The sequence below is a fragment of the Microbacterium esteraromaticum genome, from assembly GCF_017303215.1.
In the GTDB taxonomy this organism is placed as follows: domain Bacteria; phylum Actinomycetota; class Actinomycetes; order Actinomycetales; family Microbacteriaceae; genus Microbacterium; species Microbacterium esteraromaticum_C.
In genome coordinates, this window is sequence record NZ_JAEMWU010000002.1 from 282,008 (window position 1) to 322,717 (window position 40,710).

The window sequence follows — 40,710 nt, forward strand, 5'->3', positions numbered from 1 at the left end:
CGGTCACGCGTACCCGGCATCCGACGGATCGGGCGACGTGTACTTCGACGTGCGCTCCTGGCCCGCCTACGGCGAGCTCACACGTCAGCGCATCGACGACATGGAAGCGGCCGCCGACGCCGACCCGCGCGGCAAGCGCAACCCTCAGGACTTCGCCCTCTGGAAGGGCGCCAAAGCCGAAGAGCAGTCGGATGCCACCTGGGCATCGCCCTGGGGCGCCGGACGCCCCGGATGGCACATCGAGTGCTCGGCGATGGCGCGCCGGTACCTCGGCGCCGAGTTCGACATCCATGGCGGCGGACTCGACCTGCGCTTCCCTCACCACGAGAACGAGCTCGCCCAGTCGACCGCGGCCGGTGACGGATTCGCCCGTTACTGGGTGCACAACGGCCTGGTAAACGTCGACGGCCAGAAGATGTCGAAGTCGCTCGGCAACTTCACCCTGGCGTCGGATGTGCTCGCGAAGCACGATCCGCTGGTCGTCCGCTACGCACTCGCCGCCGCGCACTACCGCTCGAGCCTCGACCTGTCGGAATCATCTTTTGCGGAAGCCGAGGCCGCACTCGGGCGCGTCGAAGGCTTCCGCGAGCGGTACGCACGTGCGGTCAGCGGTGCGGGTGAGCAGGGGCCGATCTTCGCAGGCGGAGGTTTCTTCGCCGTTGCGCCGAAGATCCCGGCGCAGTTCGTAGCCGCGATGGATGACGACCTCGGCGTACCGCAAGCGCTCGCCGTGCTGCACGAGACAGTGCGAGCCGGCAACTCCGCGCTCGACGTCGGCGACCGCGATGCCGCGGCGCGGGCATTCGCGGCCGTCTCAGGGATGACCGACGTGCTGGGCCTGGCGCCAACGGCATCCACCACCGGCGACGACGGCGCGACGGCATCCGCGCTCGACACGCTGGTGCAGACGATGATCACGCAGCGCGCGCAGGCGCGCGCAGACAAGGACTGGGCCGCAGCCGATCGCATCCGCGATGCGATCGCGGCAGCAGGAATCACTCTGGAGGACACTCCAGACGGAACACATTGGAGTATCGATGGCTAAGCCTCAGCGCCCCGGAGCGGGCAACAGCAAGAAGAAGGGTGCCACCAAGGGCACCGGAGGGCACAGCCGCAAGGCGCTCGAGGGCCGCGGGCCCACACCCAAGGCCGAGGACCGAGCCTGGCACGTCGCCGGAAAGCGCAAGGCCGCCCAGGAGCGCTTCGCCGCGGCCGGCGGTAAGGGGCGTCCCGGAGGCAAGCCGCAGCGCAACGACGTGAACCGTCAGGCGCGCGCGAAGTCCTCCGATGACACCGAGACGGTCACCGGCCGCAACTCGGTGCTCGAGGCGCTGCGCACCAAGATCCCCGCGACCACGCTCTACATCGCCCAGCGCGTCGAGATGGACGACCGGGTCAAGGAGATGCTCGCGATCGCCCGTCACCGAGAGATCCCCGTCCTCGAGGTCACCCGGCAGGAGCTCGACCGCATGGCAGGGTTCGACGGCGTGCACCAGGGCGTCGCGCTGAAGGTGCCGCCGTACGAGTACGCGCACCCGCAGGACCTGCTCGAGCAGGTCATCGATCGCGGTCAGACCCCGCTGTTCATTGCGCTGGACGGCATCACCGACCCGCGCAACCTCGGCGCGATCATCCGCTCGACCGCGGCGTTCGGCGGCCACGGCATCATCCTGCCGCAGCGTCGCTCGGCGAGCGTCAACTCGGCTGCGTGGAAGACCAGCGCCGGTGCGGCCGCGCGCCTGCCCGTCGCTCTCGCCGCGAACCTGACCACGCAGCTCAAGGAGTTCAAGAAGCAGGGCGTGTTCGTGCTGGGCCTGGACGGCGGGGGAGACGTGGCGCTGCCCGCGCTCGAGCTCGCCGACCGTCCGGTCGTCATCGTCGTCGGCTCCGAGGGCAAGGGCCTTTCGCGCCTGGTCACCGAGACGTGCGATCAGATCGTGTCGATCCCGATCTCGGCCGCGACCGAGTCGTTGAACGCCGGCATCGCCGCATCCGTCGCCCTGTACCAGGTGTCGACCATCCGCGCCGCGGAATGACGGAGACCGTTCGACGCTTGTACTGAGTGCCGCCCGCAGCGGGCGGCACTCAATACGCACCGCATCGGAGAGGCCCCACATGGCTCGCATCGTCGTCATCGGAGGAACCGGCTACGCCGGATCGCACATCGTCCGTGAGGGGGTGCGCCGAGGACACGAGATCGTGTCGGTCTCGCGATCGATGCCGGATGCCCCTGTCGACGGCGTCCGCTATGCGCGGGGCTCTGTGCTTGACCCGGCCGCGCTGGGCGACGTCTTCGACGGAGCGGATGCCGTCGTCTCGGCGCTCTCGCCGCGGGGCGACATGCAGGATGCCGTGCTCGACGCGCTCGAAGGGCTCGTAGCCAGCCTGACCGGCACCGGTACGCGCCTGGGCGTCGTCGGTGGAGCGGGCGGCAGCCTGGTCGCTCCTGGCGGGCCGCGGCTCTTCGATCAGGGTTTCCCGGACGAGTACAAGCACGAGGCGCAGGTCGGCATCGACTCGCTCGACCTGCTGCAGCGCTCGGACGAGAATCTGGACTGGTTCTTCATCCACCCCGCTGAGGTGTTCGGGCCGTGGGCAAAAGGTGAGCGCACCGGACGCTACCGCGACGGCGGCGACGTCGTCGTGCGCGCCGAGGACGGCACGTCCACGATCTCGGGCGCCGACTTCGCGATCGCCGTCATCGACGAGGTCGAGACGCCGAAGCACCACCGGGGGCGGTTCACCGTCGGGTATTAGTGCGGAGCCCGCCTAGACCAGGTCGCGCCAGTTGATCGCCGCGGTCTCGGGTGAGACGGCGACAGCGCCGGTCACCACGGGGAGTCCCATGGTCTCGGTGGGCGGGCCCATGATCGTGGCCTCATCGCGGCGGTGCCGCAGCACCTCGTTGATGTAGCTGGTCAGCACCTCGGCGAGGGGCACGGACCGCCCCTGCGCCTGCGACAGGTACCAGCGGTGTTCGAGCACCTGGTGATACACCTCAGCGGGCTCGAGCTTGGCACGCAGGTCGTAGGGGATTGCGCGCACCACCGGCTCGAAGACTCGCGTGAGCCACTCGTGGGCGTACATCTCCTCGTCCGCGAGGTGCTTCTTCGACCGCACCCGGAACTCATCGAGGTCATTGAGCAGTCGGCGCGCCTGGTTCTCCTCGACGTCCAGCCCGGTCAGGCGCAGCAGGCGACGCTGGTGGTGACCGGCATCCACCACCTTCGGCTGGATCCGCACCGACGTACCGTCGGGAGTGGCCACCATCGACATCTCGTCGATGTCGAAACCGAGGGCGTTCAGCTTCTCGACCCGCTCTGTGATCCGCCAGGTCTCTCCGACCGAGAACGACTCCTCGTCGGTCAACGCCGCCCACAGCGATCGGTACGACGAGACGATGCCATCAGCGATCTCGAGCGCATCCATGCCGTGCTCGAGCCGGCCGCCCGCGGCGAGATCCATGATCTCGCCCGCGATGTTCGTCCGGGCGAGATCCAGGTCGTATGCACGCTGACCGTCGGTAAGGCCCTCTTCGTGCAGCTCTCCGGTTTCGGCATCCACCAGATAGGCGGCGAACGCGCCGGCATCGCGGCGGAACAGGGTGTTCGAGAGCGAGACATCGCCCCAGTAGAAGCCCACGTTGTGCAGGCGCACCAGAAGCAGCGCGAGCGCATCGACCAGACGCGTGGCCGTGTCGGGACGCAGCAGCTGCGTGAACAGCGAACGGTACGGCATCGAGAACCGCAGGTGCGACGTGACCAGCGCGGCGGGGAGCGGCTTGCCATCGGCATCCGTGCGTCCCGCGATAACGGCGACGCGACTCACGCACGGCACATCGAGCTTGGCGAGGCTGCCCAGCATCTCGTACTCGCGACGCGCCATCTCGTCGGTGGTCTCCTTGACCGCCACGACTTTGCCCGAAAGGTCGGCGAAGCGCACCAGATGGCGTGAGAGACCCTTGGGGAGCGAGACGATGTGCTCGGACGGCCACTTCCCGAGCGGCGTCGACCACGGTAGCGACAGCAGGCCGGGGTCGACCGTGCTGGCGGTGATGCGCAAGGATTCGGTCGTGTTCATGCATCCTCCGATGCCGATCTCTCGACGTGGCCGCCGGGACGACGACGGCGCGGGCGACCCGGAGGTCGGCCCGCGCCGTCGGATGTGGGATGTCAGGCCGAGAGGACCGGCTGCTCGTTGAGACGCTCACCCGTCTCGATGTCGAACAGGTGCACGTGACCCGGGATGGGGGCAAGCACCACGGTGTCGCCGGCCATCGGGTGACGACGGCCGTCGACGCGTGCGACCAGGTCGGTGCGCTTGCCGTTGATCTCGGTGTGGCCGTAGAGGTATCCGTCGGCGCCGAGCTCCTCGACGAGGTCGACCGTGACGGTCAGGCCGAGGCCGTCCTCGGGAGCGACGATGATGTCTTCGGGGCGGATGCCGACCGTAACGGTGGAACCGTGCGCCTTGGTGACGGCTGCCGTCTCAGTGGCGACCGACTTGGTGCCGAACTGCACGCCGCCCTCGGTGAGGGGGACTTCGAAGAGGTTCATGGCGGGCGAGCCGATGAAGCCGGCGACGAAGACGTTGCTCGGAGTCTCGTACAGGTCGCGCGGCGTGCCGACCTGCTGCAGGAGGCCGTCCTTCAGCACGGCGATGCGGTCACCCATCGTGAGCGCCTCGGTCTGGTCGTGCGTCACGTAGACGGTGGTGACGCCCAGGCGGCGCTGCAGCGATGCGATCTGGGTACGGGTCTGCACACGCAGCTTCGCGTCGAGGTTCGACAGCGGCTCGTCCATGAGGAACACCTGCGGCTGGCGGACGATGGCGCGGCCCATGGCGACACGCTGACGCTGACCACCCGAGAGTGCCTTCGGCTTGCGGTTGAGGTACTCCTCGAGGTCGAGCAGCTTGGCCGCTTCGAGCACGCGAGCAGCACGCTCCTCCTTGCCGACGCCAGCGATCTTGAGCGCGAAGCCCATGTTCTCGGCGACCGTCATGTGCGGGTACAGCGCGTAGTTCTGGAAGACCATGGCGATGTCGCGGTCCTTCGGCGGCACATCGGTGACGTCACGGTCGCCGATCAGGATGCGGCCGCCGTTGACCTCTTCGAGGCCAGCGAGCATGCGCAGCGACGTGGACTTTCCGCAACCGGAGGGGCCGACGAGAACGAGGAACTCGCCATCGGCGATCTCGATGTTCAGCTTATCGACCGCCGGACGCGTGCCGCCCGGGTAGAGGCGGGTGGCGTTGTCAAAGGTCACAGTTGCCATTGCGTTTCTCCTTCACCGGCAGGTACGTGCCGGACGATCCGTCGTGATGGAAGCGGTGGGCACCTGCCCGCCGTGACCCGTCATCGGGTCGAGATCAGTATGGCATGCGGTGGCGCATCTGGGTATTTCTCAGGCTGCCTGGTTAACATCGAACCCGACGCCGCATTTCTTTGCGGCCGCGGGATCACCCGTCCCACCCGATCTTCAAGAGGAACGATGTCGAGCGACGAAACGCCGAACGTCCCCACCACTCGCAACTCGCGCGACGCGGTGCGGAACAAAGCACAGCAGGTGCGAGCTCAGCAATCCCGAGCCCGTGTGATGCGACGAATCATCATCGGAGTCGTCGCGATCGTCGCGGTGGGCTCGATCGGCACTGCTGTCGCGTACACCGTCGGCTCTTCGATCTCGAAGCCGGAGCTGAGCCCGCTCGGAATGGATGCTGACGGCGTGACGGTCAGTGATGTCACCCTGGCCCCAGGCGACGGTGCCACGCCGACGCCGGAGGCGACTGCCTCCGAGGCAGGGAACACGGCCACGCCGACACCGGACCCGACCGAGACCGCCAGCGGTCCGACTGAGATCCACGTGTACGTGGACTACCTCTCCGCGGCAGCATCCGAGTTCGAGCGCGCCAACGCGCGGCAGCTCGCCACCTGGATCGAGCAGGGCGCGGTGACTGTCACGTACCACCCGGTGGCGATGCTGACGGCGAGCTCGAACGGCACCAAGTACTCGTTGCGCGCTGCCTCGGCGGCCGCGTGCGTCGCCACCTACTCGCAGGATCAGTTCTACGACTACAACCACGAACTGCTCACCGACCAGCCTGAGATCGACACCGACGGGCGCACTGATATGCAGCTGGCCGACCTGGCCGTCGCCGTCGGCGTGGAGAACCCCAAGCAGGTGCGCGAGTGCATTGAGCAACAGGACTTCGTGAAGTGGGCGAAGGGCGCGACCACGCGTGCGTTGGAAGGCCCGCTTCCCGGCTCGAAGGACCTCAAGCTCACCAACGAGGCGCTCGTCGTCGTCGAGGGCAAGGCGTACGTGGGTGCGATGGGGGATCCGGCCGAGTTCTCGCAGTTCGTGCTGACCACGGCCAGCGACCAGTACTTCGGGGCGACTCAGCCCACCCCGACGCCCACGCCGGTGCCGACCACCACCCCCACGTCCTGACGCCGGATGCGGCCACTCGCCGCGTGGTGACTATGCTTGTCACGGTCACCTGTCCGCCGACTTGGCGCAATTGGTAGCGCACCGTACTTGTAATACGGGGGTTACGGGTTCGAGTCCCGTAGTCGGCTCCACGAAAAAGAGTCCGCACGAACCGGCACTGCCGGTTCGGGCGGACTCTCGGTGTTTCCGGGGCTCTGTTCGGTGTTCCGTTGAGCTCGCAGTCGAGTCCGCGGGGGTCAGACCACCGGCGGTTGCGTCGGCCAGCCGCCTACCGCGCCGGAATCGGTGAAGTACCCGGTGTAATCGACGTGCGGGATGTTGTGCCAGATCATCGGGTCGGTGTTCCAGATGCTGCCGTCCGCCAGGCCCGCGAGCAGCGCCTCGACGCCCTGGACGTTCTGTTTGATCGCCTTGCCTCGGCTCTTCTGCCCGATGGAACCGCCGTAGGTCTCGAAGAACACCATCGGGTGGCTGTGTCCCGTGGGGTTGAGACCGTTGTAGTCCAGACCCAGCATCACGGCCGAAGCGACACCGCCCTTGATGTCGATCTCGTATGACCCGACACTGTAGCGGTCGATGTTGATGTAGCCGTACTGCTGCAGCGCGTCGTACACATGCCCCTGCAGCCGGCGCGTCGAGATGTCGTACTCTCCTCCGAGGATGCCGGGAAGCGTGGGGCCGCTGGGCGCCAGCGAGATCCCGAGCGACATCGTGATCGGTTCGTCGGAGTCGTCGTACTTGAGCCCCTGGTGGTGGATGTCGAGGCCGACGTCGGGCTTGACCTGAGTCCAGTACGTGTACCAGGCGAGCGATTCCTTGGCGGCGAAGCCGGTCGGCGACCAGTCCCGGTTGAGGTCGATACGCCGCTCGCTGCCGTCCTGCAGCACCGTGTGCCGAATGTACAGCTCCGAACCGTCGGGGTTGTACATCGGGATCACATGCAGGGTGAGGTTCTCTCGCACGGCCTTCCACAGCGGGGAGCCGCTGGACCCCGCCGCCTTGAGGATGGCGAGCAGTGTGTCGGGGCCGTACGGTTCGTTGCCGTGGATGCGTCCCTGCAACCACACGGAAGTCGGTCCGGTACCGACCGTCGCGACGTAGAGCTCGCGCCCGGCCTCGCTGAGCCCGGGCGAGATGCCGAGCCCGGAGAGCGTGTGCACCTGCACGGCACCCTTCGAAGTCTTTTGGATGCTGCTGAGGGCCTGGACGACATCGTCATAGGTCATCAGCGCGTCGCGGGGCGGGAAGGGGCCGGGCTCGGGGAATGACCCGGCGGCGATGGCCGGCTGGGTGGCCAGCAGGGGGAGTGCTGCCGCCAGCGGCGCGGCTGCCAGCAATTGGCGTCGGGTGAGAGAGAACGGGGGGCGTCGATCCTGCATCACTTGCTCCTATGTCGTCATTGACGGGGGATGGGGCCAGTGTGGCAGCAGCCTGTCATCACAGGCAAGGGTCGGGAGTGATCTCGATCCGCTCGCTGACAGTCATCGCAGCGGCGACCGCGCCCTCGACGATCTCGCCGCCCGGGTGCGGCGTCAGCAGCCACTCCTCGGCGAAGCCCGGGGCGATCAGGAGCGGCATGCGATCGTGGACATGCTGCAGATGCGCCGCGGCGGGTTGGGTGATGATGCTGTAGCAGGTGTAGTCGGCGCCGTCGGCCGTGCGGCCGGGGCGGGTCACCGCGGCCAGCCCCAGAAGATCCCCTCCTGCCGTGGCGAAGTGCTGCCAGACGCGTGACGGTTTGGCCATCTCGCGCCAGTACGAGACAGGGACGATCGCGCGCGCAGGGAGCGCACCGCGGGTGCCCGCGAGACGCTCGCAGCGGGTGTTGATCGACGCGAAGCTCGCCGGAGCGCCGTTCACCAGGTATCCCCACCAGGCCAGCTCCATTGTGTCGGGGCCGGTGAGGATCGGGTTCAGATTGCGCAGGTTCTTGCCGGTGGGGCGCAGCACCTCATCTGCATTGCCCGCCGCCCACGAACGCAGCCCGTCGAGCACCGCCGCGTCGACCGCAGCCCGGTACTCGCTGTCGTCGAATCTCGGATCCAGCCCGTAGCTCGCGCACATGGCCTCAGCGTAGACCGGGCATCCGACATCACGGTCGTCCGGCTCGGATAAGGTTGCCAGGATGACCGAGACCCGACGCATGCCCGCCTGGATCGCCCTCGGCGGGGCCGTGGCGATCGGCGTCATGACCGCCGTACAGGCGCGCATCAACGGGGTGCTCGGCGTGCGGCTCGACGACGGCATCATCGCCGGGTTCGTGTCGTTCGCGGTCGGGCTCACCGCGCTGCTGATCGTCGTGCCGCTGATCCCATCGGCCCGCGCGGGCGTGCGACGCCTGTGGCAGGGCATCCGCTCACGAACCATTCCGTTCTGGATGCTGCTCGGAGGCATGTGCGGCGCCCTCACGGTCTCGACGCAGGGCCTTGTCGCCGGTGTGCTTGGCGTGTCGCTGTTCACCGTCGGCGTCGTGGCCGGGCAGACCATTCACGGTCTGGTGCTCGACCGCATCGGCTTCGGGCCGTCCGGTGTCATCGCCGTCACGCCGGGTCGGGTCTTGGGAGGAGCACTCGCGCTCGCCGCCGTCGCCATTTCGCTGGGCGGCGATGTACTGGCCAGCGCCCCGCTGTGGCTCCTGCTGCTGCCGTTCGCCGCGGGGGCCGGCATTGCCTGGCAGTCGGGGGCGAACGGGCGGCTCGCGCGTGCGACGGCGTCGCCGATCACGGCCACGCTGATGAGCTTCACCGCAGGAACCGTCGTGCTGGCGCTCGCCGCGGGGCTCAGTGTCGCCGTCACCGGCATGCCCGCGGCGCTCCCCGCAGAACCCTGGTTGTACGTCGGCGGTCTGCTCGGCTTCGTCTACATCCTGCTCGGGGCCTGGCTCGTGGCGCACACCGGCGTGCTGCTGCTCGGACTCGGCAGCGTGCTCGGGCAACTCGTCGCATCGGTCGTGATCGACCTCGTCTGGCCGGTCACGGGCGCGCCCGCACTGTGGCAGCTCATCGCTATGGTGGTCGTCGCGGTGGCATCCGTCGTGGTCGCGCTGCCCCGCCGGCGCTGAGCGACCCGGTCAGTCCTTCTTCGACTTCTTCTTGTGCTTTTTCTTCTTCGACTTCTTCTTGTCCGTCGAGGTGGGCGGCTGCTCGTCGCCTTCGTGGCCAGCGTCGGGCATCCGCGTGAGCACGGTGTCGACGTCGACGGGCTTGCGCCGTCCCGCGCTCTTGCCCTCCGGCTTCCCGCCGACGTAGAGCCAGCCCAGCAGCTCCTCGTTCTCGTGCAGTCCGTGCGCCCGCGCGACGGCCTCGGCCCGTGTGAGCCCACCCGTGCGCCAGATCACACCCCAGCCGGCCTCATCGAGAAGCAGGCTGAGGGTGTGTGCGACGCCCGAGGCGACGGCCTCTTGCTCCCAGCGAGGCACCTTGTCGGTCTTGCGGTATGAGGCGACGATCGCGATCAAGAGCGACGCGCGCAGCGGTTTCGTCGACGGCTTGTCGTCGCCGGCTGCCTCGGCCAGCGCCGCTCCGAGTGTCAGACGATCGTCTCCGCGCAGCTCGATCAGCCGCCACGGGCGCAACGACGAGTGATCGGCGACCCGGCCGGCGGCCTCGATCAGCGGCACCAGCTCATCACGCGTGGGCGCCGCCTCGGTGACCTTCGACCAGGAGGTGCGCGCCAGCGCCGCTTCGCGCGCGTTCATGCGTCGGGCGTGAACGACAGCGCGACCGAGTTCATGCAGTACCGGTCGCCGGTCGGTGTGCCGAACCCGTCCGGGAAGACATGCCCGAGGTGCGATCCGCAGGCAGCGCAGCGCACCTCGGTGCGCACCATGCCCAGCGTGCGGTCCTCGATGAGTTCGACGGCCTCGGGACGCACCGACTCGTAGAAGCTCGGCCACCCGCATCCTGAGTCGAACTTGGTGCCGCTGCGGAACAGCTCCGCATCACACGCACCGCAGGTGTACAGGCCGCTGCGACTCTCATCGAGCAGCTCACCCGTCCAGGGGCGTTCCGTGGCGGCGTTGCGCAGCACCGCGTACTGCTCCTCGCCGAGCTCGGCCCGCCATTCGGCATCGGTCTTGTTCACGCTGTACGACATGCCTCCATTCTCGCGCGTTCCTGGCGGCGCGGGGTCGTGTTCGACGTGTCGCATTGGCGGCCCTCTCCCGGTGAGAATGAAGGGGTGACGGATGCTGTGCGTGAACGCTTTGACCGATTCGCCCAGGCCGAGGCGCCTGGCCGCAGCGAGATGTACGCCGAGTGGGCGGCAGGGATCGCGTCGGATGCGCAGATGCAGCGGCTTCTCACCCGGATCGATCCGCAGCATCGGCAGCCACCTCTGGTGTTCGCCGTCACCCGCCTGCTCGGCGCGCCCCTCGGGGGCTACGTGGCCTGGCGCGAGTTCGTGCTCGCGCACGCCGACGACGTGGTCGCCGAATGCGAATGCCGTACGGTGCAGGCGAACGAGCCCTTGCGTCTGGCCGCGCTGCTGCCCGCGCTCAGCGCGATCGAGGGCCGCATCGCCCTGCTCGAGCTGGGTGCTGCGGCCGGGCTGTGCCTCTACCCCGATCGGTACTCCTACCGGTACGTGGATGGCGACGGCGCGCAACGCATGCGCCTCGACCCCGACGGCGGCCCGTCATCGGTCGTACTGACCAGCGTCGTGCGCGGACCGCTCCCGCCGCTGCGGATGCCACGCATCGTCTGGCGCGCGGGCATCGATCTCGCCCCGATCAACGTGCGCGACCCCGAGGACCGGGCGTGGATGGATGCCCTGATCTGGCCGGGGGAGCACGAGCGCGCTGCCCGTATCGCGGCGGCCATCGACATCGTCGCAGCCGACCCGCCGCTGCTCGTGGCTGGCGACGCGATCGAGCGGCTCGAGCAACTGGCATCCGCCGCGCCGCCCGACGCGACGCTCGTCATCAGCACCCCGGGCATGCTGGTCTACCTTCCCCGCGCCGAGCGGGAGACGCTGATCGATCGCATCGGCGGGATGGATGCCCGATGGATCACGATCGACCAGCCCGGTCTGCACGACGGTTGGGAACCGCCGATCAGGGTGGAGGACTTCCGCGGGTTCGCGGTCGCCCTTGACGGGCGGGTGTGTGCCGATGCCGATCCACTCGGGCGCTGGTGGGAGTGGCGTGCCGAGGGTGGGACGGATGCGACGTAGCCTGAAACCATGCTCGGAGACCTCTCTGATCGCGACCGCGCGATCCTGACGCTGGAAGCGGCCTGGCCGCGGCACGGCGGCATGAAAGAGGAGACGATCCGTACGCAGCTGGGGATGAGCCCCGCACGCTATTACCAACTGCTCGGCCGGCTCATCGAGACCGAGCAGGCGCTGCAGTTCGACCCGCTGCTGGTGCGGCGGCTCCGTCGGCTACGGGACGCCCGCGGCGCGCAGCGCTCGTCTCGGATGCGGGGCTTCGTCGGCTGACACCGACGTCGAGCCCGGCGCTCGCTGGGGATTCACGGCAACCGCCCGCTAGCATCAAGGGGTGTCACAGCAGCCCCACGATCGTTTCGACGACATCCCCCGCGGCTCGGGGCGCGTCGGCGCCCACCGCGCCGAGCAGCCCGGTATGAATGCGCTGGTCGTGCTGCTCTGGTCAGCGGCCGTCGCTCTCGTGCTCATCGTCGCCGGTATCTTCGCAGCCCTCGTCATGATGGATCGCATCTCGTTCGGGCCGGGGGATTCCTCGCCTTCTGCGTCGCAGAGCGAGGAAGGGACGGCGGCCGAGATCGACACGTCGTACCGTGTGCTGATCCTCAACGCGACCTCGCAAGAGGGGCTCGTTGCCGCGGCCGAGGAGGCGCTGCAGGCGCAGGGGTGGGCGCAGGGCGACGTGTTCGGCAGTGACAGGGCCAGCGAAGAGTTCGAGACCACGACGGTGTTCTACGTCGACGACGCCGACGAGGCGGCCGCGCTCGGCGTGGCCGAGGTGATCGGCGGTGCTGCCGTGCAGCAGAGCGACTTCTACGCAGACTTCAACGACAGCGAACACCCACAGCTGACGGTCGTGTTGGGAACGGACCGCGTGAGTGGCGGGGCCCCGTCGACCAACGAATCCGAAGACTCTCCCGCCGAATGATCCGTGCCGGACGCACCGGCGCCACGCGGCTTGCACTCTCATGGGTCGAGTGCCAAACTGGGTGTTAGCACTCGCGTACTCTGAGTGCTAACACCCATCGCCTACGTCCGGGAGGGACGAAAGACTCATGGCAAAGATCATCGCTTTCGATGAGGAGGCCCGCCGCGGCCTCGAGCGCGGCCTGAACACCCTGGCCGACGCCGTCAAGGTGACCCTCGGCCCGCGTGGTCGCAACGTCGTGCTCGAGAAGAAGTGGGGCGCCCCCACCATCACGAACGACGGTGTGTCGATCGCCAAGGAGATCGAGCTCGACGACCCGTACGAGAAGATCGGTGCGGAGCTCGTCAAGGAGGTCGCCAAGAAGACCGACGACGTCGCCGGCGACGGAACCACCACCGCAACCGTTCTCGCCCAGGCACTGGTGCGCGAGGGCCTGCGCAACGTCGCAGCCGGCGCGGACCCCATCTCGCTCAAGCGCGGCATCGAGAAGGCCGTCGCGGCCATCACCGAAGACCTGCTGAGCAGCGCCAAGGAGATCGAGTCGAAGGAGCAGATCGCCGCCACCGCGTCGATCTCCGCCGCCGACAACGAGATCGGCGCGCTGATCGCCGAGGCGATCGACAAGGTCGGCAAGGAGGGTGTGGTCACCGTCGAGGAGTCGCAGACCTTCGGCACCGAGCTCGAGCTCACCGAGGGCATGCGCTTCGACAAGGGCTACCTGAACCCCTACTTCGTCACGGACCCCGAGCGTCAGGAAGCGGTCTTCGAGGACCCCTACATCCTCATCGCCAACCAGAAGATCGGCAACATCAAGGACCTGCTGCCGGTCGTCGACAAGGTGATCCAGGACGGCAAGGAGCTCGTCATCATCGCCGAGGACGTCGAGGGCGAGGCTCTCGCGACGCTCGTGCTGAACAAGATCCGCGGCATCTTCAAGTCGGTCGCCGTCAAGGCTCCCGGCTTCGGCGACCGTCGCAAGGCGCAGCTGCAGGACATCGCGATCCTCACCGGTGGTCAGGTCATCACCGAAGAGGTCGGCCTCAAGCTCGAGAACACCACGCTCGACCTGCTCGGCCGCGCGCGCAAGGTCATCGTCACCAAGGACGAGACCACGATCGTCGAGGGTGCCGGTGAGGCATCCGTGATCGAGGGTCGCGTGACCCAGATCCGTCGCGAGATCGAGAACACCGACAGCGACTACGACCGCGAGAAGCTGCAGGAGCGCCTCGCCAAGCTCGCCGGTGGCGTCGCCGTCATCAAGGCGGGCGCGGCCACCGAGGTCGAGCTCAAGGAGCGCAAGCACCGCATCGAGGACGCCGTCCGCAACGCCAAGGCTGCGGTTGAAGAGGGCATCGTCCCCGGCGGTGGCGTCGCGCTGCTGCAGTCGGCCAAGGTTCTCGACAACCTGCAGCTCACCGGTGACGAGGCAACGGGCGCGAACATCGTGCGCGTCGCCACCGAGGCACCGCTGAAGCAGATCGCCATCAACGCCGGCCTCGAGCCCGGTGTCGTGTCGCACAAGGTCTCGGAGCTCCCCGCGGGCCAGGGCCTGAACGCGGCCACCGGCGAGTACGGCGACATGTTCGCACAGGGAATCATCGACCCGGCGAAGGTCACCCGCTCGGCGCTGCAGAACGCGGCCTCGATCGCCGGTCTGTTCCTCACCACCGAGGTCGTCGTCGCTGACAAGCCCGAGAAGGCTCCGGTCGCTCCGGCTGACCCGACCGGTGGCATGGACTTCTGATCTGATCTGATCTGATCAGGGCCCATCGGCTCACACACAGAACGCCCCCTGCTTGTGCAGGGGGCGTTCTGTGTGTCGGGCCCGCCGGCCGCTGAAACGGGCCTCAGCGGAACAGGCTCGCCGAGTACTGGTCCGCCTCGGCGTACTGGCTGGCGGCCGACCCGAGCGCGGTGCTGATCGACGCGAGCACTTGCTCGACGTGCATCTGTGCGCCGCGCCACTGCTCGCCGCACTGCTGGAAGGCGTTGGCCGCGGTGCCGGTCCAGGTGGACTGCAGCTGAGTCAGTTGCGCCATCAGCGCGGTGGACTCGCTCTGCAGACGCTCCATGGTGGCGCGGGCGGCTCCGTGTGCGGCGTTGACCGCATCGGTGTCGACGGTGAAGACGGACATGGGTTCTCCTCTCAACGGGCTTCTGACTCTAGAAGCGCGCGGCAGGGCCGAGAGGTGCCGTTCGCGGGAGCTGTGCACAACTTCCGGCATCCGCCGAATGTGCACGACGAACCGTCAGAGGTCGAGGCGCTGAATCGGCTGCGTCTCTTCGAGCAGGTGCGCTGGCGTCGCCTGGGGCGAGGCCAGCGGAAGCGATACCACGAAGGTCGCGCCGCCACCGGGGGTCTCATCCACCCGCACCGAGCCGTGCAGCGATTCGATGATGGACGCCACGATCGCGAGTCCCAGACCGGCACCGCCGGTCTCACGGGCTCGCGAGGTGTCGGCGCGCCAGAACCGTTCGAAGATGTGCTCACGAATCTGCGGGGGGATGCCATCGCCGTGATCGACGATCGCGATCGTACCGACGCCGCGGCGCCGGTCAGCACCGACGACGATCTCGATCGGCGCGTCTTCCGGCGAGAAGCGGCGCGCGTTGCCGAGCAGGTTCGTCACGACCTGCCGCACCTTGTTGTCCTCGCCCATCACGATCGGGGGCGTGCGCACGGGGGCATCGGTCGCTTCGGTGAAGTCGATCGACGGCACCTGCTCGGTCGGGGTGGGCTTGGGGCGGCGTCGCAGCCGAGACAGCGGCCCGCCGGCGCGCCCCGGCGCGGGGGTCGGCTTGGTCGGAGCGGGGCTCACCGGTGCGTGCAGGTGCGGTTCGACGGGGCCGTCGGCGGTGGTGTCGATCACCGTGACCGTGCGACCGGGGGCGGCGACGCGCACGTCGAGAGCAGCGTCACGAGCGATCGGACGCAGATCGAGCGGTTCGATCTGCAGCTCCCGCGAGCGTTCCTCGTCGAGACGTGCCAGGGCGAGGAGGTCCTCGACCAGGACGCCCATGCGGATCGCCTCTTTCTCAATGCGCTCCATCGCCCGCGCGGTGTCCTCATCGCCGTGGATGGCGCCCATGCGGTACAGCTCGGCGTATCCGCGCACGCTCACGAGCGGAGTGCGCAGTTCATGGCTCGCATCGCCGATGAAGCGGCGCATGTTCTGCACGGTGCGATCGCGCTGGGCGATCGACCTGTCGACGCGGTCGAGCATGGTGTTGATGGCCGCATTGAGGCGTCCGACCTCGGTGGTCGGCTCGAGGTCGGTGAGTCGTTGGCTGAAGTCCCCGGCGGCGATGGCCATGGCCGTGGACTCGACGTGGCCCAGGCGCCGGAAGGTCAGCGTCACCAGCACGCGCGTGAGCAATGCCGCCAGCAGGATCGTGACGAGCGCGACGGTCGTGTACACGGCTGAGTAGGTGCCGACGATCCGGTCGGCCTCTTCCAAGGGCAGCGCGACGACCTGCACATACAGGTTGTTCGGCGCGCTCTGCGCGGGCTGTGGCGAGACCGCGGCATGGAACTGCAGCCCGTCGGGCCCGCTCAGGGGGATGACTTGGTCTTCTCGGGCCTTCGCCTGCTGGAGGGTGAGAGTCTCGGGAAAGACGGGGCGGCGTTCTGCGGAGTGACCGCCGGCCTCGGCGATGATCGTGCCATCGGTCTGGTAGAACGCGACCACGAAGTCCGTGGCCCTCGGCGCGTCCGCCGCGGGATTGAAGATCAAGCCGCCGTCGCCCGCCGACACGTCGAAGAAGCGCTCGGCCTGCCCGGTGGTCGCCAGCGCGGGCAACTGCGCGTCGATGTTGTCGATCATCGCCGTGCGCAGGATGGGAACGGTGCCGATTCCGGCGATCACCAGGCCCAGGGCGAGCACCGCGACGGTGACGCCGGTGACCTTCGCGCGCAGGCTGATGCGCCGCCACCACTGGGTGACGGCATCGGATCCGTTTGCCATGACCGTCTTCCGCTGGGCGTCAGGCGGACTTGCCGACCTTCAGCATGTATCCGAAACCGCGCTTGGTCTGGATCACGGACTCCTCGGTGTGCGGGTCGATCTTGCGTCGCAGATACGAGATGTAGCTCTCGACGATGCCGGCATCGCCGTTGAAGTCGTACTCCCAGACGTGATCGAGGATCTGGGCCTTCGACAGCACGCGGTTGGGGTTGAGCATGAGGTACTTGAGCAGCTTGAACTCGGTCGGGCTGAGCTCGATCGGGATCTTGCCGACGAAGACGTCGTGTGTGTCCTGGTCCATCGAGAGCTCGCCGGCACGGATCAGCGACTCCTCATCGGCCTGCATCGTGCGTCGCAGGATCGCCTGCGCGCGGGCGACGATCTCGTCGAGCGCGAACGGCTTGGTGACGTAGTCGTCGCCGCCCGAGTTGAGGCCCTCGATCTTGTCCTGGGTATCGTCCTTCGCGGTGAGGAACAGGATCGGCGCGGTGAATCCGGCACCACGGAGGCGCTTGGTGACGCTGAAACCGTTCATATCGGGCAGCATCACGTCGAGGATGATGAGGTCAGGCTCCTCTTCGAGGACGGCCGAGATGGTGGCCGCGCCGTTGGCGACCGTCTTCACCTTGAAGCCGGCGAAGCTGAGACCCCGGGAGAGCAGGTCGCGGATGTTCGGTTCGTCATCGACGACCAGAATGCGCGCATCAGTCATGACCCCATTATGGTGACTTCGTCATGGTGTCGGCTGATTGTCTTCGGAGGTGCGGGGGACGAACCTCAGGAAATTCTGTCAGCCGTCGGCCGCCGGGGGACCGGCCTCGTGCACGCAGATCGCCACCTGCACGCGATTCTCTGCGGGGAGCTTCTCCATGATCCGCCGCACATGTGTCTTCACCGTCGCCAGACTCAGGTACAGCGCTTGAGTGATCTCGGCGTTGGTGAGGCCCTTTCCGACGGCCTCGGCGACCTCGCGTTCGCGCGGGGTGAGCAGGGCGAGTCGGTCGAGAGCGGCCTGGCGTCGGCCTTCTGAACGGCCGCTGGTGGCTGCGCCCACCAGCTGGCGGGTCACCGACGGCGAGAGCATCATCCGACCGTGCGCCACGTCGTGCAGCGCGGCTACCAGCTCGACCGGTGGGGTGTCTTTGAGGAGGTAGCCCTGTGCGCCGCTCTGCAGGGCGCCGAGCACCTCGGCATCCGCATCGAACGTCGTGAGTATCAGAATCCTCGCCGCCGGGTCCTCGCTGAGGATCTGCGCCGTTGCCTGGATGCCGTTCATGCGCGGCATTCGCACGTCCATCAGTACGAGGTCCGGCCGCACTCGCGCGTACGCCTCTACGGCCGACAGCCCGTCGTTGGCCTCGCCGACGATTCGGATGCCCTCGCTGCCGTCGAGCAATAGCCGCAGTCCCGCGCGTACGAGCTGTTCGTCGTCGACCAGTAGCAGTCTCAGCTCTGCCATGGGATCACCACCGAGACCTCGAACGTGCCGGCATTCCGAGTCATCGTGTACTCGCCTCCGGAGAGCCGCGCGCGCTCGGCGACGCCGATCAGTCCGTACCCGCCCGGCTCAGTCTCAGACGGCGGGGTCGCATCGACGGCGTTGCGCGCGACGAGTCGCACCGTCGAGTCGTGCTGCGTCAATCGGAGCGTGACCCTCTCTCCGGGCGCATGGCGTCGCGCATTGGTCAGCAGCTCTTGCGCTATGCGGAAGAGGCTCCTGCCGACGGCACCGGGGATGCCGTCGATCTGAAACTCCTCGACATCGATCACCGCGCCTGCGGCTCTCGCCTCTTCGACGAGCGAGGTGATGTCCTCGGCCTGGGGAGGCGGTCCGCTCATCGGGGAGACCGGAGCACCGTCGCGCAGGACGCCGAGAATGACGCGGAGTTCGTCGAGCGCGACTCGGGTGTTCTCGCGGATCAGTGCAGCGGTCTGGCCGATTTGCCCCGCGCTCAGATCGTGGCGATACTCCAAAGCGCCGGCGTGGACAGTGATCAGTGAGAGCCGGTGCCCGAGGGCATCGTGCATCTCTCGGGCGATGCGTGCACGCTCCTGTGTGCGGGCCTGCGTCAGCCGGCCGGCTTCAGCGGCGAGGCCCCGCTCCTGTCGCTCCCGCTGCAGCTGGCGTCGTGCGCCGACCAGCAGGCCGAGCAACACGAGTGATGCCGTGGCGACCGCGCCGACGATGACGAGTTCCCGGAACGGAACGTTGTCAGAGGGCGGATGGATGGGCAGGGGAGCTACCGCGATCGCGAAGAAGAGCGCGGCGATCAGCGCCGTCTGCACAGCTGTCGTCCGAGAGCGACGGCGCGCTGCGACCGTGACGACCAGTGCGGCCGCAGCGACCGCTCCGAGGGTGGAGAAGGTCGAGAGGGCGACGCCCACAGAGGGAGCCACACGCGGAAGGCGATGCCGCAGAGCATAAAGCACGATGATCAGGGGGCCGACGGCGAGGTCGAGCACGATGCTCAGCCCGATCAGGTTCGCCTCGGGTGCGTCGAGCGGCGCGGTTTCGAGGGCCATCCCCCAGGTGAGAATGAATGCCGCGACGCCGAGCACGGTCACCGCGCCCAGTCTCCAGATCGCACGCCACCAACGGCGGGCGCGCTGAGCGCGGGCGTCCGGGATGGGTGTGGTCACCGCTCAACACTATTGCGCACGCACACGGCTCAGGATCGACCGAAAGACTGAGCCGCACGACGGGAGATCCATCCGCCGGGAAGGGGCGTGAGTCTTTCGGTCGATGCGCGCGCACGATGCCGACCATGACGATGAGAGCATGACATCTGTCCCGCTCGCCAACGCCGACTTCCCCTACGACGTCGAGTTCCACCGACTCGCCCGCATGCGCCCCCACTACCGCTGGTGGCGCGTGCTGCTCACCGGGGTGGTCGGCATCGTGCTGTATGTGTCGTTGGGCGGGACAGTCATGATGATGTTGGCGATCGCTGCCGTGTTCCTGCCGGCCGTTGGCGTGGCCGTTGATTCGTTCATGGCCTCGTCGGATACGGGTAGCTTCGACCTCGACAACCCCTGGCTGGTGGCGAGCCTGCTTGTGCCGCTGATCATGTTGTTCCCGGTGCTGCTCATCGCCTCGCGGCTGGTCCAGGGCCGCGACACCGGGCTACTCAGCTCGGTGGTCGGCCGTATCCGCTGGCGCTGGCTTGGCCGCACCCTGTTGCTGGCAATGGGAGTGTTCACGACGGGATTCGCGATCTGGATCGGCCTCGAAACCGCGTTGGGGGTGCCGCTCGAGCTGACGTTCGCACATCCTGGCATCCCGGTCATGCTGCTGCTCGTCGTGCTGCTGGTGCCGTTCCAAGCCGCAGCGGAGGAGTACGTGTTCCGTGGATACCTGATGCAGCTGATCGGCGCATGGCTGCGGCATCCCGCCTTCGCCATCCTGTTGCCGGTGCCGTTGTTCGTGCTCGGCCACGGCTACGACGTGTGGGGCGGGCTCGCGATCGGAGTGTTCGCTGCCGTCGCCGGCTGGTTGTGCTGGCGCACCGGTGGGCTGGAAGCAGCGATCTCGATGCACATCGTCAACAACGTGATGATCTTCGCGCTCGCCAGCATCGGGCTGGTGGATGGCAACGCGACTTCGGGCACACCGGTCGTCTTGCTGGCGCAGTCCTCGATCATCGTCGGCTACGCGCTGCTGGTGGTCCGCACCGCCGACCGGCAGGGTGTGCGGCGGCGCGGCGGCGGAATGATCCGCCGGCACGGCCCGGGGCAGGCCAGCCAGCCGGAGAACGATCAGGCCGAAACAGCTCAGGCCGCGAGGTCGTGGGCGTCGAGGATCGTGTAGCTGTACCCCTGCTCGGCGAGGAACCGCTGCCGGTTCTGTGCGTAGTCCTGGTCGACGGTGTCGCGGGCGATCAGCGTGTAGAAGCTCGCCGTGTGGTTCGACTGCTTGGGGCGCAGCAACCGGCCCAGACGCTGGGCCTCCTCCTGGCGGGAACCGAACGAACCCGACACCTGGATGGCGACGGATGCCTCAGGCAGGTCGATTGAGAAGTTCGCGACCTTCGAGACCACGAGAAGCGAGATCTCGCCTTCGCGGAACTGCCGGTACAGCTCCTCACGTTCGTCGACCGGTGTCGCACCGGTGATCTGCGGCGCACCGAGGGCATCCGAAAGCGCCTCGAGCTGGTCGAGGTACTGGCCGATGACGAGGATTCGCTCACCGGGGTGCTTGTCGATCAGCTCGCGCACGGCGGTGATCTTCGCCGGTGCCGATGCCGCGAGGCGGTAGCGCTCGTCGTCGGTCGCGGCGGCGTACTCCAGCCGGTCGCTCGGCGGCAGATCCACCCGCACCTCGAAGCACGCCGCGGGCGAGATGAACCCCTGCGCCTCGATCTGCTTCCACGGTGCGTCGAAGCGCTTCGGTCCGATCAGGCTGAACACATCGCCTTCGCGGCCGTCCTCGCGTACCAGCGTGGCGGTCAGTCCGATCCGGCGGCGCGCCTGCAGATCAGCGGTCAGCTTGAACACCGGCGCCGGCAGCAGGTGCACCTCGTCGTACACGATCAGCCCCCAGTCCATCTCGTCGAGCAGCGACAGGTGGGCGTACTGGCCCTTCCGCTTCGCCGTCAGAATCTGGTAGGTGGCGATCGTGACCGGCTTGACCTCCTTGGCCTGCCCGGAGTACTCGCCAATCTCCTCGGGAGTCAGCGAGGTGCGCTTGAGCAACTCGTCGCGCCACTGGCGGGCCGAGACGGTGTTGGTCACCAGGATCAGCGTCGTCGTCCCGGTTGCCGCCATGGCTCCCGCGCCGACGATCGTCTTTCCGGCGCCACAGGGGAGTACGACCACCCCAGAACCGTCCTTCGCGAACGCGTCGACGGCCTCGCGCTGGTAGGGGCGCATCGTCCAGCCGTCCTCGGCGAGATCGATCTCGTGCGGAGTGCCGGGGGTGTACCCGGCGAGATCCTCGGCCGGCCATCCGATCTTGAGCAGCTCCTGCTTGACCTGCCCGCGCGCCCAGGCGTCGACGACGTAGGTGTCGGGACTCGGATGCCCGATGAGCAGCGGTTGGATGCGCTTGTTCCCCGCCACCTGTGTCAGCACCGCCGGATCGCTGGAGCGCAGGATGAGCGCGCCCTCGTCGTCGCGCTCGATCACCAGGCGGCCGTACCGGTTCACCGTCTCGCGCAGGTCGACGGCGACCGATGGCGGCACGGGGAAGCGCGACCACCGGTCGAGTGTCTCGAGCATGTCCTCAGCGGTGTGGCCCGCCGCGCGAGCGTTCCACAGACCCAGTCGCGTGATGCGGTAGGTGTGGATGTGCTCCGGCGCGCGCTCGAGCTCGGCGAAGATCGCCAGTTCGTGCCGGGCCGACTCGGCATCGGCGTGCGCGACCTCCAGCAGCACGGTGCGGTCGCTCTGGACGATCAGGGGGCCATCAGACATAGCGGATCAGTCTACCCGCCGCCCATGTGGTCAGCTCTCCAGCATCCGCACCGAGCGGATGCTGCGCACCGGCAGCGTTCGCTCCACGTCGGCGGCGCGGTCGCGACCGCGCAGGCGGCCGCCGCCGAGCCCGGATGCCTCCAGCGTGAGCTCCCGGCTCGAACCGTCGGGCATCGCCACCTCGACGACCACGAGTGCGCGAGCGCGGACTGCTGCATCCAACTCGCGGTCGAGCCAGGCGGCATCCGCATCCGGCCCCTGCCGGGCGCGCAGCCGTGCGATCAGCGGCGCGTACGACGGCTCGTGCGGGCCCTCGGCCGGTGCCAGCCGGGTGCGCGAGGCGGCCACCGGGATCCCGTCTCGATCCACCAACGTCGCCGGGTAGCGGGCGTCGGTCAGAGCCCAGGTCACGGTCTGCGCACCGACCCGCGACACGAGCACGTCGCCATCGCGCACCAGGCCCATCGGGCGCAGGTTGCGATCGATCTCGATCGCTTCCAGTAGATGGTCGTCAGCGCTCGACACCACCGTGCCGCCGGTCGCGTCGGGGCCGACTCGCACCAGGCCATGACGCGCCGCCGTCTGGGCGAGCAGGTACTCCAGGGGTTGCGGGACGCCGGTCAGCGACACCTCGCGCAGGAACTCGAGGATCCTCTGCTCGGTCTCACCTTCGGCCAGTGCACGAGCGAGGGCATCCGCCGTGAAACGGTACGACGACGCCTGCGCCGCCGACTCGTGTTCGGTCATCGCCCGCAGCCGGTTGTCGAGTGCCGGCACCAGGGGGCCCGGCGCGATCGCGGTGAGGTCGTTCTGCAGGAACAGCCGGTCCACCTCGGTCGGCAGGAGCGCTTCGAGCGCGCTCGTGTCAACGGCTGCGCCGGTGCGCAGCGGCTCAGCCCACTCGGGTTCGGTGCCGTCCTCGGCGAGTAAGCCCAGGTGCTCGGCGAGCCGCTGCAGCTGCGCGGCCCGCGCCGGCCAGGCCGGGTCCCAGGGATGCGCCTGCGGCCAGTGCGCCGCCGGAAGCCACCCGTTCGCGGAGCGGATGCCGCGCGGCAGAGCCGCCCGGAAAGCGTCGGCGACCTGCGCCCATCGCGGTCCGAACGAGGCAGTCAGCCACTCCTCGGCGCCGGCGGTGATGCGCAGTTCGCGGTCGACCGGACGCACGAGCCCGGCCATCTCGGCGAGCGTCCGAAGATCCTCGACGTTGCCGGCACCGGCGAACTGTCGCCGCTCCGAGGCACTCAGCGCGCCGGTCGCCACCAACGACAGCGGTGCGGAACGCGTCGCAAGCAGCAGATCGGCCACCGCGCCGATGGTCGTGAAGGCGCGTTCCGCGGCGCGTGCGGCGACGGCGTCGGATGCCCTCTCCACGGTGGTCTGCGCGGGGTGCGGCACCGGGCCGCGGGCCGTCACGGCGGCGGCGACCGGTGCCGGTGCGCGGCCGTCGGCGTCGAGAAGCGCGAGATCGTCCAGGGCGGCCGGAGCTGTGGCATCCGATGATCCGGTGACCGCCGCATGCACCGTCTGCGCCTCAGGCAGAGTGAGCGCTTCGAGACCGCGATCGATCGACGCGGACTCGAGCAACGCCTCGGCCGCGTCGAAGAAGTCCTCCCACGCGACGTCCGGGCGCACCCCCCTGATGCGCAGCAGCCGTTCCAGCTGCGCATCGCTCGCCGCGGCGAGCCGGTCGGCCAGCGGGCGTGCGTGGGTGCTCATCGGGGCCGCTTGTTCTCAGGACCGCTTGTTCGCGCGTCCCTTGCGCACGAAACTGATCGTCAGCAGCGCGATGATCATCACGAACGCCAGCGGCAGCCCGAACAGGGGGAGCGCCGCGACGAACGGCCAGACACCGCTGCCGAACGACTCCTGATCCATGCCGGTGGACGTTCCGATGATGATCGCGAAGAAGCTGATGATGGAGGCGGCGGCGAGGCCGAGCGCCCCGTACGCCAGGAATCGTTCCAGGCTGCCGGTGCGTGGTTCGGGGCTCTGCTCATGCGTGCTCATCCTTCTCAGCGTATCGCCTGCGGCTCACCGGCAGACGGGTAGGCTGGAGGTAGTCGCGCGCCGCGCGGCTTTTCATCATTCTTCAGTGAGGTTCTCGCATGCCCACCGGCAAGGTCAGGTTCTACGACGACGAGAAGGGGTTCGGCTTCATCGCAGGCGATGACGGTCAGGACGTCTTCCTGCACGCCTCGGCCCTTCCCGAAGGCGTCGCGGTCAAGAAGAACTCGCGCGTCGAGTTCGGTCTCGCCGACGGTCGCAAGGGGCCGCAGGCGCTGTCCGTGCGCGTGCTGGACGCCCCGCCGAGCCTGGCGAAGGCCGCACGCAAGAACGCCGACGACATGGCCATCATCGTCGAGGACCTGGTGCGTCTGCTCGACGAGATGGGCGGAGCACTGCGCCACGGGCGCTACCCCTCCCCGGCCCAGGGTCGCAAGATCGCTGCCGTGCTGCGCAAGGTCGCCGATGACCTCGACGCCTGACGAACTCGCCGCGGCGACGCGAGAGCTCGCCCTGGCCGCGCTGCACGAGATCACTCCTGCGGCAACGGTCGGCCCGCCCGCCGGGTACAGCGTCGACGACTCGGGCGCCGTCTCACTGCGCTTCGAGAACCGTCTCTCCGGGTATCCGGGGTGGTACTGGACGGTCAGTGTCGCCCAGGTCGACGACGCGGAGCCCACCGTGCTCGAGGTCGAGCTCATGCCGGGCGAGGGTGCGCTACTGGCACCGGACTGGGTGCCGTGGGCTGAGCGCCTGGCCGAGTACCGTGCACATCAGGCAGAACTCGCTGCGCAGGGCGCAGAGTCGGATGCTGACGAAGAAGACGCCGAGGACGATGACGCCGACCTCGACGACGTCGACGACCTCGACGCGTCGGACTTCGACGAGGACGGCTCGCCGCACCTGCACGGCGGAGATCTCGACGGCGTCGACATCGACGAGCTCGATGAGGATGACGCTGATGAGGTGGACGACGAGTCCTAAGCCGCGCGTCTGCCGAGCCCCGCGCTCTGAACCGCTCGCTCTCTGACGCCTTAACCGCTCGCTCACTGACGAACTCGCGCGCTGACGACGATAGAGCCCCGCCTGCGGACCGATGGTCTGCGGGCGGGGCTCTGTGTTGAAGTCAGGCCTGGATCAGCCCTGCTGTGCAAGCACGTAGTCGATCGAGCGGATCAGCTGCCGCACGTCATCGGGTTCGATCGCCACGAACGTCGCCACCCGCAGCTGGTTGCGGCCGAGCTTGCGGTACGGCTCGGTGTCGACGACGCCGTTCGCGCGCAACGTCTTGGCGATGGTTGCGGCGTCGATGCTGTCGTCGAAGTCGATCGTGACGACGACGGGGGAGCGGTCGGCCGGGTTGGCGACGAACGGCGTCGCGACGTCGGATGCGCTTGCCCAGTCGTACAGCAGGCCGGAGGACTCCGCGGTGCGGGCAGCGGCCCAGCTGAGGCCTCCGTTGCCCAGCATCCACTCCAGCTGCGAGTCGAGCAGGTGCAGGGTGGTGAGCGCCGGTGTGTTCAGCGTCTGGTTCAGGCGCGAGTTGTCGACCGCGTTCTTCAGGCTGAGGAACTCGGGGATGTATCGGTCCGAGGCGGCTATGCGATCGATGCGTTCGATGGCAGCCGGCGACATCGCGGCGAACCAGATGCCGCCGTCCGAGCCGAGGTTCTTCTGCGGTGCGAAGTAGTACACGTCCGCCTGCGTGGCGTCGAAGTCGATGCCACCGGCCGCGCTGGTCGCATCGATGACCGTCAGTGCCCCGTCGGCGGCGACGCGCTGTACAGGGGCGGCGACGCCGGTGGAGGTCTCGTTGTGAGGCCAGGCATACACGTCGACGCCGTCGACGGGCTCGGGCGTCGTCGCGGTGCCCGGCTCTGCCTGGCGGACGTCGGGTGTCTCCAGCCACGGAGCGGCGGCGGCCTTGGCGAACTTGCCGCCGAACTCGCCGAACACGAGGTTCTGGCTGCGGCGCTCGATGAGGCCGAATGCCGCGGCGTCCCAGAACGCCGTGGAGCCACCGTTGCCGAGCACGATCTCGTACCCGTCCGGCAGGCGGAACAGGGTCGTGAGACGCTCTCGGACGCTGCCGACGAGGTTCTTGACGCCCGCCTGGCGGTGCGAGGTGCCCAGCAGGCTCATGCCCACCGAGGACAGCGCCTCGATCTGCGCGGGGCGCACTTTGGACGGACCACAGCCGAAGCGTCCGTCGACGGGCAGGAGTTCACGGGGGATCTCGATCGCCATGCTGTTGATTGTATGCCGCATGGGAAGTGCCATCCGTCGTGTGACGAGCCGCTGACGACCGCCGGGAAGGTAGGCTTGCCTAACACGCTTCGGAGGGCCCGCATGACCGATTTGATCGACACCACAGAGATGTATCTGCGCACCATCCTCGAACTCGAGGAGGAGAACATCGTGCCGCTGCGCGCACGCATCTCGGAGCGCCTCGGGCACTCCGGTCCGACCGTCTCGCAGACGGTGGGGCGCATGGAGCGCGACGGCCTGGTCGTCGTGTCTGAGGATCGGCGCCTCGAACTCACCGAGGACGGTCGCCGCAAGGCCGTCGACGTGATGCGCAAGCACCGTCTCGCCGAGCGCCTGCTGTCGGATGTCATCGGTCTGGACTGGGCGTACGTGCACGACGAGGCGTGCCGGTGGGAGCACGTGATGAGCGAGCAGGTCGAGCGCCGCTTGGTCGAACTGCTCGGGCATCCGACCGAATCCCCCTACGGCAACCCGATCCCCGGTCTCGACCAGCTCGGTGACGTCGCCACGCCGGCGTTCGACGAGGGCGTCATCGGATTGGTCAAGAAGCTCGACGCCGAGGGCGGCCCCATTCAGGGCACCGTGCGCCGTCTCGCCGAGCCCGCGCAGGTCGACCCCGAGCTTCTCGAGCAGTTGCGCGAGGCCGGTGTCGTGCCCGGCGCAACAGGCGACTACCGCTACAGCGAGGGGTACGTCCTGATCCGTATGGAGGGTCGGGAAGAGGGGCTGGAGCTTCCGGTCGAGCTCGCATCGCACATCTTCCTGGTTCAGCAAAAGGCCTGATCAGAAGTCGTTTTTTGGTCAGTGGGGCGGATTGCCAGGTTCTGAGGGTGACAGAAACGTTATCGTCCGGTAGCCTCGGTGAAGTCGTCGGCGCAGAAGCCCGCCGGTGACGATCGCGAGGATCGCCTCCCCGGTTCATCGTCCTCGCGAGCAGTTCGCACAACGTGCCGTGTCATACGTGCCCGAGAATCGACATTGCTGATGAACCGGCGCTTTACCCGAGCGCGGAGGCGCAGGAGGACACCCTTTTGGCCGCAGATATCGTCACGACCGAGACAGCTGAAGACAAGAAGTCCGTACGGGCGCGCGTATCCGACGCACGCCGCGCGAGCGTCAAGCCGATGCGAACGGTCGCGATCTTCGCGGCCGTGAGCGCACTGGTCGCCGCTGTCGCGCTTCCCGCCTACGCAGCGACCAACCCGGTCACAGACCAGGCAACCACCCTGCAGCAGATGGCTGTGAGCGATGCGCAGTCGCTCGTTGTCGCTTCAGAGGCCACTGCAGCGCCTCTGGAGCGCGGTGAGTACTCGGCGACCACGCCGGACGAGATCGCGAAGAAGAAGGCCGAAGAGGCAGCCAAGGCCCGTGCCGCGGCGGCCGCTCGTGTCGCCGCGGCCAACAACAGCGGCGCTGCGATCAGCGATGCCGACCTCCGGCTGGCAGCCGCCGGCTCGGGTGCGGTCCGCTATCCGGTTCCGCAGGGCTCGTACTTCGTCAGCCGCACGCTCAACAGCGGACACAACGGCGCCGACATGGTCGCCCCCGCAGGCACGCCGATCTTCGCCTCTGCCAGCGGTGTGGTGCGCATCTCCTCCGAGAGCCACTACGGCTACGGTGTAGCCGTAGTGATCGACTCGGTCGTCGGCGGACAGCGCGTGTCAACGCTCTACGCGCACATGATCAACGGAAGCCGCGCCGTGCAGGCGGGGCAGACCGTCGAGGCCGGCCAGTTCATCGGCAAGGTCGGCAACACCGGCCGCTCCTACGGAGCGCATCTTCACTTCGAGGTGCGGGTCAACGGATCGCTCGTCGAGCCGATCAGCTGGCTGCGCGCCAACGCTTCCTGACCCGACACGTTGCCGCGGTTCATCTGCGGTTCGCCTTCTGGTCAGGGCGATGGGCTAGCCTGTACGCGTCGTCGTACAGGCAGGAGAAGCAGATGGAACCGATACCGGGCATCCGAACCATGGATGCGCACGGCCATCGGAGCCATCTGCACCGTCCGCAGGGACGGTTCGGTTCCGCCGAGCGCGAATGGCGCTGTCGCTAGACAGCGCCTTTTTCGTCTCTGCCCTCATCTGCCGCCCGTGCGACGTTGTGTGAGTCGAGAGTGCCGGGAAGCCATCCCGGCGGATCGAAGGGATGACGACGATGCGCACACTGGTACTGAACGCCGGATATGAACCGCTCACGGTGGTCTCGTTCAAGAGAGCCCTGGTCCTGGTCATGAATGACAAGGCGAGCGTGATCGAACACGTGGAGAACGACCCCGTTGTGGCCGGACGCAACGCGTACGACAGACCCGTCGTGATCCTGCTCACCCGCTACGTGCGCGTGCCGTCCACGCGCAGAGTGCCGGTGACGCGTCGCGGCGTGCTGCGTCGCGATGAGCACCGGTGCGGCTACTGCGGCAAATCCGCGGCGACCATCGACCATGTGCTTCCCCGTTCCCGTGGGGGAGGGAACAGCTGGGAGAACCTCGTCGCCTGCTGCCTGAGGTGCAACAACGCCAAGAGCGATCGCACGCCGCAGGAGATGGGCTGGGCGCTGCGAGTGACGCCGCGGCAACCGCGTGGTACGTCGTGGACGCTGCGGGGCGCGGAGCGAGGAGACCCGCGGTGGGAGCCGTATCTGGCGCTTGCAGCCTAGCCGTTCGGCCGACGCATTGCTGGTGCCCTCGACAGGATTCGAACCTGCGACCTGCCCTTTAGGAGAGGGCTGCTCTATCCAACTGAGCTACGAAGGCGCACGGCAAGTCTAACCGTGTCGGATCGGTGACGAGAGCGCGAGAGGGTGCCGGGAAGAACCCGGCACCCTCTCGGCGTCGTCAGTGAGCGGCGTTGTAGGCGTCTACGATTTCGGCGGGAATGCGCCCGCGCTCGGAGACCTCGTGGCCCTGCTCCTTCGCCCACGCGCGGATCGCGGCGGAATCGGAGTTGCGTGCCGCACGGCGGCGGGGGGCCGATGCGCGGGCTCCAGACGCCGACGACCGGCGTCCTGCTTCGATGTACGGCGCGAGCGCGACACGCAGCTCCTCGGCGTGAGCAGCCGTCAGATCGATCTCGTAGGCGGTTCCATTCAGAGAGAAATGAATGGTCTCGCCCTCGCCGACCTCGAGCAGTGTTCCGTCGATGTCGTCAACCAGTTGATGCACAATTCGTCGAGCCATGCAGGTCACACTATTCCGATATCTCGGAGGTGGCAATACGCCACGCGCATTGATGTCAGAGAATTGCGCCGCCGAAGATCTCAAATTCGACGAATCAATTCAGTCGATCGATTCAGGGCAATAGGCCGAGACGGCGGGCTCGGGTCACAGCCGCGTGGCGCGTCGAGGCATCGAGCTTCGACATCGCCGCACCAAGGTACGCCTTGACAGTGCCTTCGCGCAGGCTGAGCTGGGCAGCGATCTGTGCATTCGTCGATCCCATCGCGGCGCACGAGAGCACATCCAGTTCGCGTCGCGAGAGGTGCACGGTCTGCACGGGTTCGGTCACGGGCTCTGCCTGGGTCGCGGCAAGTCCCAGCAGCCGCCGTTCGACGGACGCGATCCGACCGCGTAGCGCGTCATCGGTGAGCAACGCGGCGATGCTGCGCAACTCAGCGAAGCTCTCGCGCAGGTCCTCGCGCTGCGTGGCGTCCAGCACCGGGGCCGGTGCCATCTCGCGCACGCGTCGCTCTACCTCGTCGCGCACCCGCAGCTCGGTGCCGATCCGTTGCACGACGCCCATGGCGGGAGCCGTCGTGACTCCGCCGATCTGCGATTCCTCCCACGCGCCGGCGTAGAGGACGCCTCGGGGGCGGCCGTCTACGATGATCGGCAGCGCCAGCAGAGTGCGCAGGCCTTCGCCCAGCACGTACACGTCGTAGTCGTGAGTGATCTGTCGGGAGGTGCGGTAGTCATTGGTCATCCGCGGACGCAACTCGATCATCGCTCGTCCGCCCAATCCGCGCTCGGGTCGGACGCTCAGTCCGTCCAAGCTGCGCGTGCGGTTTCCGATGATGTTGGTCACCGACACGGTGCCGTGATCGATGAGTCCGCCGAATGCGACCGGGAAACGGGTACAGCGAGCCAGCTCGCGCACCCCCTCGGCGACGAGCTGCTCGACCGGTTCGCACCGTGCGATCGTGCTCAAACGACTACCAACTTTCGGGGGTGACGACCCCGTCCACCCATTTCGTAGCGTCGACCCTATCACTCGCGCGGCACTGCCGCGTGGCAATGGACATGCGGCAAGGAGGCCTCATGACAGATCGAATCATCGATGAATCCGGTGGCGGAATCGACTACATCGCGGTGGAGGAATCCGAGAGGTTCCAGGGACTCAAGCGCATGCAACGGTCATTCATCTTCCCGCTCGCGGCGTTCTTCCTGCTGTGGTACTTCGCCTATGTACTGCTCGCCGCATTCGCTGCGGACTTCATGAGCCAGCGCGTCTGGGGCGACATCACGGTCGGACTGATTCTCGGACTCGGACAGTTCGTCACGACATTCGCGATCACGATGGCGTACGTTTCCTTCGCGAACCGCAAGCTCGATCCGGTGGCGAAAGAGATCCGTGAGGACCTGGAGCGGGCGGAGGTCGCGAAATGACCGAGATCACGTATGCCGCCGCGAATTCGCAGAACGATCCCGTTCTCAACATCGCCATCTTCGGCGCATTCGTCGCCGTCACACTCTTCATCGTGATCCGCGCCAGCCGCAACAACAAGACGGCGGCTGACTACTACGCGGCCGGTCGCTCGTTCAGCGGCACGCAGAACGGATTCGCGATCGCGGGCGACTATCTGTCGGCCGCGTCCTTCCTCGGAATCGTCGGGGCGATCGCCGTGAACGGCTACGACGGGTTCCTGTACTCGATCGGATTCCTCGTCGCATGGTTGGTGGCCCTGTTGCTCGTCGCAGAGCTGATGCGCAACACCGGCAAGTTCACCATGGCCGACGTGCTCGCGTTCCGTCTCAAGCAGCGTCCCGTGCGGATGGCGGCTGCGGTGACAACCCTCGCTGTGTGTTTCTTCTACCTGCTCGCGCAGATGGCCGGCGCCGGCGGGTTGGTCTCACTGCTGCTCGGCATCGACAGTCGTGTCGGGCAATCGGTCGTGATCGCGATCGTCGGTGTGCTGATGATCGTGTACGTGCTCATCGGAGGTATGAAGGGCACCACGTGGGTGCAGATCGTCAAGGCGGGCCTGCTCATCGCGGGCGCCGTCGGCATGGCGCTGTGGGTGCTCGCCCTGAACGGGTTCAGCTTGAACACGCTGTTGGAGGCCGCGGTGGCGCAGTCGCCTGACGGTGAGAAGGTGCTCGGCCCGGGCCTCAAGTACGGTGCGAACCCGATCGACTTCATCTCGCTGGGCATGGCGCTGGTGCTCGGCACGGCAGGGCTGCCGCACGTGCTGATGCGCTTCTACACCGTGCCTACGGCCAAGGAGGCGCGCCGATCGGTGGTGTGGGCGATCTGGCTGATCGGCCTGTTCTATCTGCTGACGCTGGTGCTCGGCTACGGTGCCGGAGCACTGGTGGGTGGCGAGACGATCCTCAGCGCTCCCGGAGGCGTCAACTCGGCCGCGCCCCTGCTGGCACAGGCGCTGGGCGGCCCCGTGCTGATGGGCTTCATCTCGGCGGTGGCTTTTGCCACGATCCTGGCGGTCGTGGCCGGCCTCACCATCACGGCGGCGGCATCGTTCGCCCATGACATCTATGCGAACGTCATCAAGCGCGACAAGAACGGAAAGGTGACGGCCGACCCGAACGGCGAGGTCAAGGTCGCTCGGCGCACCGTCATCGTGATCGGCGTGCTGGCGATCCTCGGCGGCATCGGCGCCCAGGGGCAGAACATCGCCTTCCTCGTCGCGCTGGCCTTCGCCGTGGCCGCCAGTGCGAATCTGCCGACCATCCTCTACTCGCTGTTCTGGAAGAAGTTCAACACCCGTGGCGCGGTGTGGAGCATGTACGGAGGTCTGCTGGGAGCGATCGGTCTCATCGTCATCTCGCCGGTGTTCTCGGGTTCGGAGACCTCGATGGTCCCCGGTATCGACATCGCGATCTTCCCGCTGAGCAACCCGGGGATCATCTCGATTCCGCTCGGATTCTTCCTCGGCTGGCTCGGTACCGTGACCGCCAGGACGAAGGAGTCGCGTGCGCTCGCCGCCGAGATGGAGGTGCGTTCGCTCACCGGCTTCGGTGCGGAGAAGGCGGTCGATCACTAGACGACCGCGCGTGGCGCGACCAGCGCCCACCGACCAGCGGACCCCGGCGGCCTACTCGCCGGGGTCCGCTGCGTTCACGATCCCGAACCCGTCTCACGTTCGAGGTCGAGGAGGAAGCGCTTGCGCTCGGGGTGGGAGCCGTACTGGCCCGGCGACCCGTCGGAGCGGATCACGCGATGCACCGGCACGATCACCGAGAACGGGGTGAGTCGGCACGCGGTGCCCACGGCCCGCGCCGCACCCGGGCTGCCAGCGGTCATGGCCACCTCGCCGTAGCTCATCGTCTCGCCCCACGGAATCGTGCAGATCGTCTGCAACGCCGCGCGGGCGAACCCGTCGATCAGCCGCCAATCGAAGGCGATGCGTTCGTCGAATCGGATCGGCTCGCCCTCGAAGTAGTCGGCGACCAGATGTGCGAGCTCGTCGGCGGCGCCCGGGTCGTGCCTCAGCGGTACACCCAGGCGGCGGCCGAAGCTCTCGAGCAGCCACGGCACGCTGGGGTCGTCCGTCTCGGAGAGATCGAAGCCGACGACGCCGGTATCGGAGAACACCGCCAGCGCATCGCCGAACGGTGTCGGAACGTAGTCGTGTCGGAAGGTCATGACCCCATCATCGCGTCGGGCACGGACGGCGTGGTCCCGAGTGCCGCTGTCGGTGGAGAACCGCACGAGAGTGCCGATTGTGGAGGAGAAGTGGGCGCGGGGGCCGGGAAACGCCGTGTACCGGCCAGAAATACGAGGCACGGCGCGTGCGCCGCTTAGGCTGGCCATGTGTGGCGACGAGATACGAAAGGCGCCGAGGATGCCGGAGCTGAACCCACGGTGAGACTCGGCGATCTGAGCGACTCCGCAACCGGCGTCGAGATCGCGCACGCTGCCGAGACGTTGCGCGCGAGTCTGCGCGCCCAAGCCGCCGACCTCGGCGGGTCCTCGCCGCTCGTGACCTTCGTCGAAGCGCCCGACGCCGGCATCGACATCTCCACAGCGCACCCCGGAAGCCTGCCGCAGTTCATCACGGGGCGCTCGACGCTGCTGTCGAACCTCTTCCGTGATGAGGTGGGGTTGCGCACCGCGCGCCTCGCCGCCGAGCGCATCACCACTCGCGGTGCGGAACTGCGCGCCGTGCGCGGCATCGACGCGGTGCGACTGGCCGTCGGGATCGCGCGTTGGAGGCTCGGTGGCGTCGACTTCGCAGCTCCGGTGCTGCTACGCCCCCTGGCCATCCGGCGGCACCACGCCGACTTCGAACTCAAACTGCACGGTGCGTTCGAAGTTAACCCAGAGCTCGTGCGGGTCGCACGTGAGCACTTCGGTATCGATCTGGATCCGGCCGGGCTCGCCCGTCTCGCGTACGACGGTGGGATCTTCAAGCCGCAGCCGGTGATCGACCGGCTGCGCACGTTGACCCAGTCCATCGATACCTTCGCGGTGCACCCGCGCCTGATTGTCTCGACGTTCGCCGACGTCGCCGGACCGATGGTGCGCGACATGGTCGACCTCGACCACCCGGTACTCAACGCGCTCGGCGGCCACGCCGATGATCGTGAGCAGGCGAGGGCTCGCCGCGAGGCGCCCGCCGTCACCGATCCGGACGACCGGGCACCGGCATCCGAGACCCTCCTGCTCGATGCCGACGCCGAACAGGAGGCGGTGCTCGCGCGCATCGCGGCCGGGCATTCGCTGGTGGTGTCTACGCTGCCGGGAACAGGCGGTACCCAGACCGTGATCAACGCGCTGGGCGCCTTCGTGCGTGCAGGCAAGCGTGTGCTCGTGGTCTCGGCGCGCCGATCCACGCTCGACGGGGTGGCACACCGGCTCGCCGGTGTCGGACTGGAGGGGCTCGCTGTCTCGCCGGGAGCCGTGCGCCGCGACCTCATCAAGGCCATCGGACGCAACGAGAAGGCGACCAGGCCGAAGGCCACCGAGATCGACGAGGCGCTCGTGCGCCTGCGCGCCGTGCTTCGCGACTACCGTGCCGCCGTCACCCAACCGGTGGGGCGCACGGGGGCATCCGTCCTCGATGCCACACGACAGCTGACCCGACTCGCCCTGCACGCGGTCCCGCCGTCGACCGGCGCGCGCCTGTCGATGGATGCGCTGGAGCGCCTTTCCGGCGATCGCAGTGATGCAGCGCAGGCGCTGACCCGCGCCGCACGACTGGGTGAGTTCCGGTTCGGACCCGATGATTCACCCTGGTACGGCGTCAGCTTCGACAGCGCCGAGAAGGCGCAGCACGCGCACGAGCTTGCCGGGCGGTTGCACACCGCGGCCGTTCCCGCCGTGCTGGAGCAGGGTTACGAGCTCATCGCCCAGACGAGCATGCGTCCGTTCTCGACGATCGACGAGCTCGGCGAATACGTGCGTCTGCTGCAGGGCGTTCGGGACTCCCTCGATCACTTCAGTCCGACCGTCTTCGAACGCCCGCTGGGCGAGCTCATCCGTGCCTACGGTTCGCGGCGTGACGCTCCCGGGATGTCGGCGGCGAACCGGCGACGGCTGAAGAAGCTCGCTCGCGAGTACGTGCGTCCGGGCGCTCATGTCACCGAGATGCACGAGGCGCTGCTGCGCATCCAGCAGCAGCGCACGCAGTGGCAGCGCTATGTCGAGGCCGGCGTCGCACCGCAGGTACCACTCGGACTGTCGGATGTGCACGCCGCATGGCAGCGAGTGTCGGCTGAACTCGCTGAACTCGACACCGCCCTGGGGCGCAAGGAACCGCTGTCGGCGCTGCCGGTGGCACGTCTGGTGCGCACGCTGTCGGGGCTCGCCGCGCGTTCGGCGGTGTTCGACAACCTGATCGAGCGCACTGAGATCCGCGACGCGCTCACCGATCTCGGTCTGCGCCCGTTGCTGGCCGACCTATCGGTGCGGCACGTTCCCGAAGAGCGCGTGGCGGACGAACTGGAGTTCTGCTGGTGGCAGTCGCTGCTCGAACGCGCCCTGCAGGATGACCGTTCATTGCTCGGCGCCAACACTGCGGTCGTCGATCGGCTCGAGCGCGATTTTCGTCTGGTGGATGAGGCGCACACGGCGATGGCCGGCCCGTTGCTGGCCTGGAACCTCGCGAACCAGTGGCGGATCGCGATCGTCGACGAGCCCGCGCAGGCCGCGAACCTGCGTCGTGCGCTGAAGGGCGGTGAGGCCACACCCGCCGAGATCGTGTCGGCCGCGCCCGACCTGGTGCGGGTGCTCGCCCCGGTCTGGATAGCTTCGCCCTACGAGGTGCCCGAGATCCCCGACTCCGTGGATTTCGACGCGGTCCTGCTGGTGGACGCCGCGGCCGTCAACCTCGCCGAGGCGGCACCGGCCATCCGTCGTGCCCGTCAGATCGTCGCGCTCGGTGACCCGGTCACGCAGCGTCCGACGCCGTTCGACGTCGCGACGCTGCCGGCGGCGGATTGGGAACGCGAGGTGGACTTCGACGATGTCTCGGCCTTCGAACGTCTCGCCGACCTGTTCCCGGTCGTCACACTCACCCGCAGTTACCGCGCGGGTGGCGAGGACTTGGCCGAGCTGATCAACGATGCCTTCTACGGCGGTGAGATCGTCTCGCTGCCGTGGGCGGGTTCATATCTGGGTCGGGGAAGCCTCACCGTCGACTACGTCGAAGGCGGAGTGGGGATGCCCGACCCGCGCACCGGCGCGGTCGAGAGCCCCGATGCTGAGGTCGCCCGGGTCGTCACCCTGGTGGTCGAGCACGCGGTGCACCGGCCCACAGAGACGCTGATGGTGGTCACGGCGAGCCGGCGTCACGCCGAGCGCGTGCGCACCGCCGTCGCCGCGGCGCTCGCCGGGCGATCGGACGTCTCGGACTTCGTCGGACGCGACACAGCCGAGCCATTCGCCGTGTTGACGCTGGAGGAGTCGGTCGCCGAGAGCCGTGACCGTGTGGTGTTCTCGCTGGGCTACGGGCTGACTCGTCATGGCCGTGTGCTCAGCGACTTCGGCGACTTGTCGCAGGAGGACGGCGACCGTCTGCTCACGGTCGGTATGACGCGGGCCCGGCGATCCATGGTGATCGTCTCGTGCATCCGCCCGTCGTCCTTCGATGAGGGGCGCCTCGCGCACGGCGCGGCCACGCTCATGTCGATCCTCGGCGGGCTCGCGGCGCGCAGCCGCGACGCACGCCTGGAGGACCTCGCGGATCCGCTCACGCTGGCTCTGGCACGCGAACTGCGCCGCCTCGGCGCCGCCGTCGACGTCGACTACCGCGGGCTTCTGCCGCTGGTCGCGCAGCACGACGGTCGTGCCGTGATCATCGAATCCGATACCGAGCTGGGTGGCGAGTCGCTGCGTGAGAGCCTGCGGCTGCGCCCGCAGGTGCTGCGCCGACTGGGATGGCACTACGTGCGCGTGCACGCCTTCGACCTGTACAGCGACCCGGTGACCGTCGCACGGCGCGTGGCGACCGTGCTCGGCATCGGCGAGGACACGGTGCGTGCCGACAACGACACGCAGCCCCTGGATATCGATGACTGACCAGCCGCGTCAGCGCATCGTGCGCGTCGCGGGCGCGCGTCGCGCGAAACTGACCGCGGTCGAGGGGGCGACGAGCGAGCCTCACACCCCGAGCGAGCGCACCGCCGCGCCGAAGGGCGCGAGCGGACCCAATGACGAGCGGATGCTGCGCGACGTCCCTCCGCACTACTGAGCAGGCTGTCTCGCGGGGCGGACCTGCCGCGAGATCGTGTGCCGGAACGACGAAAGCCCCGCACCGAGAAGGAGCGGGGCGTTCGCGGACGGTTCGTTCAGTCGTCGGCGTTGTGGCGGCGCAGGGCGTCGCGGATCTCGATGAGCAGCTCCTGCTCGGTCGGGAGGGTCTCTTCCTCAACGGCGGGGTTCTTCGCCGCCTGGCGCTCCTTGTACTTGTTCATCGGCACGACGAAGACGAAGTACACCACGATCGCGACGGCGAAGAAGCTGATGACCGCCGAGATGAGCTCACCGATCGGGAACGTGACCGGCTGGCCGTAGAGCCCGGTGACGGTCCAACCGACTTTGCCGGCCTCATCCGCCTGGAAGAACAGCTCGACCAGCGGCGTGATGATCGCCGAGACGACGGCGTTGACGATCGCGGTGAAGGCGCCACCGATGACCACCGCGACGGCCAGGTCGATGACGTTGCCCTTGGTGATGAACTCTTTGAAGCCCTGAATCATGATTCCCCCTGTGTACGCAAGACCTATGCGGGGCTCTTCGAGGCCGCAGGAGCGGCACTGCTCGAAGAAGCCGACTTCGATGATGCCTGATCGGCCTTCGCAGCGGGAGCATTTCCCCGCGAGTCGGTGCGGTAGAACCCCGCACCGTTGAAGGTCACGCCGATCGAGCCGTACTGCTTGCGCAAGGCGCCACCGCACTCGGGGCAGATGGTGAGCGCGTCATCCGAGAAGCTCTGCACCGCGTCGAAACGGTGCTCGCATGCGGTGCAGGCGTAGGCATAGGTGGGCATGGGGCTCCCTGTCAGTTGCGCGCAGGGGAGAACGTGATGGTCTGCGTCGGGGTGACGACGCCGTCCACCGGCTGATCGTGCATCTCGCGCGGCAGCGAATCGAGTACTTCCGAATCATAGATGACCGCGTAGACGGGTGGGCATTTCTCCATCGACCCGAGCGTCTTGTCGAAGTAGCCGCGCCCCCAGCCCAACCGGGTGCCGTCGCGGTCGACGGCGGCTGCGGGGATGAGCATCAGGTCCACGTCGCCGACGGCGATCGGGCCGAGCACCTCGCCGGTCGGCTCGAGCAGCCCGAAGAGCCCCTCGGCGACGTCGTCGGCATCGCCGGCGACGGCCCAGTCCAGCAGGCCGTCGGCCCGGGTGATGGGGAGCAGCACACGGATGCCTCTTTCGAGCGCCCCCTGCAGGAACACCGCCGTGCTGGGCTCGCTGACGGTGGAGAGGTAGCACGAGACGGACTGCGCATCGTGCACGGCCAGCAGCGCATCCAGTTGCGCGGCCAGGCCGGTAGCGGCGTCCTCGCGTTGCGCGTCGGAGAGGAGCTGGCGGCGCTCGCGCAGTTCGGCGCGCAGGGCCCTCTTGTGCTGTTCTGCTTCGCTCGACATGGCATCGAGCATACGGGCACGTGCGTCGCGGGCATCCGCCTTCTCCGAGGATCCGCGCAACAGCGCGGCTATGCTGAGCCGCATGGCGAAGATGACGGCGGTCGTTCCCACGTCGGGATCGGGAACGCGGTAGGCGTCCGACGATGATCCTCCCCTCGGAACCGCTGCCCGCCCTGCAGTACGATCGCGTGGCGTTGCGCCTGGTGCGCGTCCGCGACGCCCGCACGCTGCAGCGGGAACTGCTCGCCAATCGCTCCTGGCTGCAGCCGTGGGAGGCGACGATCCCCGGTGGCGTCGCCACTTTCGACATGCGCGTCAGCATCCGCCGCCTGCTCCAGCAGTACCGCGACGGTGGGGGCTATCCGTTCGTGATGGAGTACGACGGTGAGATCGCCGGGCAGCTCAACATCTGGGGCGTTGCGCGCGGCTCGTTGGCCTCGGCGACGATCGGGTACTGGGTGAGCGAGCGCTTCGCGGGCCGCGGCATCACGCCGACCGCGGTCGCCCTGGCGACGGACGCCGCGTTCGAGCAGTACGGCCTGCACCGCATGGAGATCTGCATCCGACCGGAGAATGTGGCGAGCCTGCGGGTCGTGCAGAAACTCGGCTTCCGATACGAGGGTCTGCGGCGCCGGTACATCCACATCGACGGCGATTGGCGTGACCACTATGCGTTCGCGTTGACGCGCGAGGACGTGCCCCGTGGCGTGCTGGCGCGCTGGGTGGCAGGTGACGCTCCGGAGTCGGCCGCGATGATCGCACCTGGGGATCTCCCGCACGTCTGAGCATGTCGTGACGACACGCGATCGAAAGTTGGGCTGGCCTGCGGCTGGTCGCCTACCGTGGTCTGTATGGACGGGCCGGTGCTGAGTGGGGGCGTGATCGTACTGGTCGCGGTGCTGCTCTGGGCGCTGTACTTCCTGCCGAGTTGGCGGGGCCGTCATCAGTACTACGCGGCCGAGCGCAATGCGGTGCGTCTCAATCAGGCGCTGCGTGTGCTCGCCGAGACCAGCGAGACTCCCGAGGAAGTCCGCCTCGAGCTGACCGCCCGCACCGCCCACGCACAGCAGAAGCTGGCCAAGCGCGTGCAGGCAGAGAAAGAGAACGCGCGTCTGGAGATGCTTCGTCAGGAGCTCGCGGCGGCGCGGCAGGATCCACTCGTCCGGCAGGCGCGTGCGCGCCGACGTGTACGTCTGGCGGCGAGCAGCATGCTGGTGCTCGGACTGACGCTCCTGGCCCTGGGGATCTGGCCGCTCATGGCGAACGGCTCTTGGCCTGCGGCGGCCAGCGGACTGGCCCTCATGGTTCTCGGTGTCACCGTGCTGGCCCGCATGGCGCGCGTCGCCCGCCGTGCGGCGCGCCGTGCGCGCCCGCAGATCGTCGCCGCCGATGCGGAACGCGTGTCGCCGCCGCTTCACGACCAGGGCCCCGCCTACTGGACGCCGCGCCCGCTGCCGCAGCCGATGGTCACCGTCGCCGGCTCACGTGCGCAGAGCGCTCGGGCCGAGGCGGATGCCCAGGATGAACGCCGTCGTTCGGCTCAGCGCGAGGAACTGCGCCGCCGGGCGGAGGAGATCGCACCGCCGGCACCGGCCGAGCTACCTGCGGCACGTGTAGAGGCGGAGTCGCCGTACGCGCGCATGGGTGTGATCGATGACGCTGAGATCGAGGCGCACGTGCGCGAACTGCTCGCTCGTCGATCCGCAGGCTGAACGCGTGATATTCTGACTGAGTTCACGGGCCTATGGCGCAGTTGGTAGCGCGCCTCGTTCGCATCGAGGAGGTCAGGGGTTCGAATCCCCTTAGGTCCACAGAACACAGAGGGCCCTCCCCGCGCTCAGCGCGGAGAAGGCCCTCTTCGTTGTATCGGAGCGCCTGGCTGCAGAGCGCCGGCTCACGGGGGAGCGCGCGACACGCCCGGGTGCGGGGGTGATTTGCCGGGATGCCCGGAGCCACGTAAATTATTACTTGTTCGCCCCAAGCGGTTGAGCGGAAAGCCTCCGGGCTCAGCTCCCCTCCAAGTAGCGAACAAGTCACCTCCACTTCATCCTCGGATGAACGGCCCCGTGTCGGAGAGCGTGACGGTTCCGCCCGGAGTCGATTTGACAGTCGGGTCGGGATGATTATGATTGTGAAGTTGCCTTGCGCGTCTGGCCTTTGTTGGTTGGTGTGTGGGTGCGTCCGATCCTTGAGAACTCAACAGCGTGCACTTGTCAAATGCCAAATTATCCTCGTCCAGTCTTTTT

Annotated in this window: 42 protein-coding genes and 3 tRNA genes (1 of these 45 running past the window's edge); 23 read left to right on the top strand and 22 right to left on the bottom strand. The window is 67.9% G+C overall.

Going from position 1 to position 40,710, the window contains the following annotated elements; all coding sequences use genetic code 11:
- The 3 genes from cysS to JF543_RS12595 all read left to right on the top strand — a co-directional run.
- A protein-coding gene (cysS, locus tag JF543_RS12585) for a cysteine--tRNA ligase (protein ID WP_206824585.1) crosses the window boundary here: on the top strand, nt 1-1,045 show its 3' portion. 392 nt of this gene lie to the left of the window's left edge; only the last 1,045 of its 1,437 coding nucleotides appear in the window; its start codon lies beyond the left edge, outside the window; it ends in the stop codon at nt 1,043-1,045.
- Nucleotides 1,038-2,036: a 23S rRNA (guanosine(2251)-2'-O)-methyltransferase RlmB gene (gene rlmB, locus JF543_RS12590; RefSeq protein WP_179410201.1), complete on the top strand. Its 999-nt coding sequence runs from the start codon at nt 1,038-1,040 to the stop codon at nt 2,034-2,036. The genes cysS and rlmB overlap by 8 nt, the downstream gene beginning before the upstream one ends.
- 79 nt (nt 2,037-2,115) lie before the next feature.
- Nucleotides 2,116-2,757 carry an NAD(P)-dependent oxidoreductase gene (locus tag JF543_RS12595; protein ID WP_206821971.1) on the top strand — a complete coding sequence of 214 codons (642 nt, stop codon included), beginning with the start codon at nt 2,116-2,118 and terminating at the stop codon, nt 2,755-2,757.
- A 12-nt stretch (nt 2,758-2,769) separates the two neighbouring features.
- Here the strand turns inward: JF543_RS12595 and JF543_RS12600 are convergent, their stop codons facing one another.
- Together JF543_RS12600 and JF543_RS12605 are read right to left on the bottom strand one after the other, a co-directional pair.
- Nucleotides 2,770-4,080, bottom strand: a complete 1,311-nt coding sequence (locus JF543_RS12600; RefSeq protein WP_179410203.1) for a DUF4032 domain-containing protein — start codon at nt 4,078-4,080, stop codon at nt 2,770-2,772.
- A 92-nt stretch (nt 4,081-4,172) separates the two neighbouring features.
- On the bottom strand, nt 4,173-5,276 hold the full coding sequence (locus tag JF543_RS12605) for an ABC transporter ATP-binding protein (protein WP_179410204.1): 1,104 nt from the start codon (nt 5,274-5,276) through the stop codon (nt 4,173-4,175).
- A gap of 321 nt (nt 5,277-5,597) precedes the next feature.
- Here JF543_RS12605 and JF543_RS12610 point away from each other — a divergent pair, with 321 nt between their 5' ends.
- Nucleotides 5,598-6,452: a DsbA family protein gene (locus tag JF543_RS12610; RefSeq protein WP_347401160.1), complete on the top strand. Its 855-nt coding sequence runs from the start codon at nt 5,598-5,600 to the stop codon at nt 6,450-6,452.
- Nucleotides 6,453-6,507: 55 nt separating this feature from the next.
- Nucleotides 6,508-6,583, top strand: a tRNA-Thr gene (locus JF543_RS12615).
- A gap of 105 nt (nt 6,584-6,688) precedes the next feature.
- On the opposite strand, the gene JF543_RS12620 is transcribed toward JF543_RS12615, so the two are convergent.
- Nucleotides 6,689-7,831 (bottom strand): M14 family zinc carboxypeptidase, encoded by a 1,143-nt coding sequence (locus JF543_RS12620; RefSeq protein ID WP_206824586.1) that lies wholly within the window; start codon nt 7,829-7,831, stop codon nt 6,689-6,691.
- Between the two features lie 58 nt (nt 7,832-7,889).
- The gene (locus JF543_RS12625; RefSeq protein WP_206821977.1) at nt 7,890-8,516 is read right to left on the bottom strand and encodes an SOS response-associated peptidase family protein; all 627 of its coding nucleotides are present in this window, start codon (nt 8,514-8,516) and stop codon (nt 7,890-7,892) included.
- A 61-nt stretch (nt 8,517-8,577) separates the two neighbouring features.
- On the opposite strand from JF543_RS12625, the gene JF543_RS12630 reads away from it, so the two are divergent.
- A complete protein-coding gene (locus JF543_RS12630) occupies nt 8,578-9,513 on the top strand; it encodes a DMT family transporter (protein ID WP_206824587.1) in 936 nt (311 codons plus the stop codon).
- 9 nt (nt 9,514-9,522) lie between these two features.
- Here the strand turns inward: JF543_RS12630 and JF543_RS12635 are convergent, their stop codons facing one another.
- Both JF543_RS12635 and msrB read right to left on the bottom strand, forming a co-directional pair.
- Nucleotides 9,523-10,149, bottom strand: a complete 627-nt coding sequence (locus tag JF543_RS12635) for a nitroreductase family protein (RefSeq protein WP_206824589.1) — start codon at nt 10,147-10,149, stop codon at nt 9,523-9,525.
- Nucleotides 10,146-10,547, bottom strand: a complete 402-nt coding sequence (msrB, locus tag JF543_RS12640) for a peptide-methionine (R)-S-oxide reductase MsrB (protein ID WP_206551598.1) — start codon at nt 10,545-10,547, stop codon at nt 10,146-10,148. The genes JF543_RS12635 and msrB overlap by 4 nt, the downstream gene beginning before the upstream one ends.
- Nucleotides 10,548-10,631: 84 nt before the next feature.
- Here msrB and JF543_RS12645 point away from each other — a divergent pair, with 84 nt between their 5' ends.
- From JF543_RS12645 to groL, 4 genes are all read left to right on the top strand, one after another.
- On the top strand, nt 10,632-11,624 hold the full coding sequence (locus tag JF543_RS12645; RefSeq protein ID WP_206824591.1) for a DUF2332 family protein: 993 nt from the start codon (nt 10,632-10,634) through the stop codon (nt 11,622-11,624).
- A gap of 9 nt (nt 11,625-11,633) precedes the next feature.
- Complete coding sequence (locus JF543_RS12650) at nt 11,634-11,891, top strand: DUF3263 domain-containing protein (RefSeq protein ID WP_179410212.1); 258 nt, start codon at nt 11,634-11,636, stop codon at nt 11,889-11,891.
- Between the two features lie 61 nt (nt 11,892-11,952).
- Nucleotides 11,953-12,546 (top strand): LytR C-terminal domain-containing protein, encoded by a 594-nt coding sequence (locus JF543_RS12655; protein WP_347401161.1) that lies wholly within the window; start codon nt 11,953-11,955, stop codon nt 12,544-12,546.
- A 127-nt stretch (nt 12,547-12,673) separates the two neighbouring features.
- Entirely contained in the window at nt 12,674-14,290 is a 1,617-nt protein-coding gene (gene groL, locus JF543_RS12660) for a chaperonin GroEL (protein ID WP_206824593.1), read from the top strand.
- Between the two features lie 103 nt (nt 14,291-14,393).
- Here the strand turns inward: groL and JF543_RS12665 are convergent, their stop codons facing one another.
- The 5 genes from JF543_RS12665 to JF543_RS14555 form a co-directional block, all read right to left on the bottom strand.
- A complete protein-coding gene (locus tag JF543_RS12665; protein ID WP_179410214.1) occupies nt 14,394-14,681 on the bottom strand; it encodes a WXG100 family type VII secretion target in 288 nt (95 codons plus the stop codon).
- 114 nt (nt 14,682-14,795) lie between these two features.
- A complete protein-coding gene (locus JF543_RS12670) occupies nt 14,796-16,511 on the bottom strand; it encodes a sensor histidine kinase (protein WP_206824595.1) in 1,716 nt (571 codons plus the stop codon).
- Nucleotides 16,512-16,530: 19 nt separating this feature from the next.
- Nucleotides 16,531-17,223: a response regulator transcription factor gene (locus tag JF543_RS12675; RefSeq protein WP_179410216.1), complete on the bottom strand. Its 693-nt coding sequence runs from the start codon at nt 17,221-17,223 to the stop codon at nt 16,531-16,533.
- Nucleotides 17,224-17,301: 78 nt separating this feature from the next.
- Complete coding sequence (locus JF543_RS12680; protein ID WP_206821990.1) at nt 17,302-17,970, bottom strand: response regulator; 669 nt, start codon at nt 17,968-17,970, stop codon at nt 17,302-17,304.
- Complete coding sequence (locus JF543_RS14555) at nt 17,958-19,151, bottom strand: histidine kinase (RefSeq protein ID WP_206824597.1); 1,194 nt, start codon at nt 19,149-19,151, stop codon at nt 17,958-17,960. Before JF543_RS14555 ends, JF543_RS12680 begins: the two co-directional genes overlap by 13 nt.
- Before the next feature lie 139 nt (nt 19,152-19,290).
- Here JF543_RS14555 and JF543_RS12690 point away from each other — a divergent pair, with 139 nt between their 5' ends.
- Nucleotides 19,291-20,319, top strand: a complete 1,029-nt coding sequence (locus JF543_RS12690; protein WP_206821994.1) for a CPBP family intramembrane glutamic endopeptidase — start codon at nt 19,291-19,293, stop codon at nt 20,317-20,319.
- Here the strand turns inward: JF543_RS12690 and JF543_RS12695 are convergent.
- Genes JF543_RS12695 through JF543_RS12705 form a run of 3 tightly spaced genes read right to left on the bottom strand, consistent with a single transcriptional unit; the run spans nt 20,283 to nt 23,930 of the window.
- On the bottom strand, nt 20,283-21,923 hold the full coding sequence (locus tag JF543_RS12695) for a DNA repair helicase XPB (protein WP_206824599.1): 1,641 nt from the start codon (nt 21,921-21,923) through the stop codon (nt 20,283-20,285). The genes JF543_RS12690 and JF543_RS12695 overlap by 37 nt on opposite strands.
- Nucleotides 21,924-21,953: 30 nt before the next feature.
- Entirely contained in the window at nt 21,954-23,639 is a 1,686-nt protein-coding gene (locus tag JF543_RS12700) for a helicase-associated domain-containing protein (RefSeq protein ID WP_206824601.1), read from the bottom strand.
- A gap of 15 nt (nt 23,640-23,654) precedes the next feature.
- Entirely contained in the window at nt 23,655-23,930 is a 276-nt protein-coding gene (locus JF543_RS12705) for a multidrug ABC transporter ATPase (protein WP_179410219.1), read from the bottom strand.
- 98 nt (nt 23,931-24,028) lie between these two features.
- Here JF543_RS12705 and JF543_RS12710 point away from each other — a divergent pair, with 98 nt between their 5' ends.
- Both JF543_RS12710 and JF543_RS12715 read left to right on the top strand, forming a co-directional pair.
- On the top strand, nt 24,029-24,409 hold the full coding sequence (locus JF543_RS12710; protein WP_206824603.1) for a cold-shock protein: 381 nt from the start codon (nt 24,029-24,031) through the stop codon (nt 24,407-24,409).
- Nucleotides 24,393-24,911, top strand: coding sequence for a DUF3027 domain-containing protein (locus JF543_RS12715; protein WP_206824605.1), 519 nt, complete (start codon nt 24,393-24,395; stop codon nt 24,909-24,911). Before JF543_RS12710 ends, JF543_RS12715 begins: the two co-directional genes overlap by 17 nt.
- 153 nt (nt 24,912-25,064) lie before the next feature.
- Here the strand turns inward: JF543_RS12715 and serC are convergent, their stop codons facing one another.
- Nucleotides 25,065-26,174, bottom strand: coding sequence for a phosphoserine transaminase (serC, locus tag JF543_RS12720; RefSeq protein ID WP_206824607.1), 1,110 nt, complete (start codon nt 26,172-26,174; stop codon nt 25,065-25,067).
- A gap of 102 nt (nt 26,175-26,276) precedes the next feature.
- On the opposite strand from serC, the gene JF543_RS12725 reads away from it, so the two are divergent.
- The 3 genes from JF543_RS12725 (at nt 26,277) to JF543_RS12735 (ending at nt 28,847) form a co-directional block, all read left to right on the top strand.
- On the top strand, nt 26,277-26,978 hold the full coding sequence (locus JF543_RS12725; RefSeq protein ID WP_206824608.1) for a metal-dependent transcriptional regulator: 702 nt from the start codon (nt 26,277-26,279) through the stop codon (nt 26,976-26,978).
- 248 nt (nt 26,979-27,226) lie between these two features.
- Nucleotides 27,227-28,045 (top strand): M23 family metallopeptidase, encoded by an 819-nt coding sequence (locus JF543_RS12730; RefSeq protein WP_242519715.1) that lies wholly within the window; start codon nt 27,227-27,229, stop codon nt 28,043-28,045.
- Nucleotides 28,046-28,349: 304 nt separating this feature from the next.
- Nucleotides 28,350-28,847 (top strand): HNH endonuclease, encoded by a 498-nt coding sequence (locus JF543_RS12735; protein WP_179410224.1) that lies wholly within the window; start codon nt 28,350-28,352, stop codon nt 28,845-28,847.
- 20 nt (nt 28,848-28,867) lie between these two features.
- On the opposite strand, the gene JF543_RS12740 is transcribed toward JF543_RS12735, so the two are convergent.
- The 3 genes from JF543_RS12740 to JF543_RS12750 all read right to left on the bottom strand — a co-directional run bounded on the left by JF543_RS12740 (nt 28,868) and on the right by JF543_RS12750 (nt 30,334).
- A tRNA-Arg gene (locus JF543_RS12740) sits at nt 28,868-28,944 on the bottom strand.
- An 81-nt stretch (nt 28,945-29,025) separates the two neighbouring features.
- Complete coding sequence (locus tag JF543_RS12745) at nt 29,026-29,367, bottom strand: histone-like nucleoid-structuring protein Lsr2 (RefSeq protein WP_206551607.1); 342 nt, start codon at nt 29,365-29,367, stop codon at nt 29,026-29,028.
- Between the two features lie 112 nt (nt 29,368-29,479).
- Nucleotides 29,480-30,334 carry a LuxR C-terminal-related transcriptional regulator gene (locus tag JF543_RS12750; RefSeq protein ID WP_206551608.1) on the bottom strand — a complete coding sequence of 285 codons (855 nt, stop codon included), beginning with the start codon at nt 30,332-30,334 and terminating at the stop codon, nt 29,480-29,482.
- 110 nt (nt 30,335-30,444) lie between these two features.
- On the opposite strand from JF543_RS12750, the gene JF543_RS12755 reads away from it, so the two are divergent.
- Together JF543_RS12755 and JF543_RS12760 are read left to right on the top strand one after the other, a co-directional pair.
- Nucleotides 30,445-30,792, top strand: coding sequence for a DUF485 domain-containing protein (locus tag JF543_RS12755; RefSeq protein ID WP_179410227.1), 348 nt, complete (start codon nt 30,445-30,447; stop codon nt 30,790-30,792).
- A complete protein-coding gene (locus JF543_RS12760; protein ID WP_179410228.1) occupies nt 30,789-32,408 on the top strand; it encodes a solute symporter family protein in 1,620 nt (539 codons plus the stop codon). The genes JF543_RS12755 and JF543_RS12760 overlap by 4 nt, the downstream gene beginning before the upstream one ends.
- Nucleotides 32,409-32,482: 74 nt before the next feature.
- On the opposite strand, the gene JF543_RS12765 is transcribed toward JF543_RS12760, so the two are convergent.
- The gene (locus JF543_RS12765; RefSeq protein WP_179410229.1) at nt 32,483-33,010 is read right to left on the bottom strand and encodes a methylated-DNA--[protein]-cysteine S-methyltransferase; all 528 of its coding nucleotides are present in this window, start codon (nt 33,008-33,010) and stop codon (nt 32,483-32,485) included.
- Between the two features lie 168 nt (nt 33,011-33,178).
- Between JF543_RS12765 and JF543_RS12770 the strand changes: the two genes are divergently transcribed.
- Both JF543_RS12770 and JF543_RS12775 read left to right on the top strand, forming a co-directional pair.
- The gene (locus JF543_RS12770) at nt 33,179-36,886 is read left to right on the top strand and encodes an AAA family ATPase (protein WP_431522702.1); all 3,708 of its coding nucleotides are present in this window, start codon (nt 33,179-33,181) and stop codon (nt 36,884-36,886) included.
- Nucleotides 36,879-37,058, top strand: a complete 180-nt coding sequence (locus tag JF543_RS12775; RefSeq protein ID WP_179410230.1) for a hypothetical protein — start codon at nt 36,879-36,881, stop codon at nt 37,056-37,058. The genes JF543_RS12770 and JF543_RS12775 overlap by 8 nt, the downstream gene beginning before the upstream one ends.
- A gap of 97 nt (nt 37,059-37,155) precedes the next feature.
- Here JF543_RS12775 and mscL read toward each other — a convergent pair whose 3' ends face one another.
- From mscL to JF543_RS12790, 3 genes are read right to left on the bottom strand one after another with little or no spacing between them, the layout of a single operon-like run.
- A complete protein-coding gene (gene mscL, locus JF543_RS12780) occupies nt 37,156-37,566 on the bottom strand; it encodes a large conductance mechanosensitive channel protein MscL (protein ID WP_206824609.1) in 411 nt (136 codons plus the stop codon).
- A 23-nt stretch (nt 37,567-37,589) separates the two neighbouring features.
- A complete protein-coding gene (locus JF543_RS12785; protein WP_179410232.1) occupies nt 37,590-37,856 on the bottom strand; it encodes an FmdB family zinc ribbon protein in 267 nt (88 codons plus the stop codon).
- Between the two features lie 11 nt (nt 37,857-37,867).
- Nucleotides 37,868-38,464 carry a 5-formyltetrahydrofolate cyclo-ligase gene (locus JF543_RS12790; protein ID WP_179411795.1) on the bottom strand — a complete coding sequence of 199 codons (597 nt, stop codon included), beginning with the start codon at nt 38,462-38,464 and terminating at the stop codon, nt 37,868-37,870.
- Nucleotides 38,465-38,607: 143 nt separating this feature from the next.
- Here JF543_RS12790 and JF543_RS12795 point away from each other — a divergent pair, with 143 nt between their 5' ends.
- The 3 genes from JF543_RS12795 to JF543_RS12805 all read left to right on the top strand — a co-directional run bounded on the left by JF543_RS12795 (nt 38,608) and on the right by JF543_RS12805 (nt 40,275).
- Nucleotides 38,608-39,249 carry a GNAT family N-acetyltransferase gene (locus JF543_RS12795; protein WP_179410233.1) on the top strand — a complete coding sequence of 214 codons (642 nt, stop codon included), beginning with the start codon at nt 38,608-38,610 and terminating at the stop codon, nt 39,247-39,249.
- A gap of 66 nt (nt 39,250-39,315) precedes the next feature.
- Nucleotides 39,316-40,176: a hypothetical protein gene (locus JF543_RS12800; protein WP_206824611.1), complete on the top strand. Its 861-nt coding sequence runs from the start codon at nt 39,316-39,318 to the stop codon at nt 40,174-40,176.
- 26 nt (nt 40,177-40,202) lie between these two features.
- Nucleotides 40,203-40,275, top strand: a tRNA-Ala gene (locus JF543_RS12805).
- Nucleotides 40,276-40,710: the final 435 nt, after the last annotated feature.

Coding starts and splice junctions, on each gene's coding strand:
- JF543_RS12605 (WP_179410204.1), bottom strand. CDS start 5,276: ATGGCAACTGTGACCTTTGACAACGCCACCCGCCTCTACCCGGGCGGC.
- JF543_RS12755 (WP_179410227.1), top strand. CDS start 30,445: ATGACAGATCGAATCATCGATGAATCCGGTGGCGGAATCGACTACATC.
- groL (WP_206824593.1), top strand. CDS start 12,674: ATGGCAAAGATCATCGCTTTCGATGAGGAGGCCCGCCGCGGCCTCGAG.
- mscL (WP_206824609.1), bottom strand. CDS start 37,566: ATGATTCAGGGCTTCAAAGAGTTCATCACCAAGGGCAACGTCATCGAC.
- JF543_RS12665 (WP_179410214.1), bottom strand. CDS start 14,681: ATGTCCGTCTTCACCGTCGACACCGATGCGGTCAACGCCGCACACGGA.
- JF543_RS12715 (WP_206824605.1), top strand. CDS start 24,393: ATGACCTCGACGCCTGACGAACTCGCCGCGGCGACGCGAGAGCTCGCC.
- msrB (WP_206551598.1), bottom strand. CDS start 10,547: ATGTCGTACAGCGTGAACAAGACCGATGCCGAATGGCGGGCCGAGCTC.
- JF543_RS12800 (WP_206824611.1), top strand. CDS start 39,316: ATGGACGGGCCGGTGCTGAGTGGGGGCGTGATCGTACTGGTCGCGGTG.
- rlmB (WP_179410201.1), top strand. CDS start 1,038: ATGGCTAAGCCTCAGCGCCCCGGAGCGGGCAACAGCAAGAAGAAGGGT.
- JF543_RS12625 (WP_206821977.1), bottom strand. CDS start 8,516: ATGTGCGCGAGCTACGGGCTGGATCCGAGATTCGACGACAGCGAGTAC.
- JF543_RS12675 (WP_179410216.1), bottom strand. CDS start 17,223: ATGACTGATGCGCGCATTCTGGTCGTCGATGACGAACCGAACATCCGC.
- JF543_RS12760 (WP_179410228.1), top strand. CDS start 30,789: ATGACCGAGATCACGTATGCCGCCGCGAATTCGCAGAACGATCCCGTT.
- JF543_RS12765 (WP_179410229.1), bottom strand. CDS start 33,010: ATGACCTTCCGACACGACTACGTTCCGACACCGTTCGGCGATGCGCTG.
- serC (WP_206824607.1), bottom strand. CDS start 26,174: ATGGCGATCGAGATCCCCCGTGAACTCCTGCCCGTCGACGGACGCTTC.
- JF543_RS12650 (WP_179410212.1), top strand. CDS start 11,634: ATGCTCGGAGACCTCTCTGATCGCGACCGCGCGATCCTGACGCTGGAA.
- JF543_RS12790 (WP_179411795.1), bottom strand. CDS start 38,464: ATGTCGAGCGAAGCAGAACAGCACAAGAGGGCCCTGCGCGCCGAACTG.
- JF543_RS12680 (WP_206821990.1), bottom strand. CDS start 17,970: ATGGCAGAGCTGAGACTGCTACTGGTCGACGACGAACAGCTCGTACGC.
- JF543_RS12775 (WP_179410230.1), top strand. CDS start 36,879: ATGACTGACCAGCCGCGTCAGCGCATCGTGCGCGTCGCGGGCGCGCGT.
- JF543_RS12735 (WP_179410224.1), top strand. CDS start 28,350: ATGCGCACACTGGTACTGAACGCCGGATATGAACCGCTCACGGTGGTC.
- JF543_RS12635 (WP_206824589.1), bottom strand. CDS start 10,149: ATGAACGCGCGCGAAGCGGCGCTGGCGCGCACCTCCTGGTCGAAGGTC.
- JF543_RS12745 (WP_206551607.1), bottom strand. CDS start 29,367: ATGGCTCGACGAATTGTGCATCAACTGGTTGACGACATCGACGGAACA.
- JF543_RS12725 (WP_206824608.1), top strand. CDS start 26,277: ATGACCGATTTGATCGACACCACAGAGATGTATCTGCGCACCATCCTC.
- JF543_RS12705 (WP_179410219.1), bottom strand. CDS start 23,930: ATGAGCACGCATGAGCAGAGCCCCGAACCACGCACCGGCAGCCTGGAA.
- JF543_RS12785 (WP_179410232.1), bottom strand. CDS start 37,856: ATGCCCACCTATGCCTACGCCTGCACCGCATGCGAGCACCGTTTCGAC.
- JF543_RS12600 (WP_179410203.1), bottom strand. CDS start 4,080: ATGAACACGACCGAATCCTTGCGCATCACCGCCAGCACGGTCGACCCC.
- JF543_RS12630 (WP_206824587.1), top strand. CDS start 8,578: ATGACCGAGACCCGACGCATGCCCGCCTGGATCGCCCTCGGCGGGGCC.
- JF543_RS12610 (WP_347401160.1), top strand. CDS start 5,598: ATGCGACGAATCATCATCGGAGTCGTCGCGATCGTCGCGGTGGGCTCG.
- JF543_RS12620 (WP_206824586.1), bottom strand. CDS start 7,831: ATGCAGGATCGACGCCCCCCGTTCTCTCTCACCCGACGCCAATTGCTG.
- JF543_RS12695 (WP_206824599.1), bottom strand. CDS start 21,923: ATGTCTGATGGCCCCCTGATCGTCCAGAGCGACCGCACCGTGCTGCTG.
- JF543_RS12795 (WP_179410233.1), top strand. CDS start 38,608: ATGATCCTCCCCTCGGAACCGCTGCCCGCCCTGCAGTACGATCGCGTG.
- JF543_RS12690 (WP_206821994.1), top strand. CDS start 19,291: ATGACATCTGTCCCGCTCGCCAACGCCGACTTCCCCTACGACGTCGAG.
- JF543_RS12670 (WP_206824595.1), bottom strand. CDS start 16,511: ATGGCAAACGGATCCGATGCCGTCACCCAGTGGTGGCGGCGCATCAGC.
- JF543_RS12710 (WP_206824603.1), top strand. CDS start 24,029: ATGCCCACCGGCAAGGTCAGGTTCTACGACGACGAGAAGGGGTTCGGC.
- JF543_RS12700 (WP_206824601.1), bottom strand. CDS start 23,639: ATGAGCACCCACGCACGCCCGCTGGCCGACCGGCTCGCCGCGGCGAGC.
- JF543_RS12595 (WP_206821971.1), top strand. CDS start 2,116: ATGGCTCGCATCGTCGTCATCGGAGGAACCGGCTACGCCGGATCGCAC.